The organism is Bacillaceae bacterium S4-13-56 (assembly GCA_040191315.1).
Classification (GTDB): Bacteria; Bacillota; Bacilli; order Bacillales; family JAWJLM01; genus JAWJLM01.
In genome coordinates, this window is record JAWJLM010000014.1 from 1 (window position 1) to 57,671 (window position 57,671).

Genomic DNA, 57,671 nt, shown 5'->3' on the forward strand with positions numbered 1-57,671 from the left:
TAGCAAAAAGTGTTCATTTTCACTTGACGGTTACACCAACTTGCGAAAGCCGCAAAATACACCATAAAAACAGCAACTACCCATGTGAAATCTTTAGAGCAACTAAAAATAATTGAGGTTACTCGCTCCCCTTTATATGTTGATGAGGACGGACCACGTAATTCACCAAATAAGTATAAATTGAACTTTGACGTTGAATTAATTAATGACGAACGCAACAAAGTAACAAAAATAACTGTAAATAACCCCTCAGACTACGAAAAAGTTTTGACAAGAGCAACTATCGATTTATTTCCTAATAGAGAATGGGCTGATATGGATAAGATTTTAGATAGCCTTCTTATTGAGGGAAGTAGTGGTGAAGCAATTTCATTGTGAGAAATCATTAAGACTACTTTTAATTATAAGGTAATTCAGAACTTAATTACAAATATGTTATGATTAGAATAGAGTTTGTGAAGAAATTTTCTTAAACTAACGAGGCAGGATAATGAGAATCTATTTTTTTATTTAATCCTTTTATAAAGGAATGATAGATTTTGGGTTATATAATTCACGAAGTATTTCATTTTTTGGTCGGAGCCAGTTTGGTATATATTTTTTACATTAAAGATGTTGAGACAATGAGAAGACGTGGTTTGATTTTATTTTTTGGCGGAATTTCTGCTATTTCGCCTGATGTAACAAAGTTTTTTGGTGATATTTTAGGTCATTCTATTTGGCTTGCTCCAGTGTTTGGCCTCTTGTTTTCAATAGGTTTTCGTTACTTTCAAAAAGACATTTCGTTTTTTAAATCTTGGGGAATATTCTCTTTGACTGTACTGGTCGGACATATTTTTATTGATTATATAGGAAATGGTGTAGCATTTCTTTATCCAATAATTCATAAAGAGTATTCTTTGAGTGTTATTACACGAACCGATGAATTTATATTATATACACTTTTAATTGTGGTACTGATAGGATTGTTTTATCGGAAAGGGAAAATAATTATTCTAACAGGGATTATAATTATTAGTTTATATCTTGGTGGTTTAACTGTTTCAAAATTTAACCTTGAACAAGCATTAAAGAAACAGTATGAAGATGATGATATTAACTTGTTATTATCTTATCGAAGTCATAATTTTTTAGAGTGGAATTTTATGGTGAGAACAGATAAGATTTGGGTGAGTGGTTATTCACCTATTTTAAACCAAGAAATCCGTATTGGATCAGAGAGAGAAGTGGACAAATAAGTGTTAACCATATTGAATAAACGGGTGCTTTAATTATAAAAATAGGGAGAATCAAAAAACGCTTGATAAGTTTCCAAGCGTTTTTGTATGTCTATCATGTTTGTAACCCTGCTGAAATATCAAGTTTATCCTTTTCCATTTCTTCAACTTTATTTTCATTTTCCTCTTCACCTTTAGTGTTATCCTGTATATTATTTACTTCAATTTTCTTATCACCTTTGTTAATGATAATAGTTCCAGCATCACTATTGTCTATGTTAATTGTATTGTTATCTCCATTAACATTTATTATCTGCACTTTATCCTCTTGTGTATTTGGTTCATCAACAGGAGCAAGAGGTGATAGAATTGTCATTAATACCGATATTTTGGTTAGGATATCCCATATATGATTTGTATCAATCACATGGAAGATTGTAACGACTTGCATACAATACGAGATGATACCTTGAATTACTTCTTTTATTTCCTTCTCATTTATATTCTCTTCCTCAGATACTGATGAACTACTATCTATTTCGTCATATACCTCTTGTAATTCTTCTACTACTTCTGAAAATGTATTTGGGTTAATACCTATATCTGAAATCTTATTAATAAGTTCACTCCATCGTTCTTGGTGCTTTTGTAGTGCATCAAAAGTAGAATTATTCATTACTTGGGTTATACCACTTTGATAGTTATCAAAATTTAGATTACCCATCACACTAGTAATACCCTGATACCTTTCTAATCCACTAAATGTTGTTCTATCTAATAGCGTACTCCAAGTATCTTGATGTTTTTGCAGTGCCTCAAATGCTGGATTATTAAAGATTCCCTTTATTGTGCTTTGATATTCAACTAAACTATCAAATGCTGGACTATGCATTACGCTTGCGATACTCTGGTACTTTTCCAGCCCTAATGTGGCAGAGTTCCCTAGTCTGTTCCAAGTATCTTGTTGTCTTTGCAATTCCCTGAAAGGTGAATTATCCAAAGTGGAGGCGATCCCCTGATAACTATTAAGTCCCATAGTTACTGAATTTCCTAATAACCTGTTCATATTATCCTGCTGCCTCTGCATTGCTTCAATTGCTGGACTTCTTAGAACTCTATTTATTTGGTCTTGCTGTTTTTGAAATAATTTTAAAGCAGAAAGATACTCCTTATCCATTTAGTCCTCTCCTCCAAAATATACTAATAAATAGTTGCTCTTCTATGAAAAAATCAGAGCAAGCGTTAAGTACCACCTCCCCTGATTTTAAACAACTATTTATGCATCTATTGGCCAATCTTTAAACTGCTCCTTTGCTTCTTCTACAAAGGCATTAGTTAAAAACTTTAATTGCTCAGGCTTTATTTTATTTTTCATTAATGTAGCCTTTACTGCGAGATTAACTTTTGATAAGATATCTTGGCGGTGTGGGTTGGTCCAATCAACTTGAAATTCTTTTTTCATATTTTTCACAACTTGATGGACTAAACCTGCCATAAACTGATTGTCGAATGTAGCGTTTTCCATATTTGCGATAATTTCATAAAACGTTACTTCCTCTTCAGTAAGCCCTAAATCCATTCGTCGCTTTGTCTCTTCGTCTAGGTTATTTCTCATCTCAACCATAAAGCGAATAACATCTGCTGCTGATATAACCCTATTATGATAATCTTCAATCGTTTTCTTTAACATTTCACTCATTTGTTTACTTTTAGGGTTTTTCTTTTTAAACTTAACCTTAATTTCGTCTTCTAAAAGTTGTCTCAACAACTTCAAACGCAAATCAACGTGAGGTTTTTCGACTAAGCCTGCCAAAAAAGCATCATCGAGTACGGATAAGTTGGGCTTTTCAATCCCAGCAATTTCAAATAAATCCAAAGCATCGTAGGAACTAACACTTTCATTTACAATTTGTGCTAGTTTCTGTTCAAAACTACGATCTTTCTCACCTTCCCCACCTGTTGGTTGAGAAATTTTGCGTAACTGTGTCTTAACAATATCGTATAATAAAACTTCGCCTGAAACTGAAGTAACGGATGAAAGATGAGAAACAAGTTTATGGGACTTAGTAAGTTTAGCCTGCGCCTCTAAAAAGGATTTCTCTTTTTCCCCTAAAAAATGGTTAACAACCTCTGCTATAAAGTCTTCTCGCTCAACCTTCGGTAATGCCCTCCATTCATTTAGTGACAGGTTAGTTGGATAAAGTTCTACAGGAACCATTACTCTTACATCTTGTAAAAACCCCCAAAACAAACCTTCTGCTTGCTCAATATCAAACGTTAAATCTCCCTTACCACCACTATCTGTATATTTTTTAGTCGCTTCTTTTAATTGAGTTGCGATTCCAATAAAATCTACAATCGTTCCACCTTGCTTACCGGGGAATACACGGTTTACGCGTGCAATTGCCTGCATAAGATTATGCCCCTTCATTGGCTTATCAATATATAAATAAGTTAAAGGTTTAGCATCAAATCCTGTCAGCCACATATCACGAACAATGACAAGTTTGAGTGGGTCTCTAGGATCTCGCAATTTTGCTTTTACAGCCTCTTGCTCCTCTTTTGATTTAATATGAGAATAATCACTACCTTCTTGCTTTTGACGCCATTCTTCAGGGTCCTTTGAGACATCACCAGTCATAATAATTTCAACAGGTGGACAATTTGGAAGTTTACTCATCTCGTTATAGAGAGCAACACAGTTTTCACGACTCATACATACAATCATGCCTTTTGCTTCAGGTGTTACTGTTTGTTTTTCACCAAAGTGATTAATAATTGTTTTGGCTAGTTCCTCAACACGTTCCCTAGTTCCAGCCAACTTTGCGAGAGCCGCCCATGCTCTGCTGTGTTTCTCAAGTTCGTCATTACCTTCACCGGTTCCTAACTCGTCAATTTCGCTATCTATATCGTCGTTAGTTATCCCTAATCTAATTAGACGTGATTCATAATAAATCGGAACAGTTGCATTGTCCTCAACTGCCTGAAGCATATCATAGGTATGAATCGTATGACCGAATACTTCATTTGTACTTCTTCCTGCAAAATCAACAGGAGTGCCTGTAAAACCAATATGGCTGGCATTTGGTAGTGCCGTTTTTATATGGCCTGCATAGCCAGCATCATTATATTGTGTTCTATGCGCTTCATCTGCTATCACAATAATATTCTCCCGTTCAGAAAGAACTGGATGAACACCTTCGGACTCTTTCAAACGGAATTTTTCAATAGTGGTAAATATTATTTGACCAGATTCATTTTTTAAAAGTTCTCTTAAATCACTAGAAGAGTCAGCCTGTTTCACATGACCTACAAGGGATTTTCCCTCAACAAAAGTGTCATGTAATTGATTGTCTAAATCGGCTCGGTCTACTTGTATCACGATAGTTGGATTTTTCAGTTCACTAAGGCGAATCAAGATACCCGCAAAGAATAACATTGATATTGATTTACCTGATCCCTGCGTGTGCCAAATTACGCCAATTTTCCTATCGCCATTTGGTCTTGTTGCTCGAATAGATTCTTGGACAGCAAAGTTCACACCAAAAAACTGATGATACTTTGCTACAATTTTTGTTTTTGTTTTACCATTGTCCATAAAGACAATAAAACTACGAATATAGTCTAGTAGACGGTCTTTTGGAAATAAACCTTCTATAAGCGTTTTCATTGTATTAGCGATATTGTTGTCTATCCTAACGCCGTCAATAGATTTCCAAGCAGCAAAAAACTCGATTGGTGCAAAAGGCATTCCATGTAATGTTCTTGTACCGTCTGAAACAACAGAAATCGCATTATAATTAAATAGTTGGGTTATATCGTAGGTGTAATTTCTCACTTGAGTGTAGGCGTCCTGAACTGTGGTATTTTCAATATAAGGGCTTTTTAATTCAAAAAGTATCAGCGGTAATCCATTAATATAAACAAGAATATCTGGGCGTCGAGACATTCTCCCTTCAATAGCCAATTGATTCATTACCACAAAATCATTTTCTAAAGGCTTTTCCCAATTGATAGGGGAGATATGATAGAACTGTTCTTCATCATTCTCTTGCTCAATTTTAAAATCTATCCCTTTTGTTAACACTTCATGAAATCGTTCATTCCGTTGTTCAACTGTAACTCCGTCAACATTAGTAATCTGAGATATCAATGCAGGTATATGTTCTTTTGGAAAGGTAGGATAAGTATCATAAAGATACTTTTCCAACCTTTTCACCATAACAACATCTGCTAATGACGGACGTGAACCCCACTCATAAGCAGGAATATATTTATATCCTAAATTTTTAAGCCTCTCAATAGTTGTTTCCTCGAAATCAGACTCATATAGACGGCTCCGGTTGCTCATTTGATATAACCTCCCTTACCTTTTCAATCTCCTCAAGCATATTAATCTCACCCGATAATAATCGTGGGATTAGATATTCTCGCGTACTATTTAAAACTTTATTTTGGTTAATATTATTGAGAATTTGGTCAAAGAAAGATCCGACCCGTTTTTCAAATAGGGAACACAAAGATTCATTAAAAGGAAAATCTATGGATTCTAAAGTAGATTTAGTAATAGTACTAAAAACAGACCCATGTGAATTACTTATTAGTTTCTCAATGGAATGTTTAATTGATAAATAGGTGAAAATGTGAAATTCTTTTTCTGCTTTAATTGCATAACACGATTGGTTCATTGCCATTTCGTTACCTAGTATGCTTATGTTACCAATAGTTCCTCTAGCAGATATAACCGTTGAGAATTTAGGTATTAATTTTGTAGAACTATTATTTAACCCTAACTCTGTAATTTTTTTCTCAGTATCTATTATGATCGACGAATTCAAATCTTTAACTGATATCCATGGGATATCTCCACTCCAATATTCATCTATATTAGTTTTTGGTGTTCCACCACCAATGATTTTTGAGAATTCACTAATTTTTACATCGTTAATAGTAAATTGTTCCTGATCAATTCCCTTATCAATAAACCAGTTCTTATAAAGTTCCAGAGCCATTTTTTCTAAAGTAATATTCATTTCTCTATTGATTTCTATCTTCTTATCAATCCCATCAAGTATTGATATTATTTTGTTTTGTATAGTTCTAGGAGGTAAAAGAATGTTCATCTTTTTTATTGACTCTATTGTTAATGCTTGCTGTGTTGATCCAATAATTATTGAATTTATTTCTTTCTTCCCCAGATCGGACTGTAACCAATAGTATATATATTTACTCCTAACACTATTTTTAAAATTCTTGAACCAAGTTAAATTACCATCTTTAAAATAGAATTCATCATTTTCTTTTACTAAATAAGGGACTCCTATTGTTCCTACCGAAGTTAAAAGTATATCTCCTTGAGAAGGGACACCAAATTTTTCTTTGATCTCCTTAAACCTTTTCTCACTTATAAATAAAGTGTCTGACAGTGGCTCTCCTTTAAACTGATTAATTATCTCCTTTGAACGGTAAAAAGGAATTCCTGTAGGTACATATTCCTTCATGTAAATCCTTTTACTAGACCCAACATCGCATATCTTACCTATTTTTACTTGTTGCCACTCATCGAGTCTCATATAAACCCTCCAAGTCTTTTAGTATTTTTTCTTGAAGGTTATTACTTTTGATAAACTGTTCACGAAGGGTATTCTGTAAATCCTCCATTCTTTCTTCAAATGGCATATTATCGTTCTCTATTTGAGCAGTTCCCACGTAGTTTCCCGGAGTTAATTTATAATCTTTTTCTTTTACTTGTTCTATTGTTGCAATTTTCGCAAAACCTTCTTCTTCTAGAATTTGTCCATTACTATTTCGATACTCATGATATGTCTTTGATATTTTTTCTATTTCTTCTCTCGATAACGCCTTTTGTCTTCTGCTAACCATGGAGCCCATTTTACGGGCATCAATAAATAGAATTTCATTTCGACGTTCTCGAAAGCCTTTTGAACCATCTCTATTTTTACTTAGGAAAAATAAACAACAAGGTATTCCCGTAGTAAAAAATAACTTATCAGGTAATTGGACAATACAATCTATATAACCTTCGTCAATCAACTTTTGACGAACTTCCTTTTCACCAGTTGTATTAGTAGTCATTGCCCCATTAGCCATTACATAGCCTGCTGTACCACCCTCTTTTAAATGATAGAGGAAGTGCTGCATCCACATATAGTTAGCATTAGCATTCGTGATAGGACCAATTAATCGAGGGTCGTCCTTTGATATTCTTTCTGCTCCCCATGTATCGACGTTAAAGGGTGGATTAGCAATTACATAATCAGCCTTTAAGTCTGGATACTGATCATTTAATAAAGAATCACCGAGACGAATCTCTGCATTCAGACCATGTAGTAACACGTTCATTTTCCCTAAACGTAAAGTTGTTTCCACATTTTCTTGACCATAAAATGACAGCGCATTCCCTCTGTCTGAATATGATTCAGATTGAATAAACATCCCTCCAGAACCACATGCAGGATCAAATACTGTCCCCTCAATTGGCTCCATCATTGCAACTAGAAGTTTTACAATAGACGAAGGTGTGAAGAATTCTCCACCTCTGTTTCCCTCACTTGATGCAAAGTTTCCAATGAAATACTCATATGTACGGCCTAATACATCGATACTATCTTCATGACGTGCACTAAATACATCTCTTGAGAACACTTCAATGAGCCCTGCTACATTTTCTACCGGTAAGTTAGAACCTTGAAAAATTCGTGGCAAAATCCCTTCTAATTCAGGATTTTCTTGTTCAATTATTTTCATAGCATTATCTAAAATGCCTTTAATATTACTATCATTCGCCTTTTCAACAAGATAAGACCATCTTGCTTCCTGAGGAATCATAAATACATTTTCTGATTTATATTGGTCAGGGTCGTTAAGTATACTCTCTCTAACTTCTGGATCTTCTGAGTACCATATATTATCTGGCTCATTAACCATTTCTTCAACTTGTGCTCTACGCTTATCAAAACGTAATGAAACATATCTTAAAAATATTAGTGGTAATACGTAATGTTTATAATCTGATGGAGTAATGCTTCCTCTCATCCTAGTTGCCGCATCAAATAAGTCTTTCTGAAAATCTATATCTGCTTTTACAGCCATAATATATTATTCCTCCTGAACAATAATTTCCAACTTTATTCCTATCTTATCATAAACTTTGTCGCATAATATAATAGTTTCAGTAATTGAGCGTAGCCTGCTAGTCACCTATGTTATCTATACTTTATATGGATTTTTCTCACATGAAATCATTATGACCTGTCTTTAGTTCACCATTTTTGTCTTCAATTAAACCTCTATAAAGTTAATACTTCTTTTTTATAATCAATTATTTCATTTATGTAATTAAGTTCCTCTAAATTACAGTAATACTTATGTCCATCTTCAACAGAGATTTGCACAGGATAATGTTCACTTGTCTCATCTACTTTCACATCAATAAAACCATAAACTCCTGAATGAACAATGTCACAAATGACCTCTACATAAAAGTTTCTAAGTACCATTATCAAATCCCTCTTACTAAGAATGAATTCTTCTATATCACGACCATCATAAAGTTCTAATAAAACCGTATTGCCAGTTGCATAGGTTATTGTTACCCTAGATGCACCATTATAAAAATCATTTATTTCTACTAATTCTTCTACCTTTAATTTAAGCAGTTTTTCCACCTCCCTTTACCAATTACTTCAAGATTAAAGTAGAGATTACTGCATTTCAGAACAATATTTTTATAACTTATTCGGAAATTCATGTAATTAAAAAGACAAGAATTTCACTCCTTGTCTTTGTACAAATAATTAGGATTCAATTTTCCAACCAGTTTTAAACACGCGAAAATAGCATCATCAACTAGAATATACTCGCTCAAAATAGCATCTATATTTTGCTTAAGATCTTCAAAGGTTGCAAAAACATTGTCCCTAACTTTTGTACTGAAAACATCGGTTAAAGAATTTTGTTTATTAGTCATTTCTAACCTTTTGTCGAATACAAATAAAAAATACTGATACTGAGCGAACCCCTCGTATTGCTTCCAGTTGACTCTTTTAAAGCGTGTAATCATAAAAAGAAAACTTTCGTGATGGAACTCAACAATTCCATTTTCATTTGTTTCTCTTAAGTGATATGTTCGTTTCAAGTGTATCTCCTCCATTATCTTTTGAAAATTTATACATGACGACACTTCAAGATAATGGAGTAAATCCCTTGATTTTTAGGAGGAATTACTGGCAAAATATTGGTTAATGCTTTTATATAACCTATATGTCTATTGTTGATTAGAAGGTCTATTTAACCCTAATTTTAGGGTAATAAATATAGGTGATAACATAACAAAAATATGGCCGAATGACAAAGGGATGGACTTTTATTATTATATTTTTTGGTATCCATTAAAAAAGGCATTGGCTTTAACCACCAAATACCCAAAATAGTCCTGCTATTATTAAACCAACATATCCAAAACCGGAAAACCAAAATCCTCTTCTAAGAACTTTATATTTCATCGTAGCAGTTTTAGATAAAAAGTAGTTCTGTTCAATCACTTTTTCTAACAAGTCTTCTTCTTTAATTTGTTTTACTTCTGTCAGGTATTCCTCTTTATCCATAGAACTAACATTCTCCCAAAATATTAGTCCTTTTGAATTCTTTGCTGAAGTTCTTGGATACACTACCAATACTGCAAAAAATATAGCAATCAGTAGTAATATACATGATATCAAAGTAAAGAAATATTTTGTTGCAACCAAGTTATTGGTTAGATAGTCAAAAAGGATTCTAATAATCAGTCCATTAATTGTTATAATTGCAAGTGCCTTTGCATCTGCAAATTTAATATAATCATTTAGGTATGAGTTATGATGCTTAGCAAAATCTCCTTTATCCATTCTTTCACCCACTTTCCGGTACACCGAGTCTTCTAAAGTCCCTTATTTCATCATTTATGAATATACCAAACTTATCTTTGGCAATTAAGTTACCATTGTTATTATATATATAACACTCCATAAAATGAAGGCCAGTATATGCTGTTGACTGTTCACAAACATATTCACCTTCAGATTGTTCCATAAAATATTCAAGACCACTTTCGGACTGTCCTGCCTCAGTTCCATAGTTGACTACTTTCCATTTTATATTTCCAATTGGCATTGAAGCATAATTAAGTAATTCAAATCTAATATGCATTCCTTTTTCCAAAGAACAACTACTTTGGCAATACCTCTTGTAAGACTCATCCTCTCCCTTTCTTAAACTACAGATTAACTCAAAATCAGTTGGAGAACTATAGATTCGCCCCTCACTGTTTGATTTTGGTAGTGACGAAAATGAGTCAAGATACTTCTCCCAATTAAAAACCCTCATTTGATAATACGAATATGAATTCGTATCTTTTAACACGTATTTATCTTCTACTGTTTCACCATTCTCAGTACGAGTTTTCACATCAAAGAGGTTATCTGATAAATCAAGATAATTATAAACATTTTCACCGATCATAATCCTATTTCTTGGCGATTGACTTTGTAATTTTGCTGCTAAATCTGTATGAATACTTGTTGATGTTACTTCTGTAACATTACCTATTCCATATTCTGACCACAAAACCTCGCTGTCATCACCAATATCAATTCCAATTCTAATCCTTAGAGGCGGTAGATTATTTTCCTCAAAGAATTTGCTCAATGTATGCTTATTATAGGATTGCATCAATGATGCTGCATTTAAAGCATTTATAATTGCATCACTTTTTTTCATTTCCTTATGTCCAAAATAAGCGAAAACAGCATCTCCTTGCAAACGATGTATATGACCATCAAATGCTTGAAATAATTCAATGGCTGTAGATAGTATGGCATTCTTATATAACCTTACCTTAGATAGTGGAAATTTCAATCCTAGTTTTGTTGAACCAGAGATATCCAAAAATAAGGAGGAAATATATTGATGATGTGGTAGTATCGATGTATCTGTAAAATCTGGATGGGTACCAATAGAACGAGAAAAAATACTATTTTCCTTTCCAAATAGACTTCTCAATTCCTCGATAGGTGGTCGTACCTGCTCAATATCATGGCTCTTTGCTAATTTTTCAAACACAGAAAACTGTTGCGATTCATAAATTACTTCTGTTGGAATCTTAGAAGCAAATAATCTATCAAAGATATCATTTAATTGACTCATAAATAAATCCCCCTTTTAATATCTACAATATTATAATTATACCATTTATTTCTAATGTTATATAAAGTACTCGAAACGGTAATCATTGAAGATATATCATTCTTAGAAGGGGTTAAAGGATATTTTAGGGTGATTTTTTTGTTGTGTTTTCTCATTAAAAAAGACAGGAGAACCTGTCTTTTTTCTAGATCTTTTCTAGCCACTCTTTATTAATAATAATTTCCACTCTCTGCTTTACCACTATTTATGATAAGGTTCCCCCTTATTAATCCTAAATGCCCGATACACTTGCTCCAGTAAAATAAGTCTCATCAACTGATGGGGAAATGTCATCTTAGAAAAAGACAAGCCAAAGTCTGACCGCTTCAACACCTCATCACTCAGGCCCAAAGATCCACCAATCACAAAAGCTATTTTACTCTTGCCGTACGTCCCAAGCTCGTCTATTTTTTTCGCGAGCTTCTCAGACGTAAGTTGCTGCCCGTTTATTTCCAAGGCAATAATGTAAGTATCCGCCCCAAGTTTAGAGAGAATCCGCTCCCCCTCCTTACGCTTTACATCCTCCATATCCGCTTCACTCAAATTTTCAGGAGCTTTCTCATCTGCAACCTCAATCAAATCAATCGTAGCATAAGGACCCAACCGCTTCACATATTCCTGGATCCCCTGCTTTAAATACTTTTCCTTTAACTTCCCTACTGATACAATAAAAATTTTCATTGAACGGATCTCCTTATTAGTCCCAAGGTAACCCTGTACCAAATTTTTTAGCAAGCTCCCTTGATGTGGTCCTTCTTTCCTTTCGACGTTCCGCCCGTTGAGGCGCTGACTCATGAAGCCATTTTTCTTCATTCGTTTCTGGGTAAACCGGTGGTACATCAATTGGCCTACCGTTTTCATCGACCGCCACAAAAGTTAAAAAGGCCAACGTACAAATTTTTCGTTCTCCCGTCAGCATATTCTCACTAATTGCTTTTACAAACACTTCCATAGAGGTGTTATGTGACCAGGTTACAAACGCCTCCACACAAATTGTGTTGCCCTCAAATACTGGATGAAGAAAATCTACCGAATCCGTTGAAGCAGTGACAACTGGCTTCCGAGCATGGCGAGCAGCTGCAATCCCCCCAATATCATCTATATAGGCCATTAACTTTCCTCCAAACAATGTTCCATGACTGTTCGTATCCGGAGGTAAAACAAACGAATTTTTTATCGACAATGAATCCTTACATCGCTTCGCTTCCACAAAACCCCTTCTTTCATCACAATTTTTTCCACAATCACCTACCGCATATTTTACCACGACCATGGAAATATATGTTCTCCTACCCTTTAACCCACGGAAATTTTTAATCCCTACACACCCTCAATTCATGATAGGATAGGATACATAGATATTTTGAAAAAGGACTGACTCAAAGGTGAACAACAAAGCCCAACAACTACTCAAACAATATTACGGATATGACACCTTTCGCCCAGGACAAGAGACGATGATTCATCACGTCACCAGCAGTCATCACGCACTTGGTGTTATGCCAACCGGTGGGGGGAAGTCTCTTTGCTATCAAATTCCCGGCCTTCTCCTTGAAGGAACGGCCATCATTATTTCCCCCCTCATCTCACTCATGAAGGACCAAGTCGACGCCCTTAATAACTATGGAATCGCCGCAACCTACATCAATAGCTCCATTACCTACGAAGAACAACGAGATCGTTTGGAAAAAATGTACGAAGGTAGGTATCAATTTGTTTATGTAGCGCCCGAGCGGTTTGAGTCACCGGATTTCTTGCGGTTAGCTCGTTCCATCCAGTTGTCGTTGATTGCTTTTGATGAAGCTCATTGTATATCCCAATGGGGGCACGATTTTCGCCCAAGCTACCGCTCTGTTGTAGCAACATTAGATCAGATACCAAATTTACCTCCCTTGTTAGCTTTAACTGCAACAGCAACTAAAGCAGTTATCCAGGACATACAACGTCTTTTAAATATTTCGGACAAGCATGTGGTAAACACAGGATTTGCACGGAATAACTTGCATTTTCAAGTAGTTAAAGGAATGAATAAGCACGATTTCTTACTTTCCTATATCCGTAACCGATCCCATGAATCTGGTATTATCTATGCAGCTACAAGAAAAGATGTGGATTCCATCCATGCCTTTTTATCCAAACAGAAGGTAAAAGTAGCCCGTTACCATGCCGGTATGTCTGAGCAGGAACGAAAGGATGCTCAACAATCTTTTATCCAAGATGAACTCCCTGTAATGGTAGCAACCAACGCTTTTGGAATGGGCATTGATAAATCTAACGTAAGATATGTGATTCACTATGCTATTCCAATGAATCTTGAATCCTATTATCAAGAGGCTGGTCGTGCAGGACGTGACGGACTCGAGAGTGATTGTGTGTTACTTTTTGCGGGACAAGACGTTCATTTGCAAAAATTTTTAATTGAACAATCCTTAATGAATGAGGAAAAAAAGCAGCAGGAATACGATAAACTTCAAAAAATGGTGAATTATGTACACACCAACCGCTGCTTGCAGCGATATATGTTGGATTACTTTTCTGACCCACATGACATCAACGATTGTGGGAAGTGCTCAAATTGTAAAGATGAGTCTGAAAAAGAGGATGTTACACGAGAAGCCCAAATGATACTATCCTGTGTGAAGCGTATGGATGAACGCTTTGGTTCCGGGATGGTTGCGAAAGTATTAAAAGGTTCTAAAGTAAAAAAAGTATTAGATTTCAAGTTAGATAAGCTTAGCACTTATGGACTCATGAGTAAGCACACCGAAAAAGATATATTAGATTTAATCCATTATTTAACTGCAGATGGATTCCTACAGCAGGAAGATGCCAAATTTCCAGTGTTAAAATTAACTCCTTCATCGATTGGAGTTCTAAAGGGGCAGGAGAAAGTTTTCGTGAAGCGATTAAAACTTTCTCGTCCAATGGAAACGAATGTGGACAAGGATCTATTTGAAGAGCTTCGACAGGTACGTAAGATTTTTGCTGAGGAAAAAGGGTTACCACCATATATCATATTCCCTGATTCTACTCTAAAGGATATGTGCCTGCGTCTGCCAAAATCTTCAGAGGAAATGCTTGCTGTTAATGGTGTTGGTGACCGTAAACTTCGTGAGTATGGACATGAATTTTTAAGAGTGATTATAGCACATGTGGAGAAAAAGAAAAGTATTGAAGTATAAAACTTGTAGCATAAGGCCAAGCCTTATGCTATTTTATTACTTCTAAAAATCTTTACCCGTTCTAGCACCTTGAAAGAACTGTCGCCAACTTCCATTTGACTTTCGTATTGCTAAAAATACATATAAACTTGTTGTCCAATTTCCCATTAAAAGAATTAAAATAATCCACAGAATCTTTTGTATGGTACTTCTTTCACGATAAATTATCCACATACAAAATAAAAATAAACCAATATATAAATCAACCGCGTTCATTTTTCCCCAGGTTAAATCTAAAATTGCTAATTCTTGAGATATGATTTTTCCCGTACTTGCACCCACAATAAAAGAAATGGACATGATAATCCACAATCCAAAGCTTATTCATTTAACTGCAATCATGTGGTTTATCCTCTCCTTTTCTTGATGATTTACGTTTAAACATGTGGATAGGGATAAAAATCGCCATATTTTTCGAAAACGATAACAAAATCCACAAGTTATCCACAAATTTATGCACATATTCACATTTAGTTTCCCTTATTTTGTGGAAGAATAAGTGTTCGCCACAATATATGTTGGCTTATTCCCACAATATTCACAGGTTGTGGATAAAGAAGATGAGTTATCCACTTTTTCTAGGGTTGGAAAAGTTTCATATTCATCCACAATTTTATCTAATGCTAATTCAACATGATCATTGCAAACATAGAGATTCATTATTTTTACTCCCTCCTACAACTACATACCCTTTTTAATTTAGTCCTTAACTCTTATATATTTTTCTTAAAAATTAAAACCATACTTAATAATCAAAAGTACCTATCTTAATTGATAGGTACTCATCAAAAAGCTAATAAGATTGAGAGGCTAACTCTAGAGTAGTTTCTTGCCGTTCTCCATCTCGGTAGAAGATTACTTTCATTTCATCTCCTATTTGTTTTTCATTATATAAATACTTTCTTAGATCCAAAATATCTTGTATTGGTTGATCATCTAGTTGGACAATCACATCATATCGATCCAGTCCTGCTCGATCGGCTGGTGATCCAAGCTCGGTACTTCTTATATATACCCCTCCGGTTACATCGGCAGGTAGTCTAAAAGTATTCGTCCATTCACGGCTAGGTACGTCCCCTAAGGAGTACGCTTCTATTCCAATGAGAGGGCGTTGCACAACTCCATTTTTCTCTAATTGATCAATGATTGGAAGTGCACTATCAATCGGAATGGCAAGACCAATTCCTTCAACAGCATTTTGTGCAATTTTCATGGAATTAATCCCTATTAATTGTCCACGAATGTTAATCAGAGCACCACCGCTGTTCCCAGGATTGATCGCAGCATCCGTTTGTAGGGCCTCTGATTGCCAATCCGTACTCCCATCTCCATCAAAATCCTGAGGAATAGCTCGTTCTTTTCCACTAATTATTCCTTGGGTTACAGATCCAGAAAAGTCTAATCCTAATGGATTTCCGATAGCAATCGCAGGTTCTCCAACCTTTACATTAGAAGAATTTCCAATCTCAATGACTTGATTAATTGGATCTCCATCTATTTCGACTACTGCTAGATCTGTAAAATAATCACTTCCCCTTAAAGTTCCATCCAATCTTGTTCCATCAGCTAGAACAACTTCAAGTTCAGTTGCTCCTTGGATAACATGGTGATTAGTAACTATAAAGGCACGTCCGTTTTCTTTTTTATACACAACACCAGAACCAGATCCTGCGTGACTACTTTCATTCGTAAAAAAAGAACCTTGTTGATAGTTCTCTATTCCTACCACAGCTTCCGATACATTTTCTACGATTTCCGTAATTTGTGTTGAGACATCCACTTCTATATTTTGGTGAATAGTATCCCCATTTTCATCACTACTTACTTGATTATCGTTGGGATTTTTTAATTCATAAGGTAAAAGATTGGATTCAATTAATGCAGGTAAGGCTAAGATAATCAAAACAGCGCCAAGCACCACTCCTACAACTGTTGGTACTACCCAATGGGGACGTTTCGGTTTAGGTTTATACCTATTAGGAGTATGATCATCGTAATATCCCATTTTTCTACTTTCTCCTTTCTATTTCGTATTTTGGCCTTGCCCATTTATATTACTTTACATAATATAATGCAGTTGGAGTGGAAGGGTCCGTATCATGGAGGTCAATGGTCGTACCTAATTGATGACCCCTCTCCGCAAGAATTGATCCTACCGACATTCTTGCTAAATCTTTCATGTTATTATCTTTACTTAAATGAGCCAAATAAATACGTTTTGTCTCGTTTCCAATTAAATCGCACAAAGCTAGTCCACAATCTTCATTCGATACGTGACCCTCATCCCCTAAAATTCTTCGTTTTACATTCCATGGGTATCTACCCATTCTCAGCATACCAACATCATGGTTAGATTCAAAAATATAGGCATCCGCATTTTCTACAGTCTTTTTCACACGGTCAGAGACATAACCAGTATCTGTGACTAAGGCGACTTTTTTTGTATCTTTATGGAAAACGTAGAACATTGGCTCCGCTGCATCATGGGATACACCAAACGATTCAATTTCCATACTACCAAAAGTCTTGGTTTCCCCCATATGGAAATAAAATTTTTGATCTAATGGAACTTCCCCAATCAATCCTTCCATTGCTTTCCACGTTTTTTCGTTTGCGTAAATGGGCAGTTTATATTTTCTTGCTAGAATTCCTAGACCCTTAATATGATCACTATGCTCATGTGTTACCAAAATTCCATCTAATGTTTTTGGATCTATATCAATCTCAGCCATAAGTCGGTCCATTTGTTTTCCACTCAATCCAGCATCTACAAGTAACCTCTGATCTTCACTTTCTATATAAAAAGCATTTCCTGTACTACCACTTGCCAGAACACTAAATCCTAGTGTCATTTTTACTCTCCCCCAGTAGTTGCCTCAATTTCTTTTATAATGTTCGTCATTGAATTATCTACAAAAGTTCCTTCATCTGTAGAAATATATATTCCCTCTACCGCATTAACAAAAAACCTTTTTTCCTGGTTCACTGTTATGATCCAAGTTGGTGCAAAAACTTGAACCCCATTAGATAGAGGAACGAATGTATAATAACCAAGTTGAACGCTTGTTATCTCATCCCCAGAACTTAATTGACTTCGATCATATAATGTTTCTATTGCATTAATCGGCTTTACTAATTCCTGTTCCTCACTTTGTTCTTTAAATTCATGCATTAACGTTTGAGAATATTGTACAATTTCCCCATTATCATTAACTAATAATAACAGTAATCCGCTTTGATTATAGTTAATCGTCCTACCTTTATATTGTTGAAAAAAAAGAATCGCTTTTTTCTCTTGATTATAGTCCCAGTATTCATATTCGTTGCCATAAAGAACATTATCTCGAACAATTTGAATCAAATCTTCTGGCGTGAAATTTTCTATAAGTTTGATAGGCTTACGGAATGTAGAAAGGACCAAATCTTCATTTACAATACTAATTTCCTGATTGGACAGTTCTGCTTTCATACGTTCACGGTCTTCTGCTGTGTACTTATATCTTTTTGAAGAAATGTAAGCTTCTTTTTCATACTCTGCCGGAATGTTAGATACCATAATTTCATCTGCTGCCAGTTGATCCTGAAAAGTTGTCTCTGCAATAATTTCTAATTCTGTTTGATTTCTTTTTTCCATAAATTGCAGAAGTAAAAATATATCTAAGATTAGGAAGCAAATAATAAATAGTGTTTTAATTTGTCCCCACTGCATTACCGCTTCCTCCTTGCATTTGGATACTGTCGCTAACAAAGGTCAATCTTTGCCATGTCCCATCGTAATTAATAAACCACGATGGTTCTAGAGAAACAATATAAGAAAAGTCAGCTCTCTGCTGCATAAAATAACCTATGGCGATATCATAGATCAATTCAGTTGAATAACGTTCCTGGTTCTGCTCCAGATATTCGATCACACTTTGACCTGATCGTAAGGTTGTTGTTTCACTACTTTCGAAAGTAGTTGCCAATTCAATCATCGGTCGTCTATATTGATAGATTTCTCTGTCTCTCCATGTTTGTTCAATAACGGCTAAATTGTCGTAGTCAAAAACAGGGTATTCTTTTACAAATAAACGATAATTGATTGTATTTGTTGATTCATCTATTGAAAATAGTTTATATTCGTCGGTCCATCCCGCATGATCATTCATAAAATCGATACTTTGAGTAATTAAATCTTCTTTGTTTAATTCTCTGAAATCTGATGTAGGGGGATTAATAAACTCAATATATCGATCATTTTGGGAAACTTCCATACCTCTTGTGCCATCTGTATAATACATTTCTCCATCTGATGATAGACTTTGACGAACTAGTTTGGGATCACTAAACAATACATTTACTAAAGGTTGCACATCCAGCCTATTTGTTGAGTATGTATATTTAGTTAAATCCACTTCTCCATTTGGAAGGTAGATAGGAAAACCTTTCCTGGTTTCGAACAACATGAAATCCATATTGTTCATGGACGCAGAGATGAAGTCATTGATGACATCCATGACATTTGCATTTAAAATTTGGGCTCTTAAACGATTATTACCTGTTTCAGGAACAAAAGAAATATAAATATTCTTTTGATAATCCCCAATGGAAAAAACAATACGGGAAAAAGATCCATTCTTTGGAATATCTCTTCTGTTTTCGACTACAAAAAGGGATTCTATCATGCTATAAGGAATTTCTTCTGGTAAAACAAGCTCCAATCGATCAGCTTGTAACACAATCTCTCTATCGGAAAGAACTGTCCAATTTGTCAATGTCCACTCACTCATCTTTTTATAAAATCCTAATTGATCGGAAGCAGATAAGAGAGAAGAGTGTTGATTATTTTGATGTAAAACAACCTTTAGTGGGCTCAAAACATTTTTAAACGCTAATTCTTTCCCGTCAAGCTTCGTTTCATGAACATATTGGGTACCATCATCAAGCCAATCATATTCAGGTTGGTAATTCCATAACACTAAAGTAAGCAGCAAACTCATAAATATTAAAAAGGTCAATAACACTGTCTTAATATTCTCCCATGTTCTCATTGCTGCTTTCCTCGCTTCCATTTGCTTACTGGAAGGGTAAAAATAATAGTAGTCCCTTGTCCCTCTTTACTAGTTGCCCAAATATGGCCATGGTGGGCATCAATCATTTCTTTTGCAATAGCAAGTCCTAAACCTGTACCTCCCAAATTCCTTGATCTCGCTTTGTCTACTCGATAAAAGCGTTCAAAGATTTTGGACACTTTCCCTTTAGGGATTCCTACTCCTTCATCAGTGACACTTATGGTAATTTCTTCCATATCGTTATGAGTTTTAATAACAATTGTTCCACCTTCAGGAGAATATTTGATAGCATTGGATAAAATATTATCAAATACTTGAGTAATTTTATCCGGGTCCATTTCTACATAAATGGGCTCATCCTCAATTTCCCTTTTAAAAACAATATGCTCATGCTTTTGAATTTCAAATCGATCAATGATGGAATGAATAAAAGGAACCATATTAACCCTTTGCTTTGTAAAACGATGCTCTTTATTATCCATTTTTGATAACTGTAGAAGGTCATTGACCAAGCGAATCATCCGTTCCGTTTCATTTTGAGTTACTTTAAGAAAACGCGGCGCAATCTCTTGATCCTGCCATGCACCATCCGTTAATGCCTCCAAATAACTCTTCATAGTTGTTAGTGGAGTTCTTAACTCATGACTTACGTTGGCGACGAATTCTCTTCTCTCCTGTTCTACCTTTTCCTGTTCAGTAACATCACTTAGAACAGTGATAAAGCCATCAACAGTTTCATTTTCATCCAAAACAATAGAAAAGCTTGACCGCAAAATTAAATCTTGATTTTCGTCACTAAAATCAATAAGAATAACTCCCTCCTTATGAAGTTGACCAATATCCTTAATTCGTTCTGTAAGATCTAAAACATCAATTATATTTTTGCCCTTTACTTCTTCAAAATCATATCCTATTAATCGTGAGGCGGGCTCATTCATTAAAATAACATTTCCTTTTCGGTCAGTAGCAATAACCCCATCCGTCATGTTAGATAAAACTGAACTAAGTTTCTGTCGTTCTCCTTCTGTGGTTGCTTGCGCTCGCCTTAATTGATCATTAAGATCATTTACAGAAACAGCTAGCTGACCAATTTCATCATTTCCATAAACTTTAACCTTTTTCGTGAAATCACCCTTTGCCATTAATTGTGATTGTTTTCGCATTTCTGCTATAGGCTTGGTGATTGTACGTGCTACCAATACACCTACCAATGCGGAAATGGTTATCGCTAAAATTGTTCCATTTGCAAAAATTTGATTAATTTGATCCAGTTGATCATAAATACCCTCAAGAGTTGCCTCTAAATAAATGGCACCTATGATTTCTTGATTACGATAAATAGGGATACTCATGACTAAGGTTCGATCCCCACGCTCTCTTTCGAGCATGATTCTCACATCTTCACTTCCTAGAAGCAAAGTGCGTTTGATTCGATATTCCGTTATACGTTTCCCAATCAAATTTTGGTCTAATTGATTCGTCGTCCCAATAATACGACTTTTATTATCAATAACTTGAAGTTCTGCTATATCATTGGAATCAAAATCAAACAGGATGTTTTGTACATCCTGTTGTAAAGTGGGTCCTTCCTCTGTCCGTTCGGCTGTCATGGCTTGTTCGAGATTATAACTAAGCAATTCCAACCTTTCGTTTATAGAGTTTTGGAAATTTATCATTAGGTTTTCCTCAAGCTGCTGGGCAAAGTAAACTCCAATTACTTGTATAGCCAACAAGAGTAGTAATATATAGATAATGATAAATTTTAGTCTTATTGACTGAAAAAAACCTACTTTATTCATGTTCTCTACTCCTGATCCGGATTTCTTAGGTAATATCCAACTCCTCTTCTGGTGACGATCCAGAGAGGGTTACTTGGATTCTCCTCAATCTTTTCTCTAAGTCTTCGTACAGTGACATCAACAGTCCTTACATCACCAAAATAATCATAACCCCAAACTGTCTGAAGTAAATGTTCCCTGGTCATAACCTGTCCAATATGCTTTGCTAAATAATGCAACAACTCAAATTCACGATGAGTGAGGTCTATTTCGGTACCACCTCTCGTTACTGAATAGGCATCAGGATATATCACAAGCTTTCCAATTCTAATTTCATTTTGATTTACCCTATTGGTTTGTGGTGCTACCTGATGTCTTCTTAAATTAGCTTTAACACGTGCAATTAATTCTCGATTGCTAAAGGGCTTTGTTACATAATCATCCGCTCCGAGTTCTAGCCCTAGTACTTTATCAATTTCTGAATCTTTAGCTGTTAACATGATAATCGGCATTGTGTATCTCTTTCTAATTTCACGGCACACTTCCATACCGTCCCTTTTCGGTAACATGATATCCAACAAAATTAAATCTGGTTTTATTGAAAAAGCCATCTCTACAGCTTCATCTCCATCATAAGCACAGAGTACTTCGTATCCTTCTCGTTCTAGATTGAATTTTAAAATATCGGCAATGGGTTGTTCGTCATCCACAACAAGTATTATTTGACTCAAGACCTCTTCTCCCTTCCAAACTACATTATTTCCTATTTTATCGTATTCTTCCCTACTTGTCTTTCCTATTGAAAAGAACTATTATCTTTCAGCCAATAATGAGAAAAGCTCGCTAACGATTCATCGTCAACGAGCTTTGTTATTATCTACTTGTGTAGTTCAGTGGATTTACATTCGATCCGTTTTTAAGAACCTCGAAATGTAGGTGAACACCTGTTGATCTTCCTGTTGTTCCCATGACACCAATGGAAGCTCCTCTTGGTACAGTTTGTCCCACATTCACATTAATTCGACTTAAATGAGCATAGACAGTTCTAAAGCCATTGTTATGATTGATCACTACTTTATTTCCATAAGTTCCATCCCAACCTGCATATGACACTGTTCCATTGTCCGCTGCTCTAATTGTACGGTCACTTACGCCTGATATATCAATTCCTTTATGATAGGATCCCCATCTTGCTCCCATAGGACTTGTAATTCTTCCTCCTACTGTTGGCCAAGAGAAATTCCCTGTTCCTCGAGATGGAGAAACTTTGGTCCCTTTTAATACTATTTTTTCCGTAGGATTAGAAATAATTTTTTCTTCTATCATTTCTTTTTCTACTACCTGTCCGTTTTCTTTCTTTAAAGAATAAAAGACTTCTTTTTTACCGTTACCGCCTACTTGCTGTATTCTAGTTTGTCCTTTATATAGATCCGAAGTTTCTTTAACTATAGTTTCATATGGAATGTTTACGGTTTCTTTTATCTTTTCCTCCGTAACCACATTAACATATGAATCATATCCTGTTACATTTACCTTTGCTCCAATTTGTAAAATAGATTCTTCGGTAATTCCAGGATTTAAATCTTCTAAGGTTTTCACCGAAAGATCGTATTTCTCTGCAATTTGACCTAAGACTTCTCCAGACTGAATCGTATGCACCTTATCGGTTAAGGTTCCTTTCAAAAGAAGTTTAACTGCCTGTTCAACGGTTAATATATCACTAGGAACAACTTTCTCTTCTGACAGTGAAACTTTTTTTGAAAACGATACGTCTAATGTACTAGAATCAACAACGGAAAGAGTGTCAGAGGATAATTGAGAAATATTAAATTGACTTACAACGTTATCTGGAACATATTTCTCTAGTATTTTTTTTAATGCGCTTTCTACATCTTCCTTAGTTGCTAAATATCCAACTAGTTCTCCGCCTACCTCTAACTTTACAGCATTAGCTTGAACGGACATTTGACTTTCTAAAGCAGTCAAAACAGATCGGTTGTTGTATGTTGGACGAAATACAGTTTCAGGTATATATGAAATTTCTTGACCTACAACCAATTGCAGGTTATCAAAATCATCAGAGGATTCATCAATTTGATCCTCTACGTATTTTTTTACAACACTCTTTTGATCAACCGTTCCTACATATTTTCCATCTAAATACACATGATAAACTGTTGGTAGATTACTATCAATAGAATCAGCATAAACGACAGAGCCAATAGTTATACCCATGCCAACACAAGTTGTAATCACTACTTTTTTAAACATTGATTGTTTTTGTTGTACCTTATAATTCCCCAAAGGCTGAGTTCCAATATTCTTCCCCACGTTTTAGTTCCTCCTACCGCCAATCCATCATTTCCGTATTCTGCTGATGAAAATGATGCTTTTGTACTTTTTCTACTATCCTAATCTACCACAATATCATATAGAATGGGAATAGAAACCCCATTTATGTAACAAACTTGTATTATAATTACCAAATTTTATATTCTTATCTATGAATTTTGGTATAGAAAGTGTAATATTTCACTTTTTGGATAGTGAATATGTACCTATTTTTCAAATGTGTTACAAACATTTGTATATAGGAAACTAGATTATGTTCTAGAAAATCACTGAATTTTCCTATATATAGGTAAAAAGCGTGAGAATTTACCCACGCTTTCAAGATAAATAAATGATTTTAATCTGCATAGACATTTCGAAGGATATTTGTCTGAGATCTATCAGGACCCACTGAAAAAATAGAAAGTGGAATTTCTGTTAACTGGGACACCCTTTCAATGTAGTGACGAGCATTTTCCGGAAGGTCACTAAGAGATTTGGCACCTGTAATATCTTCCGTCCACCCTGGCATTTCTTCATAAATAGGCTTACACTCAGCTAATACCTTTAAACTTGCTGGAAATTCCTCTATTATTTCACCTCTATAACGATAGGAGACACAAATTTTGAGCTTTTCTATCCCTGTTAAAACATCAATAGAATTAAGAGAAAGATCGGTCAGACCACTCACTCTTTTTGCATGTCTAACGACCACGCTATCAAACCACCCTATACGTCGAGGGCGTCCAGTTGTTGTTCCATATTCACGGCCAACTTCTCTAATTTGATCTCCAATTTCATTGTTCAATTCGGTAGGGAATGGGCCATCTCCTACCCTAGTTGTATAGGCTTTAGACACCCCAACTGCGTGCTTAATTTTTGAAGGGCCAACACCAGAACCGATGGTTACTCCACCCGCAATCGGATTTGAAGAAGTAACATAAGGATAAGTACCTTGGTCAATATCAAGCATTACCCCCTGTGCTCCTTCAAATAATACTCTTCGTCCCTCGTCTAACGCTCTATTGAGAACAACTGAAGTATCGCATACATAATCCTTAAACTGCTGCCCATACTCATAATATTGCTCAAAAATATCATCTATACTTAATGGTTCTGAATCGTAAAGTTTTTCGAAAACACGATTTTTTTCTGCTAAATTATTTTGAAGTTTTTCTTTAAAGACATCTTTATCTAATAAATCAGCGATTCTTATTCCAATTCGCGCAGCTTTATCCATATAGGCTGGCCCAATTCCTTTTTTGGTTGTGCCTATTTTGTTAACTCCCTTTTGTTCTTCTTGTAATTCATCTAATTTTAAATGGTATGGCAAAATGACATGAGCTCTATTACTAATTCGCAAATGGTCGGTTGTAACGTCTTTTTCATGAAGGTAAGCTAATTCCTCAACTAATGCTTTCGGATCGACCACCATTCCATTTCCTAATACACAAAGCTTCTCGGGGTAAAAAACACCTGAAGGGATTAAATGGAGTTTGTATGTAATACCATTAAATTTGATGGTATGACCAGCATTATTTCCTCCTTGATAACGAGCAACTACTTCAGCATCCTTGGATAAAAAGTCGGTGATTTTCCCTTTTCCCTCATCACCCCATTGAGTTCCAACTACCACTACTGATGACATTCTAGGCACCTCCATGAAATTTTGTTTTCTAAGTCCAAGGATATTTTATCAGTGTAATGAGTTAAAGTCAATAAAACACGAACAATATTCTTATATTAGTTAATAACGTTCGTATAAATGCTAATATCCAAATTATAAAAACTCCCCTAGGTCAATCCTAGGGGAGTTATGCGCCAGGTGGAATATCACTTTCTTGATATCGATGATCTAAATCCACAAATTTATTGTATTCTTTTACAAATGCCAACTCGACGGTTCCAACAGGGCCGTTCCGTTGCTTAGCAAGTATAATTTCTATAATATTTTGTTTCTCAGATTCTTTATCATAATAGTCATCGCGGTAAAGGAATCCAACGATATCAGCATCCTGCTCTATACTTCCTGATTCACGAATATCTGACATCATAGGACGCTTATCCTGTCTTGATTCAACGCCACGAGACAACTGTGATAAGGCAATAAGTGGTACATTTAATTCACGTGCTAACCCTTTTAAGGAACGAGAGATTTCAGATACCTCTTGTTGACGATTTTCGCGGGAACTCCCGCTTCCTTGTATCAATTGTAAATAGTCTATTAAAATCATTCCAAGTCCGTGCTCTTGTTTTAAACGACGACATTTGGATCGAATTTCATTTACTCTTATACCCGGAGTATCATCTATATAAATCCCCGCATTGGATAAGCTCCCCATTGCCATGGTTAGCTTACTCCAATCCTCCGACTCAAGACTACCAGTACGTAGTCTTTGAGAATCTATATTTCCTTCTGCACAGAGCATACGCATAACTAGCTGCTCAGCACCCATTTCTAGACTGAAAATAGCCACATTCTCATTCCCATGAATAGCCACATTTTGAGCAATATTTAACGCAAAGGCTGTTTTCCCAACGGAAGGACGGGCAGCAATAATAATTAAATCATTAGGCTGGAAGCCAGAGGTGATTCTATCCAAATCTCTGAATCCTGTAGGAACACCCGTTACATCTGCTTTTCTGTGATGAAGCTTTTCAATATTATCATAGACTTCTATAAGAACATCTTTAATATTTTTGAAGCTTCCAGCGTTCTTACGTTGAGAAACCTCTAGTATTGTTTTTTCCGCATCATTTAATACGGTGTCCACTGCTTCCTCTTCGGAAAATCCATCTGTAACAATCTTTGTTGCGGTTCTTATAAGTCTACGAAGAATAGATTTTTCTTCTACAATTTTTGCGTAATATTCCACATTAGCTGCTGTTGGAACAGCATTCGCAATATCACTTAAATAGGATACTCCTCCTACGTCATCTAATTGCCTTGATGTAGCCAACGCGCTTGTTACTGTTACTAGATCGATGGGCTCTCCTCTATCAGACAAGGTAAGCATTGTCTGAAATATAGCCCGATGACTAGCACGATAAAAATCTTCAGGAAGCAACAATTCAGATGCAGTCGCCATGGCTTGCGGTTCTAAAAACACCGCACCGAGAACCGCTTGTTCTGCTTCAAGATTATGAGGCGGAGTACGGTCAGCAGTTAGTTGTTGATTCAATGAAACGGCCTCCTTTTATATTGTGAAGACTGCTTATTCTTCCACAACATGAACTTTAATCGTTCCCGTTACATCAGGATGCAACTTTACTGGTACATTTGTGTATCCCAATGCTCGAATTGGATCATTTAGTTCAATCTTTCTTTTATCTAAAGTAATACCGTGTTTCTTCTTCATAACATCTGCAATTTGTTTACTGGTAATAGAGCCAAATAAACGACCCCCTTCACCTGCTTTTGCTTGGAGTTCTACCGTTAAAGCCTCAATTTGTTTAGCAAGCTTTTGCGCTTCTTCCTTTTCTTCCTCTGCTTCTCGTTCTTTAGCATTCTTTTTGGCTTCTAAAGCTTTAAGATTTGCAGGGGTTGCCGCAATAGCTAGATTATTTTTTAAAAGATAGTTATGAGCATAGCCTTCTGCTACATTTTTTACTTCGCCTTTTTTTCCTTTTCCTTTTACATCCTTCGTAAAAATAACCTTCATGTTATTCATTTCCCCCTTCAAAGTATTCATCTATGATTTCTTTTAGTTGTTCTTCCACTTCTTCTATAGTTGTATCATCTACTTGGGTTGCCGCGTTTGTTAAATGTCCTCCGCCATCCATTTTTTCCATAATAATTTGGACATTGACGTCACCTAACGAACGGGCACTAACCCCTATTCTCCTATCTTTTCGTTCCGAAATGACAAAGGAAGCAACTACTCCACTCATCGTTAGCAATGTATCAGCGGCTTGAGCAATAACTACTGGGCCAAATGGTTCCCCTTCCTTTGCTTTCGTTATGGCAACACCATTACGATAAATAGAAGCATTTTCTATTAAGCGACTTCTTTTAATATACATGTCGAGATCCTCTTTCATAAACTTCTGAACAAGGATTGTATCCGCACCAAGAGAACGCAGATAGGAAGCTGCATCAAAAGTTCGAGAGCCCGTTCTTAATGTAAAACTCTTTGTATCAACAATTATACCTGATAATAAAGCTGTCGATTCTAACATACTGATCTTAATCTTTTTCGGCTGGTACTCTATGAGTTCTGTTACAAGTTCACAAGTCGATGAGGCATATGGTTCCATATAAACTAGCGTTGGATCCTTAATGAATTCTTCTGCTCTCCGGTGATGGTCTATAACAACTACATGATCAGTCTTATTCAACAACTTTTCCTCAATAACAAGTGATGGTTTATGAGTATCCACAACAACCAATAAAGTTTGTTTTGTTACTTGCTCTAAAGCAATATTATTCGAGATAAAACATGACCACAGCTCTTCATGATTTTGAATCTCATCAACCAGACGTTGTGCACCTGTGTCCAATTCTTCTTCATCAAGAACTACATAACCTTGAATGTCATTCGCTTGAGCTATTTTAAGAATTCCTATGGCAGCACCAATTGCATCCATGTCCGGATATTTATGACCCATAATAAGGACTTGATCACTTTCTTCAATTAATTCCTTTAACGCATGAGAGATAACACGAGCACGCACCCGTGTTCGTTTTTCCATCGGATTTGTTTTCCCTCCGTAAAAACGCACCTTTCCTTGATCATCTTTAATTGTAACTTGGTCTCCTCCTCGCCCGAGGGCAAGGTCTAAGCTGGATTGTGCCATTTCACCCAATTCTGGTAATGTCAGTTCACCAGACCCTATACCTATACTTAGGGTTAAAGGTACATTTTTATCTGAAATAAGCTCTCGGACTTCATCTAAGATTTCAAATTTAGTTTTTTCTAGTTGCTCCAATATACTTTTATTCAATACTCCAAAAAAACGATCTTGGGAAGTCCTTTTTAAATAAATCCCAAACTCATTGGACCACTGATTCAAGATGGTTGTCACTTGTGAGTTCAATCGGCTCTTCGCTGTATCATCCATGGCCTGCGTTATTTCCTCATAATTATCTAAGAAAATAATAGCTAACACCGTTCGTTCTTCTTGATAAAGATTTTGAATTTCTATTTGCTTTGTTCGATCAAAAAAGTACAGAAGTCGCTCTTCCCGTTTGATATACGTCTGAAAACGGTATCCATCTATAGTAAGCCATATCTCAGGCTTTTCCTCTTTTATTTTAGGAATTAAATCCCGTGATAATTGCTGTAGGGACTTTCCAACGACATTTTCATCCTCATTTATAAATTGATTCATATACGGATTTGCCCATTCGATAGTGAAATTCTCACTAAATAAAACAATCCCAATAGGCATTTCAAGTAACGCTTCTTCTCCCACTTTCTTTACTCGGTAAGATAGCGTACTAATATATTCTTCTGTTTCAGTTATTTTCAGTTTTTCATAACGAATGGAATAAATGACCGATGCTATAAATAATAAAATCATGATCAAACCAATTATCCATTGAAAGTAGGTAATTATCCCAATCGAAAGTAATGATAAGGAATAGATGACCCAAAGATGACCACTCATTTTGGGTTTTGTAAAAGTTTTTGGCATGAACGTCAGCTCCTAAACCATATTCCTAACTATTTTGGCCCGTTCTTTTTAATCCGATTTCTTAAAGAAAACCCTAAATCAATTATACCTAATATTCGAATGATATAAAGAAACACAAACGATAGTAAAATGGATAATATGACCAGGAGAGCTGGTACAGCCTTAGGCCACTCTTTTACATAGGATACATAAAACAAAAAGGAAAAACCCTGTAAAATTAACAGCATACCTAACAAATAATAAAGATTTAAGCCAATTTGATTTAATAGTGAACTTGTATCTGGATTTAGCCACATAAGGAGTAATCCGGCTAAATAATACCATATAACAGATACTGGTAGTTTGAATTCTCTAAAGGGCGGAAAAGAATAGGCTTTCCTATCCAATCGATTCATCATTTTTTGTGATACCCACTGAGTAATAAAAGCATGCAGTAGACTCACCATGACCAACAAGGAAGGAATTAAGTATCTGAAACCTAGAAGTTGTTCTTGAATACCTTCCATTTCTTGCTTGACCTCTTCATTGACCAATGGACCCATAACCTCATAAGTTGTTTCAAAAGAAGTTTCCAGTATTTCATTCATTTCTTCTATCAGATTGATTTCGAAAAGCATCTGAATGATACCTAAGACGATAATAAAACCAAAAAGGAAACCTACTGTACTAATAAGTAAACGTTCATAGGCTGTTTTTTTATAATAAAAAGATAATCCTAAAGTTAATCCACCTATACTTGCTAATACAGTCAATGGAACCGAAAATATAGTTCCAAAAATAGCTGACAATAATAGAGCAGATGATATAAAAGGAATGGATGGTTTTGGTCCATATTTTGCAACAAACCAAACAACGGGAACAGGTAATACAAAAAAAGTAACCATATCTAAGATCGGTATATAAAGTGAGATCAAGAGAAGGACTGTATATATCGCTAGTAACATGGCACCATTTGCTATTATATTGGATGACTTCATTTACTCACCTCTATAAAAGTGTCACCTTATATAATACCACTTTCTTAACCGTTCTCCCACTTTTTCAATGAATTTTAAAAAATATGGAAACAGTGGTTAATATACAAGGGTTAGTACAAATAATGGAAAAAGCACAGCAAAGATATATTCTTCACTGTGCTTATCTAAAGTTATTTCTTATTCACTAACAAACGGAAGCAATGCCATTGTTCTAGCACGCTTGATTGCTATTGTAAGTTTTCGTTGATACTTAGCGGAAGTACCAGTTACACGACGAGGAAGAATTTTTCCACGCTCAGAAATGAAACGTTTCAGTAGATCTACATCTTTATAGTCAATATGTGTAATTCCATTCGCAGTAAAATAACAAACTTTACGACGCTTTGCACGACCACGACGAGCCATTTATAAAACCTCCTTTGCTTAATTACTCAATTATTATCGAACTAAAGCTTTTTAACTATAGAGCTTTAGAATGGTAGGTCATCATCTGATATATCAATAGGTTGCCCATTATCCGCAAATGGGTCATCATTCCTTGGTGAATTTTGTTCACGCGAAGGAGAGGAAGATTGATTTTGATTTTGATTTTGATTTTGATTTTGATTTTGATTTTGATTTTCATTGGATGGATAATCTGCTGATGAAGGCGTGCCACCACCCTGTGTGGATCCACCTTTGCTTTCAAGGAACTGTACAGAATCTGCCACTACTTCAGTGACAAATACTCTCTTCCCATCTTGTCCATCAAAACTTCTGCTTTGTAAGCGTCCATCTACACCAACAAGACTACCTTTTTTCATGTAGTTTGCTAGGTTCTCAGCAGGACGTCTCCAAACAACACAGTTAATAAAATCTGCATCACGACTTCCTTGTTGATTAGAAAAAGGACGATTTACAGCAATAGTAAAATTGGCAACGGCCACTCCATTTGATAGGAATAGGTGAACATTTGATGTGTGAGAATCCCACATATCTCCTGTCTTTCCCCTCCTTAGTACCGTGCGTGCGATTTTCACCGCACACGGCACGCCATCGATACAAATTCCACTGTTTAACCAGTTTCAGCTTAGAGATTATCACCCTCTAAGTGACATTTACAGTACAATACACTAATTAACCTGTTCCGCCTGCTTATTGAGTTTTGCTCTGTATCTCTCGATATTTTTATTAATCTTTGTGTCTAGATGTGCTTCCATGCCATGTAGTATTGAATGGCATCTGTTATGCATACTAGCCAGATTTTTGACTTTGTTAATCTTATCGAGAGGGAGATTAGGTAAACGTGATGTGTATGCAAGTCGAAAGTGTAAAATATCGAGCTCCCATATTTTACACTTTCCTAGATCTCTGTTCCAAGCATACTCCCTGTTCATGTAGTATTCGAAGTTGTACTTCCTCTTCTTAATATTTTTCGATTTCGAATTAGCTTTTGCCAATCTAAATAAATCGGTATTATTATCGTAAAGAGGTGGTCTCGCAAGAGGCAACCTTTTAATTGATTGAATTCTATAGAGCTTGCGTCCTTCAGCCGTATACGGTGTCATTTTCTGCTTGAAGTTCTCGGGGTTAACAGAGGGAGTGTGTGAAAATTTACAAATCCCCACCCATTGTCCATCGACTTCAATCGCATGAGTTTTAGCCGTATAACCTTCATGTCTGGCTAGTCTGTTACTTAGCTCGTTGAACTTTTTCAACGCTGAACTATTCTTGCCATTATTTTGGTTCCTGGAAAAGGATTTCCACGTATAGTGACATGACTTAAAAACGATATTGTCAAAATCTTAGTCCAAACTGCTATTTTGTAGTACTCAACTAGGCCCACTATTTTGGAGTTAACCTTTGCGATTACAACTGCTTTTTGGTGATTATCGACAGTTTTCTTGAGACGTTTAATGTCTAGAATAATTTCAGCAACTTTACTTCTGACCTTCTTCATATCAGGTAGAATTCTGGCATATGAATCATGTTTCTTTTCATTTCCTGTCCTACCAATATTGAGTCTCGGTCTAGCTAGTTCGATTTCGAAACCTAAGAATTTCATTCTACTTTCTTTCAGATTTGTGATAACTGTTTTTTCCTCGAAGAGTTCCAGTTTCAGTTTATTCTCAAAGTACCTTCTCAGGTGTTTAAGAACCACTTCTGATCGTTCTCTATTTTTACAGAAGATGACCCAATCATCCGCATATCTGACAAGAAAAACAGGTTGTCTACCTAATTGCCTATATTTTCTTCGGGTATTTTTAACATTGGCGAAATTTTCCGCAAAGTATGGGTTTTCGTACATTGACGAAACCATCCAGTCAAAGTCATTCAAGTAGACGTTTGCGAGTATGGGACTGATAATACTTCCCTGGGGAGTGCCTTCCGTAGTTTCATAAAACTTGAAGTCCTCCATTATTCCTGCTTTGAGTATTTTTCCTAATTATCATAAGAACTCTTTTATCAATAATTCCTATGCTGTGGAGTTTTCTCATCAGGATTGCATGGTTAATATTATCAAAATACCCTTTACTATCTCCCTCAATAACGTATTGGTATCTAACCTTGTTTATTAGAGAGGCGCACCTTGAGATAGCGTGATGTGTAGACCGGTAAGGTCTGAATCCATAGCTATGTTCATAAAATTTAGCCTCAACAATAGGTTCGATGACAATTTTGACACAATGTTGAATAATTCTATCCAACATTGTTGGGATACCAAGCGGTCAAACTTTTCCAGTGTTACCCTTCGGAATATAGGTTCTCCTCACTGGTCTAGGTGAATAGTTATCCATTGACCTTATGACAGTGTTGAAGAGCTTATCAACAGGCATTTGTAGAAAATGGTTAATGGTTTTCTTATCCATACCAGCTGTTAGGCTACCCTTATTAGACTTGATGTCATGGATAGCTGTAATTATAGTTTGTTTGTTGCGGATAAGTTCATATATGCCATTAAACGATTTTCCCAGCTTAGATTCTTCGTATAATAAATCTAAGGCTTGCTTAAGTTCAGATTCCGAACTAATTTGGCAATTAACCTTCATGGGTTACAAACACTTCCTTCCACCATCGAGAGGTAGGACCGGAGCATTTCCAATGAATTAGCGATTACTAGAAGCATCCGTCGATGCCTGTAGCGTTAACCAAATTGTGTAATTGTATTTGTAATGTCTTTGTACCAACTAGATCCCTTCGCCGACATTGGTTATACCAATGTCCCTTCCTCACGGATAGGGCGTACTAGGATTTCCCTAGCTCAGACTACTACGAATCTCCTGACTTCCTACCATGCATCATTGAGCTGAAACTCTCCTTATGGTAGGCTCTCTCACGTTCCCTAACAACTATCCCTCTTTTTGCTATTCCTTAGACTCTCACCCTATCCCGATAGCCTCTAACACAACCCTGAACCACAGCTACTTGTCATGTTTTCCATCCTGTTACAAGGAGTGGAGTAGTAACCTAAACACACAATAGGAAACCACTGACTATTTCTCGGAAGGCTTTCGCCCCCTGCTACGTTACGAGACTGCATGAGTTCCCACTTACGTTGGTAGTCATAGATTAGCTTTTAAGGAATCCCGCACCACTTTTGCCATATCCGTGGGACTTAGGCTACTTGGGTTACGGCTTCACCTAGCTTTACACCCTCTTATGTTTCAGCATAAGAACGCATATAGGAGTATTAGATTTCGTACTATAATAGAAGGTGAGCAATTTTGAGACCTTATTGGACGAGTTTAATCTTTCTATTATATTGGTTCTGTACGACTTCCGGATTTCACGGAAGAAATCATTGTTAGAGTTCTACAAAACCCCGTTATGGTATGGGGGTATTGCGCCGCTTTTCCCATCGTATCAATGGTTATGCGGAACGTGACGCACGTGTATAGCGCAATTCAGGGTCCCGGGTCAGTCTACCGACTAATACGACACGATTCAACATCTAAACCACCCCTTATCGATCTTCTTCACGTATAGCAATATGGCGAATAATATCTTCAGAATACTTCGCCAAACGGTCAAACTCATTTACCGCTTCACTTCCGCCTTGGAAATTAATAAGCATATAGATTCCATCACGGTATTTATTAATTTCGTAAGCTAAGCGACGTTTGCCCATTTCGGTCACTTTTTCGATCTCCGCGCCATTTGAAGTTAGGACGTTATTAAAACGTTCAACAAGCTCCTTTTGAGCTTCCTCTTCCATATTTGGGCGGACGATGTACATGATCTCATATTTTCTCATCCGTTTACACCTCCTTTTGGACTTAGCGGCTTCATGTTAAACATGAAGCAAGGAGTAACAATTCATTATTACTCACAATGAAGTATTATACCAAAACATTTACTAATATACAACCGGAAATGAGAAAAGCGCTATACTATACATTAAAACGAAAATGAATAACATCTCCGTCTTTCACCAAATAGTCTTTACCTTCTAAACGTACTTTGCCTTGTTCCCTAGCAACTCCCATTGTTCTTGCATGAATTAAATCATCATATGAAACAGTCTCAGCACGGATAAATCCTCTTTCAAAGTCAGAATGGATGATTCCAGCAGCTTGTGGTGCCTTCATTCCTTTTCTAAACGTCCATGCTCTAACCTCTGGTTCACCCGCTGTAAAATAAGTAGCCAACCCTAAGAGATGATAAGTAGCTCTAATTAGTTGGTCTAATCCCGATTCCTCAATACCGAGTTCTTCCAAAAACATTGCCCTTTCTTCTCCATCCAGTTCTGAAATCTCAGACTCGATTTTTGCACATATAACGATTACTTCAGCATCTTCTTTTGCTGCGTACTCTTTTACTTGTTGAACTAGCTCATTATTAGAAGCATCAGCTACCTCGTCTTCACTAACATTAGCAACGTACAAAACGGGTTTAATTGTAAGTAAATGAAGACCTTTTACAATTTTTAATTGGTCATCAGTAAACTCAATTGCTCTTGCGGGCTTTTCCGATTCAAAGCCATCTTTTAATTTTGATAAAACCTCATACTCAACGACGGCATCTTTATCCTTTTGTTTGGCTAATTTCGCTACTCGATCAAAACGTTTTGACACAGTTTCAAGGTCAGCTAGGATGAGCTCCAAATTAATAACTTCAATATCGGAAATCGGATCAACTTTTCCTGATACATGAGTTATATTATCATCTTGGAAGCAACGCACAACTTGACAAATCGCGTCAACCTGACGAATATGGGAGAGAAATTGATTCCCTAAGCCTTCTCCTTTGCTAGCACCCTTTACAATCCCAGCAATATCTGTAAATTCAAATGTTGTAGGAACTGTCTTTTTTGGTTTAACAAGTTCAGTCAGCTTGTCTAGTCTTTCATCTGGTACTTCTACAATCCCTACATTCGGATCAATTGTACAAAAAGGATAATTGGCAGATTCCGCACCTGCCTGTGTTATTGCGTTAAACAACGTTGATTTCCCTACATTCGGTAAACCAACGATACCTGCTGTTAATGCCATAAATCATTTCCACTCCTTAGAATTCCGTTCTCCTAGAACGTTTCACAGTCATACCAATTATAGAGATACCAATCGAAATTGACAAGCAAGGAAAAACAAAAAAGCATGCCCTGATTAAGGAACATACTCTCGTTTTCACATCTATAAAAACCTTTTTTCTACCTCTTTTTTTTGCTTATTTTTTCATTTCCGCTTTTTTTATATAAATTTTCGTGTCATAGTAGGTACTTCCCATTTTATTGTCCGAAACTTCAGCATTGGTCAGCAAATTGACTGCTCCACCAGATTTTAACCAATGTCCCTCATCAATGTTAATCCAGTTTCTTGCTTCAGTCTCCATAATTTTTGCTTGTGCATGGATTTTTCCCTTCTCATTCCCTACTTCTATCAGATCACCTGATTGAATATTTTCTTTTTCAGCGATATAGATGGGTATATCGGCCGTTGGTATTTTATCTTCATTTAGTAAAGGGAAATGTTGAGAATGATTGGATCGTAACGGATGAATAGACAAAAGGTGGTAAGGGAACTTCCTTTCATCCGTTATTTTTGTAAAATTACCTTTTGAAACAAGATGAGTACCAAATTCAAACTTTCCTGATTTAGTATCAAATTTTTTATTTTCCCATGGTATATCCTGTATAGGTAATCGCATTCTTTTTTCTTTTTGCAACTTGCTAAAAGTGATTCCTTTTTCTTGTAGTTGACCCAAACCAAGGTTTATCCACTCTTCTATAGTATAGTTGAAAGCTTCACCAAAACCGAGTCTGTTAGATAATTCAGTCCATACCCATAGATCAGATTTGACTTCTTCGGGGGGATCTATTAATTTTGGGCCCACATTAACATATCCGTGGTACATAGAAGAATAGTAAATATCGGTTTCTTCAAAAACTGTAGCAACTGGAAGTACATAATCTGCTAACTCTGCTGTTTCCGTTAACGTTTGTTCCAAAACTATGACGTGAGGTGTTTCCTGTAGAGTTTTTCTTGTTAAATTACTATCTGGAACCTGAGTTATAGGATTATGACGATTAATGAAAATGGTTTGAATCTTTGGATTATTGGATTCAATAACTTCTCTATTCCAAGTCATACGTTTAAAATATCTCGCTTCTTTTTTTACATGCTTTCCAACTAAATTATTTATATCAAAGCTTTGGCCAACAGCAAGATTTCCAAAGTTTACTCCTCCACCCCGGACCCCTATATTCCCACTTATAGCTCCTAAAGCATTAATTGCATGGATGGTTGATCCTCCATTTTTATATCTTTGCATACCTAGGCCTAGAAACATTGTAGTCGGTCCATTAACAAAAATTTTAGCAAGTTCGTAGATCGTTTCACGTGAAACATTCGTCTCTTCAATAATAGAATTCCATGAAAAATGCTCTATAAGAGCTTTCCATTCCAAATAACCTTTCGTGCGCTCCATTAGAAAGTTATTGTTTTCCCAACCTTGTTCTAATATTTCTTTAGAAATTGCAATGGCCAATAACCCATCCATGCCAGGCTCAATAGCTACGTAAAGATCGGCGCTTTTTTGAAGGCTTTGAGGCATTGGATCAATTATGATTAGCTTTTTCCCTTTTTTTAGTTCCTCTTTAATATTTTGATAGAGATGTAGATTGGTCCTTGCTACATTTCTTCCCCAAACCACAATGTTTTTACTATTAGTTATATCTTCAGGAGAGTGGGATTTTACATTACCAAAATCCTTTTTTTGTGCTTCAATTCCCGAACCCCAACACAGACTCCCCTCAAGCTCAGTAACTCCTCCAACAAAATTATAAAAACGCTCATCTATACTTTTAAGCAATCCATTATTAGCATAATCATGAGCATTTAAAATAGAAAGAGAACCATATTCATTTACATTCCTTTGTATGATTGCTGCTATTTCATCCAGTGCCTGTTCCCAAGAAATCCTTTGGAACTGACCGTTTATTTTTTTTAATGGGTACTTGAGTCTTCGTTCCGTATTAGCTTTTTGCTGAAGCGACCTCCCTCGCCCACAAATTTTCCCTTTTGTGATGGGATGGTCAGCATCACCGTCTATTTTAACAATTTCATTATTTTCCACCGTTACTACAAAACCACAATTATCCCAGCAATTTAAGGGACAAGATGTGTGGAACTGCTTAGTCATAATCTAGTCCCTACCTCTCTATTCTTCTGTACTAGTTTCTAATATTTTTTTTAGTTTACTTTCAAATCTTTTTCTCGGAATCAAGACACTGTGTCCGCATCCCACACATTTAATTCGAATATCCATCCCAATTCGAATGACTTCCCAACGATTTTCTCCACACGGATGAGGTTTTTTCATTTGAACAATATCATGAAGGTTATAATTTTTATCAACCATTAATTAGCCCTCCCTCTCTTCTGTGTTATTCTCTTGTTCTTCCTTTGGATGGTATAAGACGAGCCTTGGAAACGGTATCTCAATATTTCGTTCATCAAATCTTTCTTTAATTTCTTTGCGAATGATTCTAGCCATTTTCCAATGCTCCATAGGTGGAACTTCCGCTATAATTCTGAGCACTACTTCTGAAGCTCCCAAATTTTGTACACCTAGCAGCTCGGGTGGATTTATAAACTCCTGATATCGTTCAGGAAGTTCTTTTAATAATTCTTCTGTTTCTTGATAGGATCTATTTAAATCACCTTCATAAGCTATGCTAATGTCAACTACAGCCACACTATTGTGAATAGAAAAGTTTGTAACTTCTGTAATATTTCCATTAGGAATAATATGGAGTTCCCCTGTCCAACTTTTGATTTTAGTTGTCCGTATTCCAATTTCTTCAACAATACCTTCTTTATTTGAAACCCGGATAAAATCTCCTACTGAAAATTGATCCTCAAAAATAATAAAAAATCCGGTAATTATATCCCTCACTAAATTTTGCGCGCCAAACCCAATGGCTAACCCCGCTACTCCCGCACCAGCTAACAATGCGCCAACTTGAAAATCTAACGTTTCGAGTATCATGATAATGGCAGCAAAATAAACAGTATAAGTTAAGGCGTTGGCGAGAAGCTTAGTTAGTGTTGCTTCCCTTCTCTGAGACATTTGAAATGGGCCTCTTTTTTGTTGATTAAAAACTCTTAGGATTAACGATTTACCGATTCTGCTAACAATGAACGCTAATATAATAATAAATAATATTCGAATGGATCGTTCTCCAAATTGCATCCACAAATCCGGATCCTTCAATTGTTCTAGGAATTGATTCCATTGTTCTGATAAGACTTCCACAAAAGAGCCTCCTAATTAGCTATAATTACTCATTTTAGCAGGTTTTTAATCCAAATGGTATCGATTTAATATTGGATACAGTAGAAGTGAACTTAGTACATATAAATTTAAGAGACCATAAAGTGGATACAGAACTTCAATCAAAGTGGAAAAACCAAAACTAGTTAAAGGAATCATGATCGTAATAATAATGAATGATAACAACCATAAAGGACTATGAACATATTCTCTAAATCGTGTTACTAATCCTAATACTCCAGAGACAGCTGTCGTAAATATGGCGATCCAAAGTAAAAAGGACATAACAATAAACATTTCATAGGGGAAATGGTTTAAGATAGCAAAAAGAGGAATTTCATAGAGAAAAATATCTTCTGAGATTTGTATAAGGCTTGTATTATAAACATATGAAATAACCCCTAATATTACACCGCTTCCGATACTGGCAAACCATATTTCTTTTTTATTATTAATTTGATTCCCTATCGCCCCCATAACAGCTATTAATGGTAGGATATTTAAAGCTGTAAATGGAAAAGCAGCTATCCAATTAAACTGTTCATCCATAATTGGCTTCAATGATAAATTCTCTTGAACTATGAATGAAAATAACACATATAGTAGACCAGTTATTAAGAAAGGCAGAATAATTGTATTTAGGGAAAGAACTCCTTTTATATCACTGGTAAATATTAAAACAAGAGGAAGGGCAATCATAGCAATTCCAACCCAATATGAGAAGTTAAAAGCTTGCCAAGTAGCTCCACTTCCAGCTAGCATAACTACAGTTGTCGTAAACAAATATAAAATAATCATCCCATCATAAATGGATGTTAGGTTTTTTCCAACTATCTCCCTTAAGACTGGGACGTAATGAGTAGATTTTTTTTGGTAACTAATTGATAAAATGACATAACAACATATACTGAACAAAAGAGCAAACAAAAATATAGCAAGTCCACTTCCATGGCCAAAAAATTGCCATAGTTCCCTTCCAGATGCATACCCCGCTCCTATCATCGTACCCACAATTAAAAACATCCATTTAAAACCTGATCTCACGAAATCGACTCCCCATCTATGTATAATTCTTATAATCTTTTCCTATACTTATACCAATATGTATTTGGAGGAAAAGCTATGAATCTTCAATCACGCTTTTTTAAAAAAAATCAAGAATTCAGGGTTTCGCATAAAGAAAAACTTGCAAGTTACACCATATGTGAGACCCTTCATCACTTTTTAAAGGAATCTTCACCACCGTATGTTTTTATATGTATTGGAACAGATCGCTCAACTGGGGATTCTCTCGGACCATTAGTTGGCACATTTTTAAAGGATAAACATCTAAAAAACACAAAGGTATATGGGACTTTAGATAATCCAATTCACGCCATGAATTTAGTAGACACATTAGCTAACATTAAAGAAATACATCCTAATTCTCCATTTGTTGCTATTGATGCATGTTTAGGAAAATCAAATTCTATCGGGGATATTATTACAAAAAAAGGGCCAGTCATGCCTGGAGCTGCCGTGAAAAAAGATTTACCTGCAGTAGGAGACTATCAAATGACAGGGATTGTAAATGTAAGTGGTTATATGGAATATATGGTTTTACAAAGTACTCGACTATCTATCATAATGCAAATGGCAAAGATAATGTCAGATGGAATTTATATGTTTGATAGACAATCTACTATGCCAAGAAAAGAGGAAGCGCCCTTGACCATCGACGTAAGTCAGTAGGGCCCATGGGACAAGAATGCTAGAACTTCTCCACACAAAAAAAGCTTTCTTGTTGGAGGATAGGGGTAATGTAGGTGTGCCTTGCAATTTGATGGTTTTAGCATACGTTTCTTTTAGATTAAAAGAAACACGGTTTCCTAGGGCTCGCAGGATGCGAGTAAGTTCGATGTTACGACAACTGTTTTCGATGGGCCGAGTAATCGCAGGCCCAGGATGTCGCGTTTTTAACCGATCTCCTTCATCGATGTTGACTTATTGACTTCGAGATGAGTGAACCGACTCTAGTCGATAGGCTGCCCCTCGAAACAAGAAAAGCACTTGTTTCTGTGAAGTAGCTCTAAACAGCTTTCCTTACTCGGGAAAAACTTCGAAGATTACTCGATGAAGCTAGACAAATTTTCTTTCTTATCTTGTAAAAAAGAAGGTGTTTCATAGTTAAAAACTATCAAACACCTTCTCTTCACTATACTCTATGAAAACATCATGCTTATATATAAAATAAAACCTACTGTCCCTAAACTTGGCAATAGATTAGCCACTCTAATTTGAGTAATATTTAATAGATTTAGACCTATGGCGAAAATCAATAATCCTCCTGTAGCAGTCATTTCACTTATAAATAAATCTAAAAATTCTTGTGGAAGCCATTTTTCAATTTGTGTGGCAAAAAGCGCAATACTTCCTTCATACAATACAACAGGAATAACTGAAAATATAACACCAATCCCTAGCGTAGTAGTTAAAACTAAAGCCGTAAAACCGTCAATAATAGATTTAGTAATTAATATACTATGATCCCCTCTTAAACCACTATCAAGCGCTCCAATAACGGCCATAGCGCCAATTACAAAGATGAGAGAAGCAGTAATAAAACCCTTGGAAATGTTTGCACTTCCCCCTCCCTTAAACAATCCCTGCAATTTATCCCCTAATTGGTTAAGCTTTTTTTCTAAGTGAAGCCATTCCCCTACCATCGCACCCGTTAATAAACTCAATAAAACAATGACTATATTATTTGTTTGAAAACCCATTTGTAAGCCTATTAACATAACAGCTAAACTAATTCCACTCATGATTGTTTCTTTATATCTCTCTGGGATTTTTCTGAAAAACATACCAATGAAAACCCCGGCTATAATACAAATACCATTTATGATCGTACCGAATAATGCCATTTAATTTTACCCTAAATACCCTTTCCTTATTTCTTTCATTGCTTGAATAAACGAATCTACTTCCTCTTTCGTATTATAAGGACCTACACTTACTCTGATTGCACCAGTTTCAAGAGTACCTAACTTTTCATGGATCATAGGTGCACAATGCACACCTGCTCTAACAGCAATCCCATAATACTCATCAAGAATCATAGCTACTTCGTTTGAATCAATACTACCTAAGGTAAATGAGACTACCCCGAGTTGTCCCTGCTCATTAGAATTTTTATAAATTTGAATATCATCTATTTGGCTTAATTGATCTATAAAATGGTTAATTAAGAATGTTTCACGTGAAACAATTTCATCTAACCCTAAATGAATAACTTCCTCAAGTCCAGCTTTTAATCCAGCAATTCCCGGAGTATTTAACGTTCCACTTTCAAATTTTTCGGGCCACTGTTCCGGTTGAAAGGGACTTTCTGAAAAACTCCCTGTCCCTCCATGAAAAATTGGATTTAAATTTATATTTCCTTCCACTAGTAATACTCCAGTTCCTTGAGGTCCCATTAAGCCCTTATGTCCTGGAAATGCTAGCATATCAATATTCATATTTTTCATATGAATTGGTAATATGCCAGCCGTTTGCGATGCATCCACAAGGACTTTGATTCCAAATTCCTTAGCAATCTTTGAAATTTTTTCAATGGGAAGAATAGTTCCTGTAACATTAGAACCATGAGTAATGGTTATTAACTTTGTTCTCGGTGTTATCGCTTGCTCAAACTCCTCAAGAGAAAAGAAGCCTGGTCTTTCTTTTCCTATATAACTAATATTTATGTTGTTAATTCTTTTCAACTCTTCTAATGGTCTTCGAACAGAATTATGCTCAAAAGAAGAAGAAATAATATGGTCCCCTTCTTCTAAAGGAAAACCTTTAATAGCTTGATTTAAAGCCCCTGTTGCATTTTGAAAAAAAAGAACATGGTTTGGATCACTACAACCAAAAAAGTTTGCTATTAAACTTCTAGTTTCTTTTATGACAGAGGAAGCTCTCCTTGATAAGGCATGGCCTCCTCTTCCCGGATTTGCTCCATACTCTTGAATAGCTTCAAGAACAGCCTTGCTAACAGATGCTGGTTTAGGAAATGAAGATGCTGCTTGATCAAAGTAAATCATTTTTACGCCCCCTATTTTTATGAAAAAAAGCCTGGAACTTGGATGACCAAGAACCAGGTTATATTAAGTGAAGCTTCAATCAGCGGCCATTCCCCACTGATTGTTAACACCCAAAGGTATCACCTAAAGGACCTTGAACCAACCGTACATTTATGGGCAGCCAACCATGAAGGAAGCTTCACCAACAAGGATGAAATTTAATGTTTTGTTTTCATGGCTGTTTATCCCTCACCTGCTTTTCTCGTTTTACTTAAGATTTGAGGCAGTATTACTGTATTCATGTGGGATAAATCATAGGCTTATTTAGGGTTAAGCATTGTTAAAATTCTATTTAAATCATCTTCAGAAAAGAATTCAATTTCTATTTTTCCTTTTTTCTTTCCTTTTTGAATCGATACACCTGTACCAAAACGAGCCTTCAACTCGTTTTCTTGATTTTTAACAAAAATATCTTTTTCAGGTTTTTTATTTGTTTTTTTCGGAATAACATTTTCATTCGCTTGCTGGATTAAACGTTCTACTTGGCGCACATTTAAATGTTCTTTGCGAATCTTATCAACGATAAGAGGAAGCTTTTCTTTATTCTTCAATCCTAACAATGCTCTCCCATGGCCCATTGTTAGCTCACCACTATTGATATGAGCAATAATTTGGTTCGGTAATGATAATAGTCGAATTAAATTGGCTATATGAGATCGGCTTTTCCCTAACCTTTTGGCTAATTGTTCTTGAGTAACCTTGAGTTCCTCTATTAAAGTTGAATAAGCTTGAGCTTCTTCAATTGGATTTAGATCTTCCCTTTGGAGGTTTTCAAGTAATGCTAGTTCCATCATCTTTTCATCAGTTAAATCTTTGACCACAACCGGGACTGTCTCTAACCCTGCTTCTTTTGCTGCACGAAATCTTCTTTCACCAACAACGATCTCATAGCCTTTAATACTTTTTCGAACAATTAGTGGTTGCAGAATTCCATGTTGAATAATAGATTCTTTTAATTCTTCAATCGCGTCCGCTTCAAAAGTCTTTCTTGGCTGATATGGATTCGGGCGCAATTCCTTTACAGAAACCTCTTGCAAACCTTCTTCTTGAGTAGTATCTAGCTCTGGGAAAAATGCACCAATCCCCTTACCTAACCCTTTCGCCATGTGCAATCACTTCCTTCGCAAGATCTAAATATACTTCTGCACCGCGAGATTTCGGATCATACAAAATGATAGGCTGTCCGTGACTAGGAGCTTCCCCAAGTCGGACATTCCTTGGGATTACCGATTGATATACTTTATCTTGAAAGTATTTTTTCACCTCTTCAATCACTTGAATTCCTAAATTAGTACGTGCATCAAGCATTGTTAATAAAACTCCCTCTATCATTAAACTTTTGTTCAAATGTTTTTGAACGAGTCGAACTGTGTTTAAGAGTTGGCTCAATCCTTCTAATGCATAATATTCACATTGAACTGGAATTAAGACACTATCAGAGGCAGTCAGTGCATTGATCGTTAACAACCCCAACGAAGGTGGACAATCAATAATGACATATTCATAATTATATTTAATTGTATCAATCGCTTTTTTTAATCTCACTTCTCGAGAGATTGTAGGAACTAGTTCTATTTCAGCTCCTGCTAATTGAATGGTTGCTGGAATTACATCTAAATTTTCTACCATCGTAGGAACAATGACACTTTTTGGGTCTTGATCCTCGACAAGCATATTATAGACACATTCTTCCATATCAGCCTTATCGATTCCAATACCACTTGTAGCATTCCCTTGAGGGTCAATATCTACCATTAAGACCTTGTGTCCCAAATAAGCTAAACAAGCACTTAAGTTAACGGCAGTAGTTGTTTTTCCAACGCCACCCTTCTGATTTGCGATGGTAATCACTTTTCCCATGTTGTCACCTACCTAACTTTACTGTTTTTAATTTTATCATTTTTCATAAGAAATTTAGGCTTTTTTTCGATAAAAAATGTAAAATAAAATTCATATCAACTCGTAATTTTTTCCTATTGAATTTTCCGCAATAGAAAGCTCGCCTTTTTTGGCGAGCTGCATTATTTATTACTCCATAATGATGATTAGTTCTTTTTCTTCGGTATTTTAATTGTAATTTGATAGAAATCTTCATGTTCTTCTTCTTTAGTATCCAAATCAATACCAGTATCCGACACCATATCAATAGATTTCCGAATCGTATTCATCGCAATTCTCATATCTTTACTAAAACCTTTGAGTCTTGGTTTTAGTTTCTTTGGTGTATCTGACAAGAGTTTTGTCACTTTGTCTTCTGTTTGTTTTACATTCAAACCACGTTCAATGATTTCTTTCAAAACTTTTTCCTGCTTTACTGGATCCTTTAAAGCAATTAAAGCTCGAGCGTGACGTTCTGTAATTTTCTTTTCTAGAACTGCATCTTGAACACTAATAGGAAGCTTCAGCAATCTCATTTTGTTTGCAATAGTAGATTGACTTTTTCCTAATCTTTGAGCAAGAGCTTCTTGGGTTAAACCATGAATTTCTAAAAGACTTGCATAAGCACGTGCTTCTTCTATAACCGTTAACTCTTCTCTTTGAAGATTTTCGATTAATGCAACAGAAGCCGTTTCCGTATCACTCATGCTTTTAATAATGGCAGGGATGTTCTCCCAATTTAAATATTGAACAGCTCGCCACCTTCGTTCTCCTGCAATGATTTCATACATTCCCTGTTCATTTTTACGGACAACAATGGGTTGGATCATGCCGTGTGTATGTATAGTTTGAGCAAGTTCCACTATTTTTTCATCATCGAAAACAGAACGGGGTTGATAACGATTGGGTTCAATTTGAACGACCGGGAGTTGAATCACCTCATCCCGTGAATTAGAAGAACTGATAGATTCCTCAGAATCCACTTCTTTAATGTCAACAGGATCATTACTGTCGCCGCCTCCAAAAAAACGGCCAAAAGGGTGTTTCATTCTAAGCACCACCTTCACCATATACATGAATAACACTATCAATGTTTCACGTGAAACATTTAGTATGAAAAATAAGAAAAGCGCTGCAGGATTTTGCTGTTGCGCACGCAGATCCCATACGATGGATTTTCATTTCTATTCTATCATATTTTTAGAAAAATAGCAGTCTTTCCATTTTAAAAATAGATTAAACAGAAAACTAGGTGAACCTCTCCCACTAAATCAATAGATTTTGATGGAGCATCCCTTATAAGATTAAGAGACATTTCCTGTTTCTCAGATCGTTGCCTCCCTCTTTCAAGGGTGGTCTTACATAATTTTCACAGGCGTAAATTATACTGTTCGGGTGGGACCTCGACCTACAGTTTATGTATATGAATAAACTTCTTCTAATGCGTGGCGTAAGATATTTTGGACCGCATTTTCGTCTCAATCCAAAACCGGAAGAATCGGCTTATGGCAAAAAGTATTCATGATGCGGAATGTTTCGTAATATGGTTGTTTATAAAGTAGAAGCTTTAAATCGAGAAAGAAGCTGCCCTACGGACAGTACGATAGATTTTTCTCTTCTTATCGTATTGTTTTTCAATCCCAAATTTGAGTCAAGGTAAGGCTTCGATAGTCTTTATGGTTTTTTAGCTTGAGATATCTCGCTTCCTTACGGAAAAACTTTTCATACACTTTCTCTAAGCAGAAGAAAACTTCTTGCAATGGTTGAAGACGGTACTTCTTTAGCATAGGGATAACTTTTTTATCCAAAGTTTATTGATGTTGCATTTCCTTTCTTTTATACGTGCGTTTCTCTTGTTTGTAGATTCGTTATTTGCCTAGGAGGGCAGAATTATACTGCATGCGAGAAATGTTAATCCATCGTTCTAAAATACTTGCTTGTTCTTCTGTAGGAAAAAATCTCGTATTTATAGTTGAATAACATGTATCGCACCTCCTTCTCGTCCCCTTTATTATATCATGCATCTACCGTTTAGGCGAATGTATGTTCTTATAAATAAAAAAAGCGTTCCTCCCCCACTTAATCGGAAGATTTTGAAGGAGAATTCTCGCTAGATTTTATTAAAAAACAAGTAATGAATTTTCCGCTCTCTATCTCTGTAAGATTTCCTTTCCTCCTCTTAAACTCTCGAAACAGTTTTCGAGGGAATTCGCCTTTTGGTGAAGTCTCACGAAAGTTGAAGACTCTATTTGACCAAACCAAAAACTTGGAATGTCTTTTAAGATTTGATGCACTGTATTTAACTGCCCCAATGATGTAGAACTAGTTTCTTCTCCAGAACAGTGGTTGCATCGCTGGTGGAAGTTTATCCCGGATGGTTCAAGGGCCTTTAGGTCATCCCTCGGGTGCTAACAATCAGTGGGAGACGGCCACTGATTGAAGTCTCACTTTATCTTCGAAACCCATAGCTTAATGACCTATAAGAAAAACACTTGTTTCTACAAAGAATCTCTAAGTAGCTTTCCGTAGTGCGATTGCTAAGGGCAAAAAAATAAGATAAGGACTCGAATGAAGCTTTTTCGCTGGAGCTAGACAGATTTTATACTTATTATCTTGTGAAAAAGACAAGTCCTATCCTTTTTCAATTAGGGAAGTAGAGGTGTTTTTCCTGGTACACCTGGTTTCCTAGGATATTTGTTTGGTGATTTTTTATTTTTCTTTATAATTCCTATATTTCTTTCTCCACCTTCGTTTGGCAATTCAAATTCATAATCCTCAGTTAATTCCCCACCAAGTAATTTCATTGCGAAATCACCCTCTTTAAGCTCTTCTCGAAATTGCGATCCTTTCATCACTACAAAATGGCCTCCAACCTTAACTAAAGGTAAACAAAGTTCATTTAGAACAGATAACCTCGCGACTGCTCTTGCAGTGACAACATCGTACTTTTCTCTTAATTGTAAATTTTTACCAAAAGATTCGGCTCGATCATGATAAAAAGCTACATCTTTTAATCCCAATTGAGAGGCTAGATAATTTAAAAAAGTAATTCTTTTGTTTAGAGAATCAACAATGGTTACCTTCAAATGAGGAAAGCAGATTTTTAATGGGATACTAGGAAAACCTGCACCTGCTCCTACATCACATAGGGAAGATACGGAATGAAAGTCAAAATAAAAGCTTGCTGTAATAGAATCGTAAAAATGTTTTAAATATACTTCACTTTGCTCAGTAAGAGCAGTCAAATTCATTTTTTCATTCCATTCCACTAAAAGATTGAAATAAAGTTCAAATTGTTTCATTTGTTGGTCATTCAAATCTATACCTTGAGCTAAAAGTAAACTTTTAAATTGTTCCGGTGTCATTGAGCATTCCTTTCCTTCATTTCCTTTTCTGAAAGTTTTTTCATTCCACCTTGTTCTATATAGACAAGTAAAATAGATACATCGGCAGGATTTACACCTGAAATTCTAGATGCTTGACCGACAGACAATGGACGTACCTGTTTAAGCTTTTGCCTTGCTTCAGTTGCTAATCCTCTTATGTCATCATAATCTATGTTATGTGGGATCTTCTTATCATCCATCTTTTTCATTCGTTCCACCTGCTGTAAAGATTTCTGGATGTATCCTTCATATTTGATTTGTACTTCCACTTGTTCTTTTACTTCGTTGTCAAGTGCTACTTCATTTTCAGGGAGTATAGGTTCTATTAATTCATACGTTAACTCTGGACGTTTCAGTAAATCTGATGCTCTAACTGCATCTTTTAAAGGTGTCCCTCCTGCATTTTTGATAATATTTTGAACCTCATCTGTATTTTTAACAATTATTTCAAATAACCTCTTCTTTTCCTTCTCTATACTCTGTTTCTTCTCTATAAATTTTTGATACCTTTCATCTGAAATTAATCCCAGTTCACGCCCTATTTCTGTTAACCGTAAATCTGCATTATCATGACGTAATAACAAACGATATTCTGCTCTAGATGTTAATAAACGATACGGTTCATTTGTTCCCTTGGTTACAAGGTCATCAATTAAGACTCCTATATAAGCTTGTGATCGATCTAGTATTAAAGGCTCCTTTTCTAAGGCTAATGCTGCAGCATTTATTCCCGCCATAATTCCTTGTCCTGCAGCTTCTTCATAACCTGAAGTACCATTGATTTGACCTGCTGTAAATAAACCCCTCACCTTTTTAGTTTCTAAAGTTGGCCATAGCTGGGTAGGAACAACAGCATCATATTCTATTGCATATCCTGCTCTCATTAATTGAGCCTTTTCTAGGCCAGGGATAGTTTGAAGCATTTTTCTTTGAACATCTTCTGGTAATGACGTAGATAACCCTTGGACATAGACTTCTTCTGTATTGCGCCCTTCAGGTTCTAAAAAGATCTGATGACGCGGTTTATCATTGAAACGCACCACTTTATCCTCAATAGATGGACAATAACGAGGGCCGGTCCCTTTGATCATCCCTGAATACATTGGCGATCTATCTAAGTTATCGTCAATTATTTTATGTGTAAATTCACCAGTATAAGTTAACCAACACGGAATCTGGTCGGTGATAAATTTAGTGGTTTCATAAGAAAAAGCTCTTGGTTCTTTATCCCCAGGTTGAATTTCCGTTTTAGAGTAATCAATAGTGTGGCTATTTACTCTTGGAGGTGTACCTGTCTTGAAACGTACTAAGTCAAACCCTAGTTCTTCTAAATGTTTAGATAGATTTACAGAAGGTCGTTGGTTATTAGGTCCACTGTCATAAGACAGTTCCCCAATTATGACTTTTCCCCTCATAAAAGTACCTGTTGTAATAACCACAGATTTAGCATAATAAGCTGCCTGTGTCTCCGTAATGACTCCCTTGCACTCGCCATTTTCTACAATAAGCTTTTCAACCATCGCTTGGTGTAGAGTCAAATTCATTTCATTCTCAATAGTTTTTTTCATTTCATGTTGGTACATAAATTTGTCAGCCTGGGCTCTTAAAGCTCTTACTGCCGGACCTTTTCCGGTATTAAGCATTCTCATTTGAATATAAGTCTTATCTATGTTTCTAGCCATTTCTCCACCAAGAGCATCAATCTCACGAACAACAATCCCCTTAGCAGGTCCCCCTATCGAAGGATTACATGGCATAAATGCTATCATATCTAAATTGAGGGTAAGCAGTAGAGTTTTTGCTCCCCTTCTAGCAGCAGCAAGACTAGCTTCAACTCCTGCATGTCCTGCCCCAACTATTATTACATCATAATGTCCCGCATCATAAGGCATTAAAATCGCTCCTTACATTTATTTTCCTAAACAGAACTGTGAAAAGAGTTGATCAATTAAACTCTCATGAACAGTGTCACCTACAATTTCACCTAAAAGCTCCCACGTTCTTGTTACATCAATTTGAATTATGTCAATTGGCAAATTCATATCAATCCCATTCATCGCTTCCTCAATAGCTCCCTTTGCTTGTTTTAGTAGCTGTATATGGCGGGCATTAGATAAATAGGTTAAATCGCCAGAATCGAGTGATCCAGAAAAAAATAAAGTGGAAATTGCTTTTTCTAATTCATCTATTCCTTGATCCATAATCAGTGATGTTGTAACCATAGGTTTACCTTCGGATAGCTTCTTAACCTTTTGAAGGTCAATCTTTTGTTCCAAGTCAGTTTTATTCAAAATAACAATGACATCCATGCCATGAACTGCTTCAAACAGGCGCTCATCTTCCAGTGTATATTCCTCTCCATAATTTAAAACAAGTAAAATTAAATCTGCTTCCTTTAAAACTTGGCGAGAACGTTCCACACCAATCCGTTCTACAATATCTTCTGTTTCTCGAATACCAGCTGTATCCACTAACCGAAGTGGAATCCCTCTTACATTAACATATTCTTCGATTACATCACGTGTTGTACCTGGGACTTCCGTTACAATTGCTTTATTCTCTCGTACTAATGCATTTAGTAAAGATGATTTACCAACATTAGGACGACCAACAATGACTGTTGAAATTCCTTCTCTTAATATTTTCCCTTGTCTAGCTGATTCTAGCAATTTTTCAATTTCTCCATGTACGTATGATGTTTTTTCTTTCATCGTATTTAATGTCATCTGTTCTACATCATCATATTCAGGGTAATCAATGTTCACTTCCACATGAGCAACCGTTTCTAATAATTCTTGTCTTAATTCCCTAATTAAACGTGATAGACTTCCTTCCATTTGTCTTAATGCAACATTCATTGCCCGATCCGTTTTAGAACGAATTAAATCCATTACAGCTTCTGCCTGCGATAAATCTATTCGACCATTTAAAAAAGCTCTTTTTGTAAATTCTCCGGGTTCAGCTAATCGAGCACCTTGCTCCAATACTTTCTCTAATACTCTATTTACAGAGATAAGTCCTCCATGGCAATTAATTTCAACCACATCTTCTCTTGTAAACGTCTTTGGACCTTTCATCACTGTAACCATGACTTCCTCAAACATTTCGCCATTTAATGGATCAATCAGCCTACCATAATGAATTGTATGGCTCTCCACCTCTTTTAAGGACTTTCCTTTTACACCTTTATAAAATTTATCCGCAATCTCAATGGCATCGGGTCCACTTAATCGTACAATCCCGATCGCGCCTTCTCCTACAGGAGTGGAAATGGCAGTAATTGTATCCTGATCCATTCCCCCACCTCCTTATCTATTTCAACTTCAAAAATATTCTTCATCACTAACTTATTAGATTAGCACAACTATTCACATCTTGAAAAGTTATCTGTATTAAGTTTTCCACATGTGGATAGTTTTAAATCTAAAATAATAATGTTTTTATAAAAAAGTTATCCACAAAAAAACAATAAGTCACCTTTTTTTAGAAAAAACTTCACATAACATGCTATCTCGTCACAATAGTGAGAGAGCAATGCCGTCCCCACTAATTGTTAGCTTCAAAGGGCATGACCAAAAGGCCCTTGAACCAATCGGACGTTAAAGTTAGAAAAATTCTCTAACAACTATAAATTCTGATACTATAAGAAAAGCGCAAGCTTCCTTCGAAACAAGAAAAGCACTTGTTTCTGTAAAGTAGCTCTATGTAGCTTTCCTTCGTGCGATTACTCGGGGCAAAAACTTCGAAGATTACTCGATGATGCTTTTCGCTGGAGCTAGACAAATTTTATCCTTTTGTATGAAAACAAACCATGTAAAACTTTTGTTTACGTGATCAAGTCACAATAGATGGTACTTCTATACCGTCACAACCCGTTTCTTATGCAGGGTATCCTTCTTCAGGATCCACCAATGTATATTTCGACCTGGTCATATTGTTATTAAAGGCATTCCCAAAGATGAACAAGATTTATCCTCCTTGTTTGATTAGGAATCCATTATCATAGTAGATGGTGGCTCCGCAAAGCGAGCCATAATGATTTCTTATCTTTTAAAAAAAACCTCCGAAAAGGAGGTTTTAAAAAATTTATTATTTGTTAGGTTTAATTACTACAAAACGGTTGGGTTCACTACCATCAGAATAGGTTGAGACATCTTTTCGATCCTGTAAAACGGTATGAATAATTTTTCTTTCGTAAGATGGCATTGGTTCTAGTTTAACTTCTTTATGAGTTTTAGAAGATTTCTCGGCTAAGCGTTCCGCTAATTGAATTAGAGTCGAATTCCTTCTATCACGATAACCTTCTGCGTCAATAATAACTGTTTTGTAATCATCTGAATGATGATTAACGACCAAATGAGTTAAATATTGTAGAGCGTTTAACGTTTGTCCTCTTTTTCCAATTAACAAAGCAATTTTTTCTCCTACTAACTCAAACGTTACTTCACGATCCTGCTTTTTTGTTTTTACTTCAATAGGAGCTCCCATTTCTTGAGCTACTTTTTTTAAGTAATTTTCACCATCTTGAATCGTATTTTCTTGGATTTTCACTTTTACAACTGCACGTTTAGAACCAAATACGCCAAATATACCTTTTTTTCCTTCTTCAATGACCTCTACTTTTACCTGGTCCTCTGTGGTGTTTAACTGCTCTAATGCTGATTGGACAGCTTCGTTAATGGTTAGTCCAGTAGCAGTTACCTGTTTCACTTTTTTGCTCCTCCCGTTGACTGTTTATTCATTGGTCGATTAACAAAGATTGCTTGTCCAATCATAAAAACGTTACCGACTACCCAGTAAAGAGCCAATGCCGCTGGGAAATAAACAGCAAATATACCAATCATAAGTGGCATCATATATAGCATCATTTTCATTTGTGGATTATTTGCTGATGCATTTCCTGCCATCATGATTTTTTGTTGTAGGAAAGTTGTAATTGCAGCAATAATCGGTAATAAAAAGATAGGATCTGGTTGTCCCATCTGAAACCATAAAAAGGACTGAGTTTTAATTTCTTCTGTTCGGTAAATAGCTTGATAAATACCAAATAGAATCGGCATTTGCACTAATAATGGAAAACATCCTGCTAGGGGATTAACACCATTTTTTTGGAACAGTTCCATTGTTTCTTGCTGTAACTTTTGCTGTGTTTTCTGATCCTTAGAACTGTATTTTTCACGAATCTTTTGCAATTCTGGCTGAATGTCCTGCATTGCTTTTGAGCTTTTTAATTGTTTAATATTAAGCGGTAACAAGACTGTTCTAATAATAATTGTAACAACAATAATGGATAAACCATAGCTGTTACCCAAAACTTCAGCAAAAAAGATAATCATTTGTGATAATGGATATATCACATATTCATTCCAGAAGCCTACACTTTCCGAATTAATTGGTTGTTCTAAATCTCCACAGCCAGCTAAGACTGTAAGAAGCGCCATAAGTACAACCAATAATAGAACTTTTTTACGCACTACATTTCCTCCTTACACCAATAGATCATTTATCATATGAAATCAGGTTTAACGTTATACTGTATGTACGGATTCCTTATTTTAATAACAAACGTGATTTTAATAAAACATGAGTTAAGCTTTTTTTTACTTCATGAAAGTCCATATTTTTTACAGGCTGACGAGCAATAATCACTAGATCATAATCTTCCTTAATCTGATCCTCAAGTTCATGCAAAGCCTGTCTTAAATAACGTTTAACCTGGTTACGAACAACCGCATTCCCTATTTTTTTTCCTACAGAAAGACCTACTCTAAAGTGAGTTTGTTCCTCCTTGTGATAATAATATAAAACTAATTGACGATTAGCAAACGATTTTCCATGTTTAAAGATAACTTGAAATTCTTCATTCCTCTTTATACGGTATGCTTTTCTCAAGGAATCCACTCCAATACTATAAAGAACTAAGGCTTCAAAAAATGAAGCCCTATCCTCTATCTTCATCGTGAAAAAAAGACCACTGACTTCTTTCAGTGGTCTATGCAGACAATACTTTTCTACCTTTTTTACGTCGACGAGCTAAAACCTGACGGCCATTTTTAGTGCTCATGCGTGAACGAAATCCATGAACCTTTTTACGCTTACGATTATTTGGTTGAAATGTACGCTTCATCTATAGACACCTCCTGAGGAATTCATGTGTAGAGTTAATGAAAACCATCGTTTTAATAAGTTAAAATTTGACCCTCAAAGACAATCCAATTAATTATACGTAATGACCCTTACTTCTGTCAACTTCTTTTAAAAGTCTATCTAGGAGATCATTTAAATCCCGAAATCTATCATAACATGTCTAAACAAAGTTATCCACACCCTATGTTTATCTTTTTTTCTCTTAAAAAAATCATCCACAACAATTATCGACAAAAAAATCACAAAATATAGTGTTGTGGATAAATTATATCTACAAGCTGTTGTTTTTGTGGATAAGTGTCGAAAAACCGTTGCGCTTTCTCACTTTTTTTGATATGATATTTGTGTTTTAATCTGTGTAAACATTTGAACCACCCAATAGTTGTCCACATATTGGGGATAACCTGTGGACATTTACACACAGTGCTGTATTTAACGTTATCAACAACTCTGTGGAATCTGTTTATAAGTTTCATTCCTTCTATATTACTATGCCTGTGCATGAAATAATTTAAAAATCCTTAAATTACTTCCTATATTTTGATGAAGAGTCCGTATATTATTCAGAAAACAACTTATACCTTCACATACAATTTCAAGTAGGTATAAGCTTTTTTTTTCTTCACATTATACATAGACCTATTCATCAGTATTAAGAAGATTGATTCATCTTTGAAAGGAGCGAAGCACCTTTGGAAAACATCCAGGATCTATGGAATAAAACACTCGATCAAATTAAAGAAAAAATTAGTAAACCTAGTTTTGAGACTTGGCTCAAGTCCACTAAGGCTGAAACTCTTAAAGATACAACACTAATTATTGTTGCTCCTAATGAATTTGCCCGCGACTGGTTGGAGGGTCAGTACTCTGATCTCATATCAGATACTCTATATGAGGTAACTGGAGCTAAATTAAAAACAAAATTCATCATTCCAGATACAAAGGATTCATCCACAAAGGAAGAAAAACCAAAAGTTAAAAAAATGAACGACCTTCATAATAACCAAGAAGACGCACCTCAAAGTTTACTTAATTCCAAATACACTTTTGATACATTTGTCATAGGTTCTGGAAATCGTTTCGCTCACGCAGCTTCTCTTGCTGTTGCTGAAGCACCTGCAAAGGCCTATAATCCTCTATTCATATATGGTGGTGTAGGATTAGGTAAAACACACCTTATGCACGCGATAGGTCATTATGTATTAGATCATAATCCTTCAGCAAAGGTAGTCTATCTATCTTCTGAAAAGTTTACAAATGAATTTATTAATTCAATTCGTGATAATCGCGCAGTTAATTTTAGAAATAAATATCGAAATGTTGATGTTCTTCTAATTGATGATATTCAGTTTTTAGCTGGAAAAGAACAAACACAAGAAGAATTTTTCCATACATTTAATGCATTACATGAAGAAAGTAAGCAAATTGTCATTTCTAGTGATCGTCCCCCAAAAGAAATACCTACACTAGAAGATAGATTACGATCACGATTTGAGTGGGGACTCATTACTGATATTACTCCACCTGATTTAGAAACAAGAATTGCGATTTTAAGGAAAAAGGCTAAAGCAGAAGCTTTAGATATTCCTAATGAAGTTATGCTTTATATTGCAAATCAAATTGATACTAATATTCGTGAATTAGAAGGTGCACTTATTAGAGTCGTAGCTTATTCTTCTTTAATTAATCGTGATATCAATGCCTCTTTAGCTGCTGAAGCATTGAAGGATATTATTCCATCCTCTAAACCAAAGAAGATTACTATCAAAGCTATTCAGGAATTGGTAAGTGAGAAATACAACATACGATTAGAAGATTTTTCTGCAAAGAAGCGTACAAAATCAGTTGCCTTCCCTAGACAAATTGCTATGTATCTTTCTCGAGAACTAACAGATTTTTCTTTACCGAAAATTGGGGAAGAATTTGGAGGAAGAGATCATACTACTGTTATTCATGCACATGAAAAAATATCAAAAATGATAGATCAAGATCAAATACTACATCAAGAAATAAAAGAAATAAAAGAACAGCTTAAGACCTGAATAGTGTGTATAACTTTAACACATCTATGAACAGTCTATCCACATGTGGATAGACTTTATTTCCTTTATAAAATGGCACTTATACACATATCCACAGCCTCTACTACTATTACTACTATTTTTAAATATAAAAAATAATAAATAAGAACGTCACTTTTCTAGGAGGATTTTTTATGAAATTTGTCATACAACGTGAACTATTAATGGAAAGTCTTCAACATGTTATGAAAGCTGTATCCTCTCGAACAGCTATCCCAATATTAACTGGGATTAAATTAGAAGCTTATCCTCAAGGCATTAAATTAACTGGAAGTGATTCTGATATCTCTATTGAATCTTTTATTCCAGTCGAAGAGGATGGTAAAATCTATGTAGAAAATATTGAGTCAGGAAGTGTTGTCTTGCAAGCTAAATACTTCCCGGAAATTATACGAAAACTGCCTAAGCAGATCGTTGAAATTGAAGTTGATGATCATTTCAATGTAAATGTTCGATCAGGTAGCGCTGAATTTCATTTAAATGGTCAAGACGCAGATGAATATCCTCATTTACCGGAGGTTGAAATTGAAGAAAGTTTTTCTATTTCATCCGACTTACTAAAAGATCTAGTAAAACAGACTGTATTTGCTGTTTCCGCTTCAGAAACCCGACCAATTTTAACGGGGGTGAATGTTTCATTACGTGATGGAAAGCTTTCTTTTGTAGCAACAGACAGTCATCGTTTAGCTTCAAGAAAAATACCTGTGACTGGGAATTTAGCACTTTTAGAAGAAAAAAGTATTGTAATTCCAGGGAAAAGTTTAAATGAATTGAACAAAATTTTGGATGATAATCAAGAAATGGTTCATATAAGTCTTACTCAAAATCAAATACTCTTTAAAACAAAGAATCTCCATTTTCTATC

Annotated in this window: 53 protein-coding genes (1 of these 53 running past the window's edge); 6 read left to right on the forward strand and 47 right to left on the reverse strand. The window is 35.7% G+C overall.

What is annotated here, in order from left to right; translation table 11 throughout:
• The first annotated feature begins 84 nt into the window (after positions 1 to 84).
• Positions 85 to 378: a hypothetical protein gene (locus RZN25_05865; protein ID MEQ6376352.1), complete on the forward strand. Its 294-nt coding sequence runs from the start codon at positions 85 to 87 to the stop codon at positions 376 to 378.
• A 245-nt stretch (positions 379 to 623) separates the two neighbouring features.
• Positions 624 to 1,238: a hypothetical protein gene (locus RZN25_05870; GenBank protein MEQ6376353.1), complete on the forward strand. Its 615-nt coding sequence runs from the start codon at positions 624 to 626 to the stop codon at positions 1,236 to 1,238.
• Between the two features lie 94 nt (positions 1,239 to 1,332).
• Here the strand turns inward: RZN25_05870 and RZN25_05875 are convergent, their stop codons facing one another.
• The 10 genes from RZN25_05875 to RZN25_05920 form a co-directional block, all read right to left on the reverse strand.
• Positions 1,333 to 2,394 (reverse strand): hypothetical protein, encoded by a 1,062-nt coding sequence (locus RZN25_05875; protein ID MEQ6376354.1) that lies wholly within the window; start codon positions 2,392 to 2,394, stop codon positions 1,333 to 1,335.
• Between the two features lie 99 nt (positions 2,395 to 2,493).
• Positions 2,494 to 5,568 carry a type I restriction endonuclease subunit R gene (locus tag RZN25_05880; protein ID MEQ6376355.1) on the reverse strand — a complete coding sequence of 1,025 codons (3,075 nt, stop codon included), beginning with the start codon at positions 5,566 to 5,568 and terminating at the stop codon, positions 2,494 to 2,496.
• Positions 5,543 to 6,790: a restriction endonuclease subunit S gene (locus tag RZN25_05885; protein MEQ6376356.1), complete on the reverse strand. Its 1,248-nt coding sequence runs from the start codon at positions 6,788 to 6,790 to the stop codon at positions 5,543 to 5,545. The genes RZN25_05880 and RZN25_05885 overlap by 26 nt, the downstream gene beginning before the upstream one ends.
• Positions 6,777 to 8,330, reverse strand: coding sequence for a class I SAM-dependent DNA methyltransferase (locus RZN25_05890; protein ID MEQ6376357.1), 1,554 nt, complete (start codon positions 8,328 to 8,330; stop codon positions 6,777 to 6,779). Before RZN25_05890 ends, RZN25_05885 begins: the two co-directional genes overlap by 14 nt.
• Positions 8,331 to 8,527: 197 nt before the next feature.
• Entirely contained in the window at positions 8,528 to 8,905 is a 378-nt protein-coding gene (locus RZN25_05895; GenBank protein ID MEQ6376358.1) for a hypothetical protein, read from the reverse strand.
• 104 nt (positions 8,906 to 9,009) lie between these two features.
• Complete coding sequence (locus RZN25_05900; GenBank protein MEQ6376359.1) at positions 9,010 to 9,375, reverse strand: hypothetical protein; 366 nt, start codon at positions 9,373 to 9,375, stop codon at positions 9,010 to 9,012.
• Positions 9,376 to 9,646: 271 nt separating this feature from the next.
• Complete coding sequence (locus tag RZN25_05905) at positions 9,647 to 10,123, reverse strand: DUF5706 domain-containing protein (protein MEQ6376360.1); 477 nt, start codon at positions 10,121 to 10,123, stop codon at positions 9,647 to 9,649.
• A 4-nt stretch (positions 10,124 to 10,127) separates the two neighbouring features.
• Positions 10,128 to 11,420, reverse strand: a complete 1,293-nt coding sequence (locus RZN25_05910; GenBank protein MEQ6376361.1) for an adenylate/guanylate cyclase domain-containing protein — start codon at positions 11,418 to 11,420, stop codon at positions 10,128 to 10,130.
• Between the two features lie 240 nt (positions 11,421 to 11,660).
• A complete protein-coding gene (rlmH, locus tag RZN25_05915) occupies positions 11,661 to 12,140 on the reverse strand; it encodes a 23S rRNA (pseudouridine(1915)-N(3))-methyltransferase RlmH (GenBank protein MEQ6376362.1) in 480 nt (159 codons plus the stop codon).
• A gap of 16 nt (positions 12,141 to 12,156) precedes the next feature.
• The gene (locus RZN25_05920; protein MEQ6376363.1) at positions 12,157 to 12,669 is read right to left on the reverse strand and encodes an acyl-CoA thioesterase; all 513 of its coding nucleotides are present in this window, start codon (positions 12,667 to 12,669) and stop codon (positions 12,157 to 12,159) included.
• Between the two features lie 175 nt (positions 12,670 to 12,844).
• Between RZN25_05920 and recQ the strand changes: the two genes are divergently transcribed.
• On the forward strand, positions 12,845 to 14,641 hold the full coding sequence (recQ, locus tag RZN25_05925) for a DNA helicase RecQ (GenBank protein ID MEQ6376364.1): 1,797 nt from the start codon (positions 12,845 to 12,847) through the stop codon (positions 14,639 to 14,641).
• A gap of 42 nt (positions 14,642 to 14,683) precedes the next feature.
• Here the strand turns inward: recQ and RZN25_05930 are convergent, their stop codons facing one another.
• The 24 genes from RZN25_05930 to RZN25_06045 all read right to left on the reverse strand — a co-directional run bounded on the left by RZN25_05930 (position 14,684) and on the right by RZN25_06045 (position 40,231).
• Positions 14,684 to 14,980 (reverse strand): DUF1475 family protein, encoded by a 297-nt coding sequence (locus RZN25_05930; protein MEQ6376365.1) that lies wholly within the window; start codon positions 14,978 to 14,980, stop codon positions 14,684 to 14,686.
• Positions 14,981 to 15,160: 180 nt separating this feature from the next.
• Positions 15,161 to 15,340 carry a CxxH/CxxC protein gene (locus RZN25_05935; protein MEQ6376366.1) on the reverse strand — a complete coding sequence of 60 codons (180 nt, stop codon included), beginning with the start codon at positions 15,338 to 15,340 and terminating at the stop codon, positions 15,161 to 15,163.
• 133 nt (positions 15,341 to 15,473) lie between these two features.
• Positions 15,474 to 16,685 carry a S1C family serine protease gene (locus tag RZN25_05940; protein MEQ6376367.1) on the reverse strand — a complete coding sequence of 404 codons (1,212 nt, stop codon included), beginning with the start codon at positions 16,683 to 16,685 and terminating at the stop codon, positions 15,474 to 15,476.
• A gap of 49 nt (positions 16,686 to 16,734) precedes the next feature.
• Positions 16,735 to 17,532 (reverse strand): MBL fold metallo-hydrolase, encoded by a 798-nt coding sequence (locus RZN25_05945; GenBank protein MEQ6376368.1) that lies wholly within the window; start codon positions 17,530 to 17,532, stop codon positions 16,735 to 16,737.
• Between the two features lie 2 nt (positions 17,533 to 17,534).
• Positions 17,535 to 18,389: a two-component system regulatory protein YycI gene (gene yycI, locus RZN25_05950; GenBank protein MEQ6376369.1), complete on the reverse strand. Its 855-nt coding sequence runs from the start codon at positions 18,387 to 18,389 to the stop codon at positions 17,535 to 17,537.
• Positions 18,370 to 19,710, reverse strand: a complete 1,341-nt coding sequence (gene yycH, locus RZN25_05955; GenBank protein ID MEQ6376370.1) for a two-component system activity regulator YycH — start codon at positions 19,708 to 19,710, stop codon at positions 18,370 to 18,372. The genes yycI and yycH overlap by 20 nt, the downstream gene beginning before the upstream one ends.
• Positions 19,707 to 21,530: a cell wall metabolism sensor histidine kinase WalK gene (walK, locus tag RZN25_05960; GenBank protein MEQ6376371.1), complete on the reverse strand. Its 1,824-nt coding sequence runs from the start codon at positions 21,528 to 21,530 to the stop codon at positions 19,707 to 19,709. The genes yycH and walK overlap by 4 nt, the downstream gene beginning before the upstream one ends.
• 5 nt (positions 21,531 to 21,535) lie before the next feature.
• Entirely contained in the window at positions 21,536 to 22,240 is a 705-nt protein-coding gene (gene yycF, locus RZN25_05965; GenBank protein ID MEQ6376372.1) for a response regulator YycF, read from the reverse strand.
• 142 nt (positions 22,241 to 22,382) lie between these two features.
• Positions 22,383 to 23,840 (reverse strand): M23 family metallopeptidase, encoded by a 1,458-nt coding sequence (locus tag RZN25_05970; GenBank protein MEQ6376373.1) that lies wholly within the window; start codon positions 23,838 to 23,840, stop codon positions 22,383 to 22,385.
• 358 nt (positions 23,841 to 24,198) lie between these two features.
• Positions 24,199 to 25,488, reverse strand: coding sequence for an adenylosuccinate synthase (locus RZN25_05975; GenBank protein ID MEQ6376374.1), 1,290 nt, complete (start codon positions 25,486 to 25,488; stop codon positions 24,199 to 24,201).
• Between the two features lie 166 nt (positions 25,489 to 25,654).
• Positions 25,655 to 27,022: a replicative DNA helicase gene (gene dnaB / locus RZN25_05980; protein ID MEQ6376375.1), complete on the reverse strand. Its 1,368-nt coding sequence runs from the start codon at positions 27,020 to 27,022 to the stop codon at positions 25,655 to 25,657.
• Between the two features lie 33 nt (positions 27,023 to 27,055).
• Positions 27,056 to 27,502 carry a 50S ribosomal protein L9 gene (rplI, locus tag RZN25_05985; protein MEQ6376376.1) on the reverse strand — a complete coding sequence of 149 codons (447 nt, stop codon included), beginning with the start codon at positions 27,500 to 27,502 and terminating at the stop codon, positions 27,056 to 27,058.
• A gap of 1 nt (position 27,503) precedes the next feature.
• Positions 27,504 to 29,477 (reverse strand): DHH family phosphoesterase, encoded by a 1,974-nt coding sequence (locus RZN25_05990; protein ID MEQ6376377.1) that lies wholly within the window; start codon positions 29,475 to 29,477, stop codon positions 27,504 to 27,506.
• Positions 29,478 to 29,506: 29 nt separating this feature from the next.
• Positions 29,507 to 30,454 (reverse strand): YybS family protein, encoded by a 948-nt coding sequence (locus RZN25_05995; protein ID MEQ6376378.1) that lies wholly within the window; start codon positions 30,452 to 30,454, stop codon positions 29,507 to 29,509.
• Between the two features lie 177 nt (positions 30,455 to 30,631).
• Positions 30,632 to 30,859 (reverse strand): 30S ribosomal protein S18, encoded by a 228-nt coding sequence (gene rpsR / locus RZN25_06000; protein MEQ6376379.1) that lies wholly within the window; start codon positions 30,857 to 30,859, stop codon positions 30,632 to 30,634.
• A gap of 65 nt (positions 30,860 to 30,924) precedes the next feature.
• On the reverse strand, positions 30,925 to 31,428 hold the full coding sequence (gene ssb, locus RZN25_06005; protein MEQ6376380.1) for a single-stranded DNA-binding protein: 504 nt from the start codon (positions 31,426 to 31,428) through the stop codon (positions 30,925 to 30,927).
• 719 nt (positions 31,429 to 32,147) lie between these two features.
• Positions 32,148 to 32,852, reverse strand: coding sequence for a reverse transcriptase domain-containing protein (locus tag RZN25_06010; protein MEQ6376381.1), 705 nt, complete (start codon positions 32,850 to 32,852; stop codon positions 32,148 to 32,150).
• 310 nt (positions 32,853 to 33,162) lie between these two features.
• Positions 33,163 to 33,483: a hypothetical protein gene (locus tag RZN25_06015; protein ID MEQ6376382.1), complete on the reverse strand. Its 321-nt coding sequence runs from the start codon at positions 33,481 to 33,483 to the stop codon at positions 33,163 to 33,165.
• A 914-nt stretch (positions 33,484 to 34,397) separates the two neighbouring features.
• The gene (gene rpsF / locus RZN25_06020) at positions 34,398 to 34,688 is read right to left on the reverse strand and encodes a 30S ribosomal protein S6 (GenBank protein ID MEQ6376383.1); all 291 of its coding nucleotides are present in this window, start codon (positions 34,686 to 34,688) and stop codon (positions 34,398 to 34,400) included.
• A 136-nt stretch (positions 34,689 to 34,824) separates the two neighbouring features.
• A complete protein-coding gene (gene ychF / locus RZN25_06025; GenBank protein ID MEQ6376384.1) occupies positions 34,825 to 35,925 on the reverse strand; it encodes a redox-regulated ATPase YchF in 1,101 nt (366 codons plus the stop codon).
• A gap of 175 nt (positions 35,926 to 36,100) precedes the next feature.
• Positions 36,101 to 38,074: a molybdopterin-dependent oxidoreductase gene (locus tag RZN25_06030; protein ID MEQ6376385.1), complete on the reverse strand. Its 1,974-nt coding sequence runs from the start codon at positions 38,072 to 38,074 to the stop codon at positions 36,101 to 36,103.
• 18 nt (positions 38,075 to 38,092) lie between these two features.
• A complete protein-coding gene (locus RZN25_06035; protein MEQ6376386.1) occupies positions 38,093 to 38,293 on the reverse strand; it encodes a DUF951 domain-containing protein in 201 nt (66 codons plus the stop codon).
• A gap of 3 nt (positions 38,294 to 38,296) precedes the next feature.
• A complete protein-coding gene (locus tag RZN25_06040; protein MEQ6376387.1) occupies positions 38,297 to 39,127 on the reverse strand; it encodes a mechanosensitive ion channel family protein in 831 nt (276 codons plus the stop codon).
• Between the two features lie 108 nt (positions 39,128 to 39,235).
• Positions 39,236 to 40,231 carry a hypothetical protein gene (locus RZN25_06045; protein ID MEQ6376388.1) on the reverse strand — a complete coding sequence of 332 codons (996 nt, stop codon included), beginning with the start codon at positions 40,229 to 40,231 and terminating at the stop codon, positions 39,236 to 39,238.
• A gap of 99 nt (positions 40,232 to 40,330) precedes the next feature.
• On the opposite strand from RZN25_06045, the gene yyaC reads away from it, so the two are divergent.
• On the forward strand, positions 40,331 to 40,939 hold the full coding sequence (gene yyaC, locus RZN25_06050; protein ID MEQ6376389.1) for a spore protease YyaC: 609 nt from the start codon (positions 40,331 to 40,333) through the stop codon (positions 40,937 to 40,939).
• Between the two features lie 470 nt (positions 40,940 to 41,409).
• Here yyaC and RZN25_06055 read toward each other — a convergent pair whose 3' ends face one another.
• The 13 genes from RZN25_06055 to rpmH form a co-directional block, all read right to left on the reverse strand.
• Positions 41,410 to 42,114, reverse strand: coding sequence for a DUF554 domain-containing protein (locus RZN25_06055; protein ID MEQ6376390.1), 705 nt, complete (start codon positions 42,112 to 42,114; stop codon positions 41,410 to 41,412).
• A 6-nt stretch (positions 42,115 to 42,120) separates the two neighbouring features.
• Complete coding sequence (locus RZN25_06060; GenBank protein ID MEQ6376391.1) at positions 42,121 to 43,275, reverse strand: aminotransferase class V-fold PLP-dependent enzyme; 1,155 nt, start codon at positions 43,273 to 43,275, stop codon at positions 42,121 to 42,123.
• Between the two features lie 299 nt (positions 43,276 to 43,574).
• Positions 43,575 to 44,420, reverse strand: coding sequence for a ParB/RepB/Spo0J family partition protein (locus RZN25_06065; protein ID MEQ6376392.1), 846 nt, complete (start codon positions 44,418 to 44,420; stop codon positions 43,575 to 43,577).
• Positions 44,401 to 45,174, reverse strand: a complete 774-nt coding sequence (locus tag RZN25_06070) for an AAA family ATPase (protein MEQ6376393.1) — start codon at positions 45,172 to 45,174, stop codon at positions 44,401 to 44,403. The genes RZN25_06065 and RZN25_06070 overlap by 20 nt, the downstream gene beginning before the upstream one ends.
• Before the next feature lie 185 nt (positions 45,175 to 45,359).
• On the reverse strand, positions 45,360 to 46,241 hold the full coding sequence (noc, locus tag RZN25_06075; GenBank protein MEQ6376394.1) for a nucleoid occlusion protein: 882 nt from the start codon (positions 46,239 to 46,241) through the stop codon (positions 45,360 to 45,362).
• Positions 46,242 to 47,060: 819 nt separating this feature from the next.
• Positions 47,061 to 47,216: a helix-turn-helix domain-containing protein gene (locus RZN25_06080; GenBank protein ID MEQ6376395.1), complete on the reverse strand. Its 156-nt coding sequence runs from the start codon at positions 47,214 to 47,216 to the stop codon at positions 47,061 to 47,063.
• A 621-nt stretch (positions 47,217 to 47,837) separates the two neighbouring features.
• Positions 47,838 to 48,557 carry a 16S rRNA (guanine(527)-N(7))-methyltransferase RsmG gene (gene rsmG, locus RZN25_06085; GenBank protein MEQ6376396.1) on the reverse strand — a complete coding sequence of 240 codons (720 nt, stop codon included), beginning with the start codon at positions 48,555 to 48,557 and terminating at the stop codon, positions 47,838 to 47,840.
• A complete protein-coding gene (mnmG, locus tag RZN25_06090; protein ID MEQ6376397.1) occupies positions 48,554 to 50,470 on the reverse strand; it encodes a tRNA uridine-5-carboxymethylaminomethyl(34) synthesis enzyme MnmG in 1,917 nt (638 codons plus the stop codon). The genes rsmG and mnmG overlap by 4 nt, the downstream gene beginning before the upstream one ends.
• Positions 50,471 to 50,488: 18 nt before the next feature.
• Positions 50,489 to 51,874 (reverse strand): tRNA uridine-5-carboxymethylaminomethyl(34) synthesis GTPase MnmE, encoded by a 1,386-nt coding sequence (gene mnmE / locus RZN25_06095; GenBank protein ID MEQ6376398.1) that lies wholly within the window; start codon positions 51,872 to 51,874, stop codon positions 50,489 to 50,491.
• A gap of 793 nt (positions 51,875 to 52,667) precedes the next feature.
• Positions 52,668 to 53,288 (reverse strand): RNA-binding cell elongation regulator Jag/EloR, encoded by a 621-nt coding sequence (jag, locus tag RZN25_06100; GenBank protein MEQ6376399.1) that lies wholly within the window; start codon positions 53,286 to 53,288, stop codon positions 52,668 to 52,670.
• Positions 53,285 to 54,052, reverse strand: a complete 768-nt coding sequence (gene spoIIIJ / locus RZN25_06105; GenBank protein ID MEQ6376400.1) for a YidC family membrane integrase SpoIIIJ — start codon at positions 54,050 to 54,052, stop codon at positions 53,285 to 53,287. Before spoIIIJ ends, jag begins: the two co-directional genes overlap by 4 nt.
• Before the next feature lie 76 nt (positions 54,053 to 54,128).
• Positions 54,129 to 54,470, reverse strand: coding sequence for a ribonuclease P protein component (gene rnpA / locus RZN25_06110; protein MEQ6376401.1), 342 nt, complete (start codon positions 54,468 to 54,470; stop codon positions 54,129 to 54,131).
• 100 nt (positions 54,471 to 54,570) lie between these two features.
• Positions 54,571 to 54,705 carry a 50S ribosomal protein L34 gene (gene rpmH, locus RZN25_06115; protein ID MEQ6376402.1) on the reverse strand — a complete coding sequence of 45 codons (135 nt, stop codon included), beginning with the start codon at positions 54,703 to 54,705 and terminating at the stop codon, positions 54,571 to 54,573.
• 712 nt (positions 54,706 to 55,417) lie between these two features.
• Here rpmH and dnaA point away from each other — a divergent pair.
• Positions 55,418 to 56,767 carry a chromosomal replication initiator protein DnaA gene (dnaA, locus tag RZN25_06120; protein MEQ6376403.1) on the forward strand — a complete coding sequence of 450 codons (1,350 nt, stop codon included), beginning with the start codon at positions 55,418 to 55,420 and terminating at the stop codon, positions 56,765 to 56,767.
• Positions 56,768 to 56,940: 173 nt separating this feature from the next.
• Positions 56,941 to 57,671, forward strand: partial view of a DNA polymerase III subunit beta gene (gene dnaN, locus RZN25_06125; GenBank protein MEQ6376404.1) — the 5' portion only. Its footprint extends 412 nt past the window's final position; the window shows 731 of its 1,143 coding nt (coding positions 1-731); its start codon is at positions 56,941 to 56,943; the stop codon falls past the right edge of the window.

Coding starts and splice junctions, on each gene's coding strand:
- RZN25_05870 (MEQ6376353.1), top strand. CDS start 624: ATGAGAAGACGTGGTTTGATTTTATTTTTTGGCGGAATTTCTGCTATT.
- RZN25_05875 (MEQ6376354.1), bottom strand. CDS start 2,394: ATGGATAAGGAGTATCTTTCTGCTTTAAAATTATTTCAAAAACAGCAA.
- RZN25_05880 (MEQ6376355.1), bottom strand. CDS start 5,568: ATGAGCAACCGGAGCCGTCTATATGAGTCTGATTTCGAGGAAACAACT.
- RZN25_05885 (MEQ6376356.1), bottom strand. CDS start 6,790: ATGAGACTCGATGAGTGGCAACAAGTAAAAATAGGTAAGATATGCGAT.
- RZN25_05890 (MEQ6376357.1), bottom strand. CDS start 8,330: ATGGCTGTAAAAGCAGATATAGATTTTCAGAAAGACTTATTTGATGCG.
- RZN25_05905 (MEQ6376360.1), bottom strand. CDS start 10,123: ATGGATAAAGGAGATTTTGCTAAGCATCATAACTCATACCTAAATGAT.
- RZN25_05910 (MEQ6376361.1), bottom strand. CDS start 11,420: ATGAGTCAATTAAATGATATCTTTGATAGATTATTTGCTTCTAAGATT.
- rlmH (MEQ6376362.1), bottom strand. CDS start 12,140: ATGAAAATTTTTATTGTATCAGTAGGGAAGTTAAAGGAAAAGTATTTA.
- RZN25_05930 (MEQ6376365.1), bottom strand. CDS start 14,980: ATGTCCATTTCTTTTATTGTGGGTGCAAGTACGGGAAAAATCATATCT.
- RZN25_05935 (MEQ6376366.1), bottom strand. CDS start 15,340: ATGAATCTCTATGTTTGCAATGATCATGTTGAATTAGCATTAGATAAA.
- RZN25_05940 (MEQ6376367.1), bottom strand. CDS start 16,685: ATGGGATATTACGATGATCATACTCCTAATAGGTATAAACCTAAACCG.
- RZN25_05945 (MEQ6376368.1), bottom strand. CDS start 17,532: ATGACACTAGGATTTAGTGTTCTGGCAAGTGGTAGTACAGGAAATGCT.
- yycI (MEQ6376369.1), bottom strand. CDS start 18,389: ATGCAGTGGGGACAAATTAAAACACTATTTATTATTTGCTTCCTAATC.
- yycH (MEQ6376370.1), bottom strand. CDS start 19,710: ATGAGAACATGGGAGAATATTAAGACAGTGTTATTGACCTTTTTAATA.
- walK (MEQ6376371.1), bottom strand. CDS start 21,530: ATGAATAAAGTAGGTTTTTTTCAGTCAATAAGACTAAAATTTATCATT.
- RZN25_05975 (MEQ6376374.1), bottom strand. CDS start 25,488: ATGTCATCAGTAGTGGTAGTTGGAACTCAATGGGGTGATGAGGGAAAA.
- rplI (MEQ6376376.1), bottom strand. CDS start 27,502: ATGAAGGTTATTTTTACGAAGGATGTAAAAGGAAAAGGAAAAAAAGGC.
- RZN25_05990 (MEQ6376377.1), bottom strand. CDS start 29,477: ATGCCAAAAACTTTTACAAAACCCAAAATGAGTGGTCATCTTTGGGTC.
- RZN25_05995 (MEQ6376378.1), bottom strand. CDS start 30,454: ATGAAGTCATCCAATATAATAGCAAATGGTGCCATGTTACTAGCGATA.
- rpsR (MEQ6376379.1), bottom strand. CDS start 30,859: ATGGCTCGTCGTGGTCGTGCAAAGCGTCGTAAAGTTTGTTATTTTACT.
- ssb (MEQ6376380.1), bottom strand. CDS start 31,428: ATGTGGGATTCTCACACATCAAATGTTCACCTATTCCTATCAAATGGA.
- RZN25_06010 (MEQ6376381.1), bottom strand. CDS start 32,852: ATGGAGGACTTCAAGTTTTATGAAACTACGGAAGGCACTCCCCAGGGA.
- RZN25_06015 (MEQ6376382.1), bottom strand. CDS start 33,483: ATGAAGGTTAATTGCCAAATTAGTTCGGAATCTGAACTTAAGCAAGCC.
- rpsF (MEQ6376383.1), bottom strand. CDS start 34,688: ATGAGAAAATATGAGATCATGTACATCGTCCGCCCAAATATGGAAGAG.
- ychF (MEQ6376384.1), bottom strand. CDS start 35,925: ATGGCATTAACAGCAGGTATCGTTGGTTTACCGAATGTAGGGAAATCA.
- RZN25_06030 (MEQ6376385.1), bottom strand. CDS start 38,074: ATGACTAAGCAGTTCCACACATCTTGTCCCTTAAATTGCTGGGATAAT.
- RZN25_06035 (MEQ6376386.1), bottom strand. CDS start 38,293: ATGGTTGATAAAAATTATAACCTTCATGATATTGTTCAAATGAAAAAA.
- RZN25_06040 (MEQ6376387.1), bottom strand. CDS start 39,127: ATGCAATTTGGAGAACGATCCATTCGAATATTATTTATTATTATATTA.
- RZN25_06045 (MEQ6376388.1), bottom strand. CDS start 40,231: ATGTTTTTAATTGTGGGTACGATGATAGGAGCGGGGTATGCATCTGGA.
- yyaC (MEQ6376389.1), top strand. CDS start 40,331: ATGAATCTTCAATCACGCTTTTTTAAAAAAAATCAAGAATTCAGGGTT.
- RZN25_06055 (MEQ6376390.1), bottom strand. CDS start 42,114: ATGGCATTATTCGGTACGATCATAAATGGTATTTGTATTATAGCCGGG.
- RZN25_06060 (MEQ6376391.1), bottom strand. CDS start 43,275: ATGATTTACTTTGATCAAGCAGCATCTTCATTTCCTAAACCAGCATCT.
- RZN25_06065 (MEQ6376392.1), bottom strand. CDS start 44,420: ATGGCGAAAGGGTTAGGTAAGGGGATTGGTGCATTTTTCCCAGAGCTA.
- RZN25_06070 (MEQ6376393.1), bottom strand. CDS start 45,174: ATGGGAAAAGTGATTACCATCGCAAATCAGAAGGGTGGCGTTGGAAAA.
- noc (MEQ6376394.1), bottom strand. CDS start 46,241: ATGAAACACCCTTTTGGCCGTTTTTTTGGAGGCGGCGACAGTAATGAT.
- RZN25_06080 (MEQ6376395.1), bottom strand. CDS start 47,216: ATGCATGATATAATAAAGGGGACGAGAAGGAGGTGCGATACATGTTAT.
- rsmG (MEQ6376396.1), bottom strand. CDS start 48,557: ATGACACCGGAACAATTTAAAAGTTTACTTTTAGCTCAAGGTATAGAT.
- mnmG (MEQ6376397.1), bottom strand. CDS start 50,470: ATGCCTTATGATGCGGGACATTATGATGTAATAATAGTTGGGGCAGGA.
- mnmE (MEQ6376398.1), bottom strand. CDS start 51,874: ATGGATCAGGATACAATTACTGCCATTTCCACTCCTGTAGGAGAAGGC.
- rpmH (MEQ6376402.1), bottom strand. CDS start 54,705: ATGAAGCGTACATTTCAACCAAATAATCGTAAGCGTAAAAAGGTTCAT.